The organism is Williamsia sp. Y844, from assembly GCF_056786475.1.
The window spans coordinates 402,149-459,819 of sequence record NZ_JBXCJB010000002.1 but is presented as its reverse complement, the minus strand read 5'-3'; the positions used below and the strand labels follow the sequence as shown (position 1 = coordinate 459,819).

The 57,671-nt window shown below is 61.9% G+C and carries 51 protein-coding genes and 1 riboswitch (2 of these 52 running past the window's edge); of the genes, 23 read left to right on the top strand and 28 right to left on the bottom strand.

What is annotated here, in order from left to right:
• Together cysD and AC1TQG_RS14435 are read right to left on the bottom strand one after the other, a co-directional pair.
• Positions 1–742, bottom strand: the 5' portion of a protein-coding gene (cysD, locus tag AC1TQG_RS14440; RefSeq protein ID WP_482137954.1) for a sulfate adenylyltransferase subunit CysD. The gene continues 176 nt to the left of window position 1, outside the view; the window shows 742 of its 918 coding nt (coding positions 1–742); its start codon is at positions 740–742; its stop codon lies beyond the left edge, outside the window.
• Entirely contained in the window at positions 739–1,527 is a 789-nt protein-coding gene (locus tag AC1TQG_RS14435; protein WP_482137952.1) for a 3'(2'),5'-bisphosphate nucleotidase CysQ, read from the bottom strand. Before AC1TQG_RS14435 ends, cysD begins: the two co-directional genes overlap by 4 nt.
• A gap of 150 nt (positions 1,528–1,677) precedes the next feature.
• Between AC1TQG_RS14435 and AC1TQG_RS14430 the strand changes: the two genes are divergently transcribed.
• The gene (locus AC1TQG_RS14430; RefSeq protein WP_482137950.1) at positions 1,678–2,295 is read left to right on the top strand and encodes a TetR/AcrR family transcriptional regulator; all 618 of its coding nucleotides are present in this window, start codon (positions 1,678–1,680) and stop codon (positions 2,293–2,295) included.
• Here AC1TQG_RS14430 and AC1TQG_RS14425 read toward each other — a convergent pair.
• The gene (locus AC1TQG_RS14425; protein WP_482137949.1) at positions 2,284–3,585 is read right to left on the bottom strand and encodes an MFS transporter; all 1,302 of its coding nucleotides are present in this window, start codon (positions 3,583–3,585) and stop codon (positions 2,284–2,286) included. The genes AC1TQG_RS14430 and AC1TQG_RS14425 overlap by 12 nt on opposite strands.
• Complete coding sequence (locus AC1TQG_RS14420; protein WP_482137947.1) at positions 3,582–4,223, bottom strand: GntR family transcriptional regulator; 642 nt, start codon at positions 4,221–4,223, stop codon at positions 3,582–3,584. Before AC1TQG_RS14420 ends, AC1TQG_RS14425 begins: the two co-directional genes overlap by 4 nt.
• A gap of 317 nt (positions 4,224–4,540) precedes the next feature.
• Between AC1TQG_RS14420 and AC1TQG_RS14415 the strand changes: the two genes are divergently transcribed.
• The 8 genes from AC1TQG_RS14415 to AC1TQG_RS14380 are packed head-to-tail and all read left to right on the top strand — an operon-like array spanning position 4,541 to position 15,291.
• On the top strand, positions 4,541–5,968 hold the full coding sequence (locus AC1TQG_RS14415; RefSeq protein ID WP_482137945.1) for an NtaA/DmoA family FMN-dependent monooxygenase: 1,428 nt from the start codon (positions 4,541–4,543) through the stop codon (positions 5,966–5,968).
• Between the two features lie 43 nt (positions 5,969–6,011).
• Positions 6,012–7,655: an ABC transporter substrate-binding protein gene (locus AC1TQG_RS14410; protein WP_482137943.1), complete on the top strand. Its 1,644-nt coding sequence runs from the start codon at positions 6,012–6,014 to the stop codon at positions 7,653–7,655.
• Between the two features lie 10 nt (positions 7,656–7,665).
• Complete coding sequence (locus AC1TQG_RS14405; protein ID WP_482137942.1) at positions 7,666–8,691, top strand: ABC transporter permease; 1,026 nt, start codon at positions 7,666–7,668, stop codon at positions 8,689–8,691.
• Positions 8,688–9,551: an ABC transporter permease gene (locus AC1TQG_RS14400; RefSeq protein WP_482137940.1), complete on the top strand. Its 864-nt coding sequence runs from the start codon at positions 8,688–8,690 to the stop codon at positions 9,549–9,551. The genes AC1TQG_RS14405 and AC1TQG_RS14400 overlap by 4 nt, the downstream gene beginning before the upstream one ends.
• Entirely contained in the window at positions 9,548–11,260 is a 1,713-nt protein-coding gene (locus AC1TQG_RS14395) for a dipeptide ABC transporter ATP-binding protein (protein WP_482137938.1), read from the top strand. Before AC1TQG_RS14400 ends, AC1TQG_RS14395 begins: the two co-directional genes overlap by 4 nt.
• Entirely contained in the window at positions 11,257–12,504 is a 1,248-nt protein-coding gene (locus AC1TQG_RS14390) for an acyl-CoA dehydrogenase family protein (RefSeq protein ID WP_482137937.1), read from the top strand. The genes AC1TQG_RS14395 and AC1TQG_RS14390 overlap by 4 nt, the downstream gene beginning before the upstream one ends.
• Positions 12,497–13,882 (top strand): LLM class flavin-dependent oxidoreductase, encoded by a 1,386-nt coding sequence (locus AC1TQG_RS14385; protein WP_482137935.1) that lies wholly within the window; start codon positions 12,497–12,499, stop codon positions 13,880–13,882. The genes AC1TQG_RS14390 and AC1TQG_RS14385 overlap by 8 nt, the downstream gene beginning before the upstream one ends.
• Complete coding sequence (locus tag AC1TQG_RS14380) at positions 13,879–15,291, top strand: NtaA/DmoA family FMN-dependent monooxygenase (protein ID WP_482137933.1); 1,413 nt, start codon at positions 13,879–13,881, stop codon at positions 15,289–15,291. The genes AC1TQG_RS14385 and AC1TQG_RS14380 overlap by 4 nt, the downstream gene beginning before the upstream one ends.
• 55 nt (positions 15,292–15,346) lie before the next feature.
• Here AC1TQG_RS14380 and AC1TQG_RS14375 read toward each other — a convergent pair whose 3' ends face one another.
• Positions 15,347–16,894: an acetyl-CoA hydrolase/transferase family protein gene (locus tag AC1TQG_RS14375; protein WP_482137931.1), complete on the bottom strand. Its 1,548-nt coding sequence runs from the start codon at positions 16,892–16,894 to the stop codon at positions 15,347–15,349.
• A 333-nt stretch (positions 16,895–17,227) separates the two neighbouring features.
• Here AC1TQG_RS14375 and AC1TQG_RS14370 point away from each other — a divergent pair, with 333 nt between their 5' ends.
• Together AC1TQG_RS14370 and AC1TQG_RS14365 are read left to right on the top strand one after the other, a co-directional pair.
• Positions 17,228–17,785 (top strand): CsbD family protein, encoded by a 558-nt coding sequence (locus tag AC1TQG_RS14370; protein ID WP_482137929.1) that lies wholly within the window; start codon positions 17,228–17,230, stop codon positions 17,783–17,785.
• Between the two features lie 31 nt (positions 17,786–17,816).
• A complete protein-coding gene (locus AC1TQG_RS14365) occupies positions 17,817–18,497 on the top strand; it encodes an IF2 family translation initiation factor (RefSeq protein ID WP_482137927.1) in 681 nt (226 codons plus the stop codon).
• Between the two features lie 18 nt (positions 18,498–18,515).
• On the opposite strand, the gene AC1TQG_RS14360 is transcribed toward AC1TQG_RS14365, so the two are convergent.
• The 6 genes from AC1TQG_RS14360 to AC1TQG_RS14335 form a co-directional block, all read right to left on the bottom strand.
• Positions 18,516–19,112, bottom strand: coding sequence for a hotdog domain-containing protein (locus AC1TQG_RS14360; protein WP_482137926.1), 597 nt, complete (start codon positions 19,110–19,112; stop codon positions 18,516–18,518).
• A gap of 244 nt (positions 19,113–19,356) precedes the next feature.
• Positions 19,357–19,620, bottom strand: a complete 264-nt coding sequence (locus tag AC1TQG_RS14355) for an Atu4866 domain-containing protein (RefSeq protein ID WP_482137924.1) — start codon at positions 19,618–19,620, stop codon at positions 19,357–19,359.
• Positions 19,621–19,771: 151 nt separating this feature from the next.
• On the bottom strand, positions 19,772–20,560 hold the full coding sequence (locus AC1TQG_RS14350) for an ABC transporter ATP-binding protein (protein ID WP_482137922.1): 789 nt from the start codon (positions 20,558–20,560) through the stop codon (positions 19,772–19,774).
• Positions 20,557–21,561, bottom strand: coding sequence for a FecCD family ABC transporter permease (locus AC1TQG_RS14345; RefSeq protein WP_482138749.1), 1,005 nt, complete (start codon positions 21,559–21,561; stop codon positions 20,557–20,559). Before AC1TQG_RS14345 ends, AC1TQG_RS14350 begins: the two co-directional genes overlap by 4 nt.
• Before the next feature lie 53 nt (positions 21,562–21,614).
• Complete coding sequence (locus AC1TQG_RS14340; RefSeq protein WP_482138747.1) at positions 21,615–22,580, bottom strand: ABC transporter substrate-binding protein; 966 nt, start codon at positions 22,578–22,580, stop codon at positions 21,615–21,617.
• Between the two features lie 122 nt (positions 22,581–22,702).
• Positions 22,703–22,848: riboswitch (cobalamin riboswitch) on the bottom strand.
• Positions 22,849–22,994: 146 nt separating this feature from the next.
• Positions 22,995–23,867, bottom strand: coding sequence for a universal stress protein (locus AC1TQG_RS14335; protein ID WP_482137920.1), 873 nt, complete (start codon positions 23,865–23,867; stop codon positions 22,995–22,997).
• Positions 23,868–24,174: 307 nt separating this feature from the next.
• Between AC1TQG_RS14335 and AC1TQG_RS14330 the strand changes: the two genes are divergently transcribed.
• A complete protein-coding gene (locus AC1TQG_RS14330) occupies positions 24,175–24,513 on the top strand; it encodes a hypothetical protein (RefSeq protein ID WP_482137919.1) in 339 nt (112 codons plus the stop codon).
• 67 nt (positions 24,514–24,580) lie between these two features.
• Positions 24,581–26,002 (top strand): HAMP domain-containing sensor histidine kinase, encoded by a 1,422-nt coding sequence (locus AC1TQG_RS14325; protein ID WP_482137917.1) that lies wholly within the window; start codon positions 24,581–24,583, stop codon positions 26,000–26,002.
• On the opposite strand, the gene AC1TQG_RS14320 is transcribed toward AC1TQG_RS14325, so the two are convergent.
• On the bottom strand, positions 25,999–26,676 hold the full coding sequence (locus tag AC1TQG_RS14320) for a response regulator transcription factor (RefSeq protein WP_482137915.1): 678 nt from the start codon (positions 26,674–26,676) through the stop codon (positions 25,999–26,001). The two genes, AC1TQG_RS14325 and AC1TQG_RS14320, sit on opposite strands and share 4 nt — an antisense overlap.
• Positions 26,677–26,745: 69 nt before the next feature.
• Between AC1TQG_RS14320 and AC1TQG_RS14315 the strand changes: the two genes are divergently transcribed.
• Positions 26,746–27,222 (top strand): DUF2231 domain-containing protein, encoded by a 477-nt coding sequence (locus AC1TQG_RS14315; RefSeq protein WP_482137913.1) that lies wholly within the window; start codon positions 26,746–26,748, stop codon positions 27,220–27,222.
• Positions 27,223–27,669: 447 nt separating this feature from the next.
• Here AC1TQG_RS14315 and AC1TQG_RS14310 read toward each other — a convergent pair whose 3' ends face one another.
• The 3 genes from AC1TQG_RS14310 to AC1TQG_RS14300 form a co-directional block, all read right to left on the bottom strand.
• Complete coding sequence (locus AC1TQG_RS14310) at positions 27,670–29,130, bottom strand: multicopper oxidase family protein (RefSeq protein ID WP_482137912.1); 1,461 nt, start codon at positions 29,128–29,130, stop codon at positions 27,670–27,672.
• Positions 29,123–29,590, bottom strand: a complete 468-nt coding sequence (locus tag AC1TQG_RS14305; protein ID WP_482137910.1) for a hypothetical protein — start codon at positions 29,588–29,590, stop codon at positions 29,123–29,125. The genes AC1TQG_RS14310 and AC1TQG_RS14305 overlap by 8 nt, the downstream gene beginning before the upstream one ends.
• Before the next feature lie 192 nt (positions 29,591–29,782).
• Complete coding sequence (locus AC1TQG_RS14300) at positions 29,783–33,022, bottom strand: ATP-binding protein (RefSeq protein WP_482137908.1); 3,240 nt, start codon at positions 33,020–33,022, stop codon at positions 29,783–29,785.
• Positions 33,023–33,587: 565 nt separating this feature from the next.
• Between AC1TQG_RS14300 and AC1TQG_RS14295 the strand changes: the two genes are divergently transcribed.
• Positions 33,588–35,054: a lipocalin-like domain-containing protein gene (locus AC1TQG_RS14295; protein WP_482137907.1), complete on the top strand. Its 1,467-nt coding sequence runs from the start codon at positions 33,588–33,590 to the stop codon at positions 35,052–35,054.
• Between the two features lie 134 nt (positions 35,055–35,188).
• Here AC1TQG_RS14295 and AC1TQG_RS14290 read toward each other — a convergent pair whose 3' ends face one another.
• The 4 genes from AC1TQG_RS14290 to AC1TQG_RS14275 all read right to left on the bottom strand — a co-directional run bounded on the left by AC1TQG_RS14290 (position 35,189) and on the right by AC1TQG_RS14275 (position 38,827).
• Entirely contained in the window at positions 35,189–35,905 is a 717-nt protein-coding gene (locus tag AC1TQG_RS14290; RefSeq protein WP_482137905.1) for an NADPH-dependent F420 reductase, read from the bottom strand.
• A gap of 25 nt (positions 35,906–35,930) precedes the next feature.
• Positions 35,931–37,259, bottom strand: a complete 1,329-nt coding sequence (locus AC1TQG_RS14285) for an NtaA/DmoA family FMN-dependent monooxygenase (protein WP_482137903.1) — start codon at positions 37,257–37,259, stop codon at positions 35,931–35,933.
• Between the two features lie 110 nt (positions 37,260–37,369).
• Positions 37,370–37,957 carry a TetR/AcrR family transcriptional regulator gene (locus AC1TQG_RS14280; protein WP_482137901.1) on the bottom strand — a complete coding sequence of 196 codons (588 nt, stop codon included), beginning with the start codon at positions 37,955–37,957 and terminating at the stop codon, positions 37,370–37,372.
• 84 nt (positions 37,958–38,041) lie between these two features.
• Entirely contained in the window at positions 38,042–38,827 is a 786-nt protein-coding gene (locus tag AC1TQG_RS14275) for a thioesterase family protein (RefSeq protein WP_482137900.1), read from the bottom strand.
• 170 nt (positions 38,828–38,997) lie between these two features.
• Here AC1TQG_RS14275 and AC1TQG_RS14270 point away from each other — a divergent pair, with 170 nt between their 5' ends.
• From AC1TQG_RS14270 to AC1TQG_RS14240, 7 genes are all read left to right on the top strand, one after another.
• Positions 38,998–40,014: an AraC family transcriptional regulator gene (locus tag AC1TQG_RS14270; RefSeq protein ID WP_482137898.1), complete on the top strand. Its 1,017-nt coding sequence runs from the start codon at positions 38,998–39,000 to the stop codon at positions 40,012–40,014.
• Positions 40,015–40,158: 144 nt separating this feature from the next.
• The gene (locus AC1TQG_RS14265) at positions 40,159–41,706 is read left to right on the top strand and encodes a flavin-containing monooxygenase (RefSeq protein WP_482137896.1); all 1,548 of its coding nucleotides are present in this window, start codon (positions 40,159–40,161) and stop codon (positions 41,704–41,706) included.
• Positions 41,703–42,665: an alpha/beta fold hydrolase gene (locus AC1TQG_RS14260; RefSeq protein WP_482137894.1), complete on the top strand. Its 963-nt coding sequence runs from the start codon at positions 41,703–41,705 to the stop codon at positions 42,663–42,665. Before AC1TQG_RS14265 ends, AC1TQG_RS14260 begins: the two co-directional genes overlap by 4 nt.
• Positions 42,656–43,573 carry a metal-dependent hydrolase gene (locus AC1TQG_RS14255; RefSeq protein WP_482137893.1) on the top strand — a complete coding sequence of 306 codons (918 nt, stop codon included), beginning with the start codon at positions 42,656–42,658 and terminating at the stop codon, positions 43,571–43,573. Before AC1TQG_RS14260 ends, AC1TQG_RS14255 begins: the two co-directional genes overlap by 10 nt.
• Entirely contained in the window at positions 43,570–44,688 is a 1,119-nt protein-coding gene (locus AC1TQG_RS14250) for a PDR/VanB family oxidoreductase (protein ID WP_482137891.1), read from the top strand. The genes AC1TQG_RS14255 and AC1TQG_RS14250 overlap by 4 nt, the downstream gene beginning before the upstream one ends.
• Positions 44,689–44,700: 12 nt before the next feature.
• Entirely contained in the window at positions 44,701–45,846 is a 1,146-nt protein-coding gene (locus tag AC1TQG_RS14245) for a zinc-binding dehydrogenase (RefSeq protein ID WP_482137889.1), read from the top strand.
• 230 nt (positions 45,847–46,076) lie between these two features.
• Positions 46,077–47,045: an LLM class F420-dependent oxidoreductase gene (locus tag AC1TQG_RS14240; RefSeq protein ID WP_482137887.1), complete on the top strand. Its 969-nt coding sequence runs from the start codon at positions 46,077–46,079 to the stop codon at positions 47,043–47,045.
• Between the two features lie 138 nt (positions 47,046–47,183).
• Here the strand turns inward: AC1TQG_RS14240 and AC1TQG_RS14235 are convergent, their stop codons facing one another.
• From AC1TQG_RS14235 to AC1TQG_RS14200, 8 genes are all read right to left on the bottom strand, one after another.
• Complete coding sequence (locus AC1TQG_RS14235; protein WP_482137885.1) at positions 47,184–47,939, bottom strand: enoyl-CoA hydratase/isomerase family protein; 756 nt, start codon at positions 47,937–47,939, stop codon at positions 47,184–47,186.
• A gap of 40 nt (positions 47,940–47,979) precedes the next feature.
• Complete coding sequence (locus AC1TQG_RS14230) at positions 47,980–50,040, bottom strand: CoA transferase (protein ID WP_482137883.1); 2,061 nt, start codon at positions 50,038–50,040, stop codon at positions 47,980–47,982.
• Positions 50,041–50,341: 301 nt separating this feature from the next.
• Entirely contained in the window at positions 50,342–51,631 is a 1,290-nt protein-coding gene (locus AC1TQG_RS14225; RefSeq protein WP_482137881.1) for a TRAP transporter large permease, read from the bottom strand.
• A complete protein-coding gene (locus AC1TQG_RS14220; protein WP_482137880.1) occupies positions 51,628–52,392 on the bottom strand; it encodes a TRAP transporter small permease in 765 nt (254 codons plus the stop codon). The genes AC1TQG_RS14225 and AC1TQG_RS14220 overlap by 4 nt, the downstream gene beginning before the upstream one ends.
• Positions 52,389–53,594, bottom strand: a complete 1,206-nt coding sequence (dctP, locus tag AC1TQG_RS14215; protein WP_482137878.1) for a TRAP transporter substrate-binding protein DctP — start codon at positions 53,592–53,594, stop codon at positions 52,389–52,391. Before dctP ends, AC1TQG_RS14220 begins: the two co-directional genes overlap by 4 nt.
• Before the next feature lie 354 nt (positions 53,595–53,948).
• Positions 53,949–55,115 (bottom strand): acyl-CoA dehydrogenase family protein, encoded by a 1,167-nt coding sequence (locus AC1TQG_RS14210; RefSeq protein ID WP_482137876.1) that lies wholly within the window; start codon positions 55,113–55,115, stop codon positions 53,949–53,951.
• A complete protein-coding gene (locus AC1TQG_RS14205) occupies positions 55,115–55,930 on the bottom strand; it encodes an HpcH/HpaI aldolase/citrate lyase family protein (protein WP_482137875.1) in 816 nt (271 codons plus the stop codon). Before AC1TQG_RS14205 ends, AC1TQG_RS14210 begins: the two co-directional genes overlap by 1 nt.
• Complete coding sequence (locus AC1TQG_RS14200) at positions 55,927–56,403, bottom strand: MaoC family dehydratase (RefSeq protein WP_482137873.1); 477 nt, start codon at positions 56,401–56,403, stop codon at positions 55,927–55,929. The genes AC1TQG_RS14205 and AC1TQG_RS14200 overlap by 4 nt, the downstream gene beginning before the upstream one ends.
• Positions 56,404–56,645: 242 nt before the next feature.
• Between AC1TQG_RS14200 and AC1TQG_RS14195 the strand changes: the two genes are divergently transcribed.
• Positions 56,646–57,392, top strand: a complete 747-nt coding sequence (locus tag AC1TQG_RS14195; protein WP_482137872.1) for an IclR family transcriptional regulator — start codon at positions 56,646–56,648, stop codon at positions 57,390–57,392.
• Between the two features lie 68 nt (positions 57,393–57,460).
• Here AC1TQG_RS14195 and AC1TQG_RS14190 read toward each other — a convergent pair whose 3' ends face one another.
• Positions 57,461–57,671, bottom strand: the 3' end of a protein-coding gene (locus AC1TQG_RS14190; RefSeq protein WP_482137870.1) for an enoyl-CoA hydratase/isomerase family protein. It continues 584 nt past the right edge of the window; 211 of the gene's 795 nt are visible here — the last part of the coding sequence; the start codon falls outside the window, past its right edge — the gene reads right to left on this strand; the stop codon is at positions 57,461–57,463.

Sequence of the window (57,671 nt, the reverse complement as noted above, 5' to 3'; positions counted from 1 at the left end):
GCACGCTCTTGAGTTCGGGAACTTCACCGGGTCGCAACGGCATCCGGTCGTCATCGACCATGATCAGCGTGCCGTCGCGTTCGACGACGGGACGCTTGTCGGCGAAGTAGAGCGGCACGATGGGAATGTTCTCCTGCCGGATGTACTCCCAGACATCGAGTTCGGTCCAGTTCGACAGCGGGAACACGCGCAGGCTCTCGCCAGGGGATTTGCGGACGTTGTACATGTGCCACAGCTCGGGCCGCTGCTGCTTGGGATCCCACCGGTGCTCGGCCGATCGGATCGAAAAGACTCTTTCCTTGGCGCGGGACTTCTCCTCGTCGCGCCGGGCTCCACCGAAAGCGGCGTCGAACTTGTGAAGATCGAGCGCCTGCTTGAGCCCTTCGGTCTTCCACATGTCGGTGTGGGTCGCAGAGCCGTGCGTGAACGGGTTGATCCCCTTCTCGACGCACTCCGGATTCTTGTGGACGATCAGATCGAAATCACCTGTGGCAGCGGACTCGTCGCGCAGCTTGTACATTTCCCGGAACTTCCAGGTGGTGTCCACGTGAAGCAACGGGAACGGTAGCCGCGACGGGTAAAATGCCTTGCGTGCGAGATGTAGCATAACCGCGCTGTCCTTGCCGACCGAATACAGCATCACCGGGTTTTCGCTCTCGGCAACGGCTTCGCGCATGATGTGGATACTCTCGGCCTCGAGCCGTTCGAGGTGAGTCAGTGTACGGGTTAATGTTTGGGTCATTTCAGTAGCTCCAATGCAATGCCGGCGAGTTCGGCCCGGCAGATCAGCAGATCGGGCAGCCAAGGATTTTCCTGGTTGTAGACGAGTTCGGACCCGTCGATACGTGAAACGTGAAGTCCGGCAGCGTGCGCGACGGCAACGGGGGCCGCAGAATCCCACTCGTACTGCCCGCCGGCATGGGCATAGACATCTGCGTCACCGCGCACCACCGCCATCGCCTTCGCTCCGGCCGACCCCATCTCGATGAGCTCGGCGTCAAGGCCCGCGGCCATCGTCATGACCGGCTCAGGCCTGCGTGTGCGACTGACGACAACCCGTGGGCGGCGGGGAATTGCCTGTGTCGCGACCGCCACATCGCGTGTCGAATACGTCGTTCCCAGGGCCGGCATCGCCACAGCGCCGACAGTCAACCGACCGTGCTCGACGAGCGCGACGTGAACGGCCCAGTCTGTGCGCCCTGATTCTCCGAACTCGCGGGTGCCGTCGAGGGGGTCGACGATCCACACCCGCTCGGCGGTCAGGCGACGCTTGTCGTCGACCCCTTCCTCGGACAGGACCGAGTCGCCAGGGAATCTCCGGGTGATCGCATCGACAAGGAACTCGTGGCTACGCCGGTCCCCTTCGTCCCGGATCTGACTTGGATCGCGAGTCGCGATATCGAGATCCTGTCGAATCTCGACGAGTAGTTGGCCTGCCGCAGTGGCGAACTCGACCGCTGCAAGCTGGTCTTCGCCATCGGCTATCGCCGACGGTGGGTTTGGCTCACTCGTTGTGGCGTGGGTCATAGATCGAACCGTAACACGAGAATGAACACTGTTCAATCCTAGTTCGAACATTGTTCATTCTTTGCTTCGGAACGCCTGCGGACGCGCGCATCAGGGTCTGCCTCAACGGCACTCAATTGAAAAGTGCTTGGAAGCGACTACGGTTGGCCGGTGGGTGAAACGGAGAAAAAGTCGATCTACGGCGACGCCGAAGCCAGGCGACGCCGGACTCTGGATGCGGCCGCAGCCCTGTTGGACGAGGGCGGATACACGGCACTGACCATTCGGTCTGTGGCAAAACGGTCAGGGACCAGCACCGGCCTGATCTACCAGTATTTCGTGGACAAGCCAGACATCTTCGTCGCGCTGCTGAGCGAGAGCCAGGTCGAATCGCGGATATTCGTGGCCGCCCTCCCCCGCGACCAGGGAGTCGCGGCGCTGCTCGCGAGCATCATTCCCGAAGCCGCGCGACAGTGGGCCAGGGTGGGCCGCTTCGCCGGGACGTGGCGAGACATCGAAGGTGACGATCACACCGAACGCGAGTCGATCCGTGAGGTCCGCAAGACGGCGCAGCAGTACAACGACGCGCTCTACAGCGCACTCCGGGAGGCGGCATCAATCGAGGGCCTACACCTGAAAGACGATCCGGCACTGCTGCCGTTTGTACTCTCCGGCCTGCGGGGCGTGGCAGACACCATCGTCAACAGTTGGGCTCCCGATCTCGATCCGACCGAGTTCACTCGTTTCGCCGCGGCTTCGATGGCCCAGGCGATCACGTCACTCGACTGACAACCGATTATCGCCGCGCTGGTCGGTACCGGACGGCCCCCAGGTCACTGTGGTTGCCGGAGGCAGATGCTTTCGATATCCGACCATCACGATCAGCGTCGACGCCACGGCGAGAACCGTCAGAACCATCAGCAACACAACGGTCGTGAAGGGAGGTGTCAGTGCGGCAAGGATCGTTGGCATCAGAAAACCGGTGTACGACAATGCATAAAAGACACCCGTCAACTTCGCCAGATCTTCCGGTGGCGCGATCCGCTGCACTTCCAGCAGACCCGAGACCAGCCCGATCCCGAAGCCGACGCCGAATATCACGCTCACGAGAATCCCCACAACAGGGGAATTCATCTCGACCGCAACGATCATCACCACCAGACCGACAATCATCGTGGTCAGAGAAACAACGATGCCACGCGCGCTGGATGCCGAATCGATCCGCTTCGCGATCGGCTGGATGAGTGCACCCGATCCCAGCGCGACCACGCTCATCGCGGTTGCGTATGCCAAACCCATTCCCCCGGTAGCACCTTCGAGAAGAACAGGGAGATAGCCGTACGACAGACCACAGGCGATGAACAGCCACGGCCCGCAGATCGCCACCACCCGGATGAAGCGCCGGTGCCGGGCCGAGGGCACCCCGAACCTGGTCCGAAGGTCGCCATGCCCGTCGGTGCGTTCGATCGTCTCCGGCGCCTTCCTGATCAACCACACGAACGGAGCGATCACCGCGATATGGATCAGGTACGGAAGGACCTCGGGCAACGGCCCCCATTGCGCGAGACTTCCTGCGATCAACGCACCCAGACCAGAACCCAGGGTGAAGGCAAGTGACGCACGCCGCGCCCCCGAACCCCGGTCCGCCGCTGGGTCATACGGGGCTTGCGACAGCTCCTTGAGCCAGCTGGTTCCGACAGCCATCGCCGTCCCCACCGACATTCCGGCCAGCAAACGACCGACATATATTGCGGATGCACCGAATTCACCGGCGCCGAGGAGAAGACTGGCAATCAGCCCGAACCACACGCCGGCGAACATCAACGGCCGTCGACCGAATTTGTCAGACAACGCTCCCGCGATCAGCAGAGCCGGCACCAATCCCAGGACGTAGATTCCCAGGAAGAACGTCACCGTTGCCGACGAGTAGTGCTCGACGTTCTTGTACAACAACAGCATCGGGCTGAATTGGTTACCCGACCACGCGCAGACGAACAGCGCCCCGAACACGAGTGTCCATTCCCGGCGTTGACGTCCCTCAGATGCCGCGGCCACTTTCCGATCGAGGTAAAGACTCACAGGGCACCCTGATAACGCTTCATGTGGGCATCGAGTGCGGCGGCGAACCCTGCCCGATCGCCATCGGTGAAACATTCGAACAATCGGCGGTGGTCGCCGTAGGCCGAAGCGAGGTTCCCGATCTCCACCCGCAATAGCAGGTTGCGCAATCGTTGCTGCCGATCCCGCAGTATTTCGTAAAAGTGCTGTGCCACCGCATTTCCTGAAGCCTCGACCATCAATGCGTGGAACTCGTCGTCGAGTTCGACGAAGCCCGACACGTCGCCGCCATCAACACAGCGCGCTTGATCGTCGAGATTTCGCGACAACAGGTCCGCAATCCGCGACGGCGGACCACCTGCGGCGAATACCTGTGCTGCCGAGGCAGATTCGATGCCCACCCGCATGGCGAGTACGTCGGTCACCTCCGACGGAGTCATCGGCCGCACGATCGCACCCCGTCGGGACGCCAGTTCCAACAACCGCTCCGAGCCCAGCCGCAGAAAGGCTTCATGCACCGGCGTCCGGCTGATCCCGAGCTCGGCACCGATCGCGGCCTCACTCACGAGCTGGCCGCCGGCCAATCCCCCGGTGATGATCTGGGACTTCGTGTAGGTGTACGCGCGTTCGGCCGCCAACGGACCGGTGACAACAGACATGACACAAGTATGCCACCTTGCATGCAAGCTTGCATGCAAGGTGACCGGAGCCACCCCACTCGCGTCACCCGATGCAGGCATCCCCGTTTCCGCCTTTAAATCATCTAGGTCGAAAGAGTATGAGACAACATGGATCTCGGCCTACGGTGTCCCTTGCACACCTGCTCGTGACCAGAGAAGGACCTTCCCCCCATGCCCACGACTTTGCTGACGCGACCGCCCTGGGTCGCCACGTTCACGATGAACGCGACACCCCACACCAACCGAGGTGTGTGGCGTCGTTCGTCCGCGTGGCAGCACCGCAGGTTGAGCGCGTAATGGGCGTACCCAACAAGAAGCGGCTCATCCTCAACCTGTTCGAGATGAACTGCGTCAGCCATATAACTCATGGTCTCTGGCGGCTTCCCGACAACAATCGGCTCCGGTTCAACGACATCGAATACTGGATCGAGCTGGCCGAACTCCTCGAGAGTGGCGGATTCGACGCAGTCTTCCTCGCCGATGTCGTCGGAACCTACGACACGTTTCGTGGATCCGCCGAAACCGCTATCAAGCAGGGACTTCAGATTCCCAACAATGACCCGTCCGTTGTCGTCCCGGCGATGGCTGCGGTGACCAAGCACCTGGGTTTCGGCATCACTTTCTCTACGACATACGAGCCGCCGTTCGCCTGGGCTCGTCGTGTTTCCACTCTTGATCACCTGACAAAGGGCAGGGTCGGCTGGAACATCGTGACCTCCTACCTTCCCAATGCCGCACGCAATCACGGACTCGCAGGTGAGGTCGAACACGACACCCGCTACGAACAGGCGCACGAGTACCTTGATGTGCTCTACAAGCTGTGGGAAGGCAGCTGGGATGACGATGCGATCATCGCCGATCGGGACAACAACGTCTTCGCAGACGCCGGGAAGATCCGCCCGATCGACCATGTCGGAAAGTACTACTCGGTTGAGGGGCCGCATCTGCCCAGCCCGAGCCGCCAGCGCACGCCGGTGCTGTTCAGCGCGACCCAATCCGATGCCGGGATGGCCTTTGCCGGCAAGCACTCTGAGGTCGTGTTCACCGGCGGTGGTACCGCCGATCAGATCAAGACCCTGGTGAGCAAACTCAAGGACGCAGCCGTCGCCGCCGGTCGCGAACGTGGCGACCTGAAAGTCATCGCCACTGCCGGTGTCATCGTTGCCACGACCGAACAAGAGGCGCGCGCCAAGGCCGAGTTGTACCAAGAGCTATCTGATCGTGACGGATACCTCGCGCACGCCGGATTGCCCTGGGATCCAACCACTTTTCCCGCGGAGGAAAAGCTGGCAGGCCTCGATCAGGGACGGTCCAAGCGCCATGGCGCGGTGGACGCGGAGACCACCGTTGGTGAGTTCCTCGCCGGCTTCGGCGACATCTCCCGCCATCCCCTGTTCGTTGTGGGGACGCCGGACCAGGCCGCAGACGCCATCGAGAGTTGGCTCGACGACCTCGACCTGGACGGCATCAACCTACTCCAGTACCACACCTATGACACGGCAAAGGACTTCATCGACCTCGTCGTTCCGGTCCTGCGGGCACGCGGCCGTCTGCGCACCACCTACGACGAGCGTGAGTCGTTGCGCGACAGGATCTTTGGTCGCGGAGATCGCCTACCTGAGAACCACTTCGCAACCCGCTACCGCGGTGGCAATCACCTGCCAAACCGAGTAGGGATTTCCGACCCCGAACCGCAGACATCCGAACCGCAACTCACCTCTTGAAAGTTCCTTCCGCACCACAAGACAGCTCCAAGAAAGCACGGTCATGAAAGTACTCTCCCGATCACGATTCGCGATCGCCACTGCCGGCGCCCTGGTTGCGAGCCTCGCACTCGCTGCCTGTGCCGGCGGCGGCGACTCCAGCGGATCGGACGGTTCAGGCACCCCGGTCCAGGGCGGAACGATCACCTACGCGCACGTCCAGGAGCCACCGTGCATCTTCGGCGGTTGGATCCAACAGGCCTACATCTCGCGGCAGGTACTTGACGCGCTCGTGACCGTGGACGAGGACGACGCGATCAAACCGTGGCTCGCGACCTCCTGGGAGGTCTCCCCCGATGGCCTCACCTACACCTTCACCCTCAAAGACAATGTGAAGTTCACCGACAACACGCCGCTCGATGCGGCCGCGGTGGCCTACAACTTCGAACAGTTCGAGAACGGCGGCCTCAACCCGACGGCCAAGGTTTCGATCGATCCGTACTACGAATCGGCCGAAGCAATTGACCCGACGCACTTGGCAATTCATCTCAACCAGCCCTACCCCGAATTCCTCCGGCTCATCGGCCAGGGCTACTTCGGCATCCAGTCGCCGACCGCACTCAAGACCCAGAGCACGCAAGAGAATTGCGAAAAACCAATCGGCTCGGGAGCTTTCACTGTCGATTCGTGGAAGAAGGGGCAAGAGGTGATCTTCAAGCGCAACCCCGCCTACACTTCGTGGCCTGCCACCGCGAAGCATGAGGGGCCCGCTTACGTCGACCAGGTCAACTGGAAGTTCGTGCCCGACGGCACATCGCGATACGCGTCTCTGACGACCGGGCAAACGGACGTGGCATACGAAATCCCGACGGTGAATTGGAAGGATGCACAATCGAAGTTCAAGAACACGATTCGCTACATCACTCCCGGCAAACCCAACTCGTTCGCCATCAACACCGAACAGGGCCCCTTTACCGACAAGCTCGTCCGCCAAGCCTTCGCCTATGCAGCGGACCGCAAGTCAGCGGTCGAGGCGGGCTTCCACGGCGTGCTTCCCTATGAGCCCAACCCGGCGGTATCGCAGTCGACACCAGGCTATCTCGAAGGCGACCCCTACCCGTACAACCCTGACAAGGCCGCCGCACTGCTCGCCCAGGCGGGATGGACAAAGGGCACCAACGGCATCTACACCAAGGACGGTAAGCCGCTCGAGGTGAACGTCGTCTACGGGGCCGGTTCCATCATCACCCAAGAGGGCGCGACCGTACTCCAGGCACTGCAGGAACAGTGGAAGAACGCAGGCTTCGACGTGAAGCTGACCCCGGTCACGCTGGCCGAACTCTTCGGCGGCGAATTCAGCGGACCGGATGCCTATGACGCGAGCCCGGGCTACTGGACGAGTCCGAGTCCGGCGATCCTCTGGATCGTCTGGCGCCAGAACGAAGAAAACAACCCCAACGGCAACAACAAATCGTTCTACAACAACGCCGAATTGACCGCCCTGATCAATCAGGCAAATACCAACGCGGACACCGCAGCCGGCTTCGATGAATACAAGCAGGCGCAGAAGAACATCCAAGATGAGGCCGCCGGAGTCGGTCTGTACACCCAGAACACATTGATCGCGGTCTCCAACGGACTCCACGATTTCTGGGTCGAGAAGACCCAGGGCGAGCCCGTGTTCGCCGATGCGTACTTCACGAAGTGAGTGAATTGACATGACCACCATCACTCCTGAGAAGGCGCGGCTGCCCGAAGAATTGCGTCCGACTGAGAAGTCGCGTCGGCCCGCGCGGGCAACCCCGCGGACCGCGCGCCGTCTCGCCGTCAAGATTCTCTCGGCCATCGCGGTTCTCATTGCTGCTGCCTCGCTTGCCTGGATTGCACAGTTACTCGTTCCCGGGGACCGGGCGGCCACGATCCTCAATCTTCGAACAGGTAACCCGCAGGCCTACTCCGCCGATCAGCTCGCGCCGGTGAAGCAGGAGTTCGGATTCGATGACCCGCTGTACGTGCAGTGGTTGCACTATGTCGGCGGCCTTTTCAAGGGCGATCTGGGTACGTCGTACACCCAGTACAAGCCGGTGACCGAGATCATCGGCGGCCAGATCGGCCCAAGTCTGGTGCTCACTGTTCTGGCGCTGGCCGTCGCGTGGGTCATCGCGGTCACGGTCAGCCTGCTGACCGTGAAGCGGGGCAAGGCAACGGCCAGTTTCGGATCGGCATTCGAGGCGTTGACGGCCAGCCTTCCCCAATATTGGGTCGGCATGATCCTGCTGGTGCTCTTCGCCGTCAAGATCCCGATTTTTCCCGTCATCGGCGGGTCGGGGGCCGCCGGCACCGTCCTTCCCGTTCTCACCCTGGCCATCCCGCTGAGCGGGTTCCTCGGCCAGGTGATCCGGGACGAGTTCGAGAAGGTCCTCGATCAGCCCTTCGTCACCACAGCCCGGACACGCGGGATGGGTGAGACTGCGGTACGGCTCACCCATGCGCTGCGCCACGCGGTGCTACCGGCGATCAGCCTGTCGGGCTGGGCGCTCGGTGCACTCATCTCTGGCGCAGTCATCGTCGAGAGCATCTTCAGCCGCCCGGGAATCGGCCAAGTCCTCGTCACTGCGGTCAGCAGCCGGGACGTCCCCACCGTGACCGGCATCGTCGTCGTGGTTGCCGCGATCTACATCGTGGCGAACCTGCTCGTCGACCTCGTCTACACCATCATCGACCCCAGGTTGCGTGACTCATGACCATCCTCACGGCACCCACCGGTGCGACCGTAAGCTCAAAGCGATTCGCGCTGCGTGGAATTCGTCCGAGCATCGCGCTGTCAGCAATATTCATCGGGCTCGTAGCGATCGCGGCGATCGCGCCCGGTGTCCTGGCTCCGTTCACCGCCACCGAGATCGACCTGAACGATGCCCTCGCCGCACCGTCGTGGCACCACCTCTTCGGCACCGATGAAGCCGGGCGGGACCTCTTTTCCCGCGTGGTCTACGGCACCCGGCTCTCACTGGGCATCGGGCTCGGGGCCACGGCCCTTGCCATGGGTCTGGCCATCCTGTTCGGCTTCGTGGCAGGGTTGGCCGGTGGTGTCGTGGATACGATCATCACCCGCATCCTCGAAGTCTTCTTCGCCTTCCCCTCGCTGCTTGCCGCACTATTGGTGGTCGCGGTGTTCGGTCCGTCGGTGACAACTTCGATCGTTGCCGTCGGCATCAGTTCCATGCCTGGCTACGCCCGCATGGTGCGTGGGCAAGTTCTCACCGTCCAGCAGTCCGGCTATATCGAGTCGGCTCACGCCCTGGGGCACAGTCGCTGGGGCGTGCTGACGCGTCACCTGTTTCCCAACGCGATGCGACCACTCGTCGCGGTCGTGACTCTCGGAATCGGCCAGTCGATTGTGTGGGCCTCGGCATTGGCCTTCCTCGGCCTTGGTGTTCCACCACCGAATCCTGAGTGGGGAGCGCTTCTCGACTCGGGCCGCAATTACATAACGACGAGTTGGTGGCTCGCGATCCTCCCCGGTCTGGTCATCGTGATCTTCGTCATCTCAGTCACCACCCTTGGTAGGGCTATCCAACAACGATTGGAAGGAGCGGGCAGATGACCGCAACCACTCTCCCCGTTGATCAGGTGATCTCGCCTGCGCATTCGGTCTCACCCAAAGATGCAGCGGCGCAAGGTCAAGGCCCGGTCCTCACCGTCAAAAACCTCCGGGTTTCCTTCGGCGACAGCGAAGTTGTCAAAGGGATCTCATTCAGCACAAGTCCAGGCCGGTGCCTGGCCATCGTCGGCGAATCCGGCTCAGGCAAGTCGGTCACGGCCCGCACCCTGGTAGGCCTCACAGGTGACGATGCGCGGGTCGAGGCCGACGAGATCACACTCGGCGACCGCGATCTCCTTCGGCAGAGCAAGCGCTCCTGGCGCGGTATCCGGGGTCGCGAAATCGGCTTCGTCCTCCAGGACGCCATGGTTTCCCTCGACCAGCTCCGCCGAGTCGGTGACGAGGTGGCCGAGCCACTCAAGGTGCACGGCTGGGGATCCAAGTCCGAGCGTCGGGCAAAGGCCATCGAACTGCTGCGTTCGGTGGGCGTCCCCGAACCGGAGGTCAAGGCGCGCCAACGACCGTACGAGCTGTCCGGTGGACTGCGACAACGAGCCCTGATCGCCTCTGCGATCGCGCTGGCCCCTCCACTCCTCATCGCGGATGAGCCGACCACCGCGTTGGATGTGACTATTCAGGCTCAAATCCTCGATCTCCTCGCCGAGACCAAGCAGAGCGGCCAGGCGATCATTCTGATCAGTCACGATCTGTCCGTGGTGGCAAGGCTCGCCGACGACGTGGCCGTCATGAAGGACGGGGAGATCGTCGAGCAGGGAACGGTCGATGACGTGCTCCGCGAACCGAAACACGCCTACACCCGGCAGCTCCTCGACGCTGTTCCTTCCACCCACACCCGAGGCACAAGGCTGGTCCGTCCGTCCAAGGACGAGGCAATCCTGCCCCGTGTCCGCAAACCCATCGAGAACGATCGGATCGTGCTCGAGGCCCGCCACTTGTCCAAGGTCTACCGCGGTCCGGACAAAGTCGACCGGACCGTTGTCGACGACGTCTCGTTCGAACTCTTCGGTGGCGAAACACTTGGCATCGTCGGCGAATCCGGCTCCGGAAAAACAACCACCGCGCGTATGGCCTTGGCGCTCGTCGAGTCCACCGCAGGCGACGTCTTCCTGCACGGCGAGCCATGGACAGCACTCACGTCAGACCGGCGACGACACCGGCGAAGCCAGATCGGCGTTGTCTACCAGGATCCGCTCAGTTCATTCGACCCTCGATGGCCGGTCGGTCGAATCCTGGCCGACGCCCTCTCGACCGGAAAACGGCCGCCCGCCGGCCGGACTGAGGCACTCGAGCGTAGCGTCCGTCTCCTCGAGCAGGTCGGATTGTCCGACCGTCATCTGTCGGCCTCGCCCTTGCGACTCTCAGGTGGTCAGCGGCAGCGCGTCGCGATCGCCCGGGCGTTGGCTCCGGAACCAAACGTGATCGTCTGCGATGAACCGGTTTCCGCTCTCGACGTCTCGATCCAGGCGCAGGTTCTCGATCTGCTCACCGACCTCCAGGACGAGTTGGGTGTGAGCTACCTGTTCATCTCCCACGATCTCGGCGTGATCCATCACATGAGTGACCGGATACTCGTGATGAAAGACGGCAAAGTCGTCGAATCAGGGTCGGCCGATGACGTCTTCGAACGTCCGAAACACGCTTACACTCAAGGGCTTCTGACCGCCCTCCCACGTCTAGGGATTGCTCGATGACTACTGATGCTGACCTCGTCGAGCAGTTCGCTCCGGTTTACGCACGAATCGCCGATGGTGCCATCGGCCGAGAATCCGATCGCCGACTGCCTGCCGACGAGGTCGAATGGCTACGCGACGCCGGCTTCGGCAAGATCCGGGTACCGGTGGAATATGGGGGTCTGGGGGCAACGATCCCCCAATTCATCCGTCAGCTCATCGAACTCGGCCGAGCAGATTCCAACCTGCCTCAGCTGCTCCGTGGGCACTTCGGATTTGTGGAGTCCCGGTTGAGTCATCCCGACGCCGTGGTCCGAGAGCGATGGTTGCGGATAATCGCCGGGGGCGCACTGGTCGGAAACGCGCAGTCGGAGACCGGAAACAGATCGTTCTTGGAAAGTGCGACCACGGTTACCAAGGTGGACGACGGTTGGCGGTTGACCGGTAAGAAGTTCTACTCCACCGGGAGCCTGTTCGCCGACTGGATTCACACCTCGGCCAAGGTCGATTCTGTCCAAAGCGCAAATGTATTGGTGTCCACCAGTGCATCCGGCGTGGAGAGGATCGATGACTGGGACGGGTTCGGGCAACGTCTGACCGGCAGTGGGACCACGATATTCGAGGACGTGCTCATCCCGGACCAGGATGTCGAGCCCTATCCCACCGGCCACTTCACAGGAACGTACCTGCTGGCGTTCTTTCAGCTCATCCACCTGGCAACCCTTGCCGGAATCAGCAAAGCGGCAGTCGACGACATCGCACGATTCGTCAACCAGCGTGGGCGCAATCTGATGAATCCGGCTTACCCTGACCCCCAACAGGATCCACAAATCCAGCAGGTCGTCGGCAAGGCGGCCGGCGCCTCTTTCGCAGCGACTGCGACCACACTGGCCGTCTCAGACGCAGTCGGCGTCATTGCCGAAGCCGTTGCGGCACAGCAGGCAACACCCGAGCTCTTCGATGCAGCCGACCTGGCGGCATTCTCGGCCCAGACCGCTGTCATCGAGTTGGTGCTCGGCTTGACCAGTGAGGTATTCGAGGTCGGTGGGGCTTCGGCGGTGACCGAGCGATTCCGGCTCGATCGACACTGGCGCAATGCCCGGACACTGGCATCCCACAATCCGGCCATCTACCGCCAGACCATCGTTGGTGACCACGTGCTGAACGGCACGTCCCCGAGTTCGTCGATGACCAAGTCGTGGGAGGCAGTCCAGGATCATGCGGTCGCCGTCACCGCCGGCGCACCAGGTGCAACCGATGAGTGAACGCAGGCTCATCCTGGGCGCAGTTGTCATGAACAACGGATCACATGCGCTACACGGCCTGTGGCGTCTACCGGAGGCCGAAAAACAGCGAGAATTCGAGCGTCTGGACCACTGGATCGACTTCGCCCAGTCCCTGGAACGCGGACACTTCGATTTCCTCTTCTTTGCGGACATCATCGGCGCCTACGACGTTTATGGCGGCAGTTGGGAGGCATCGGTCAGGCACGGTACGCAGTTCCCGACCGGCGATCCGCTCATCCTGACAACCGCATTGGCCTCGCATACAACCAATCTCGGCTTCGTTGTCACCAGCTCGGTGTTCTACCAGAAGCCGTACGCGTTCGCCCGACAGCTGTCCACGCTCGACCATCTCAGTGATGGGCGAATCGCGTGGAACGTCGTCACCTCGGTGATCGAGAACGGTGCACGCAATGCCGGCCTCGACGGGCTGCCTGCGCATGACGATCGTTACGTCTGGGCCGAGGAGTTCCTCGACGTCACGTTGAAGCTCTGGGAGCGTAGTTGGGACGACGGTGCGCTCGTCAGGGATGTCGAGAGCGGTGTATTCGTCGACACCGACAAGATCCACGAGATCGGTCATGAGGGTAAGCAGTTCTCAGTTCAGGGTCCCCACCACGTGCCGCCTTCCCCTCAACGCACACCGGTCTTGCTCCAAGCGGGCGGGTCACCGGTCGGCCGGGACTTCGCTGCCGCGAATGCCGAATTGACCTTTGTCACCGCATCGTCGCCCGAAGCTGCCGCAGAACTGGTCGCGGACCTTCGTGCCCGGGCCAAGGCCGCGGGCCGGGCGCCAGAGGACCTGAAGTTCTTTGCCGGACTCTCGATCGTTGTCGGCAGAACCGAGGACGAGGCTCGGCGCAAAGACGCGCGCTACCAGGAGTCGATCGACGACGAGGCGATGCTGGCGCAAATCAGCGGGCACCTGCATGTCGACTTCGCCTCGGTCGACTTGGACAAGCCGCTCGCGGACCTCTCCACCGACGGCATGCAAGGATTCCTCAAAGGCCTCAAAGAGTCAGTGCCAGAAGAGCAACGCGGACAGCTCACCTTCAGGGACCTTTTGCTCGGCAACAATCTCCTCAAGCGGATCGTCGGTGACCCGATACAGGTTGCCGACGAGATCGGGCGGTGGTACGACGTGGGTATCGACGGCATCGGACTCCTTGAGTTGGTCCGCCCGAACACCTTCGACGATTTCATCGAATTCGTTGTCCCCGTACTGCAAGACCGCGGACTGGTTCAGCGTGAATACGCCCCCGGGACCCTGCGGGAGAAACTTTTCGAGCGGGGACCGTTCCTGCCGGAAAGCCACCGCGCTCATCACCTTCCCATTACCGACAGCAGGAGCACCCAATGACCAACCGCCTCTTCTTCAATGCGTTTGTCATGAACACGACCAGCCACATCCACCACGGACAGTGGCGCAGGCCGGATGCGCAGCAAAGCAATTTCAACGACGTCGAAACCTGGATCGATCTCGCCAAGACCCTGGAAGCAGCCAAGTTCGACTCGATCTTTTTCGCTGATGTCTCAGGCCTGTACGGCGATTCCGAGGCCGACTATTCGGTGTACCTGCGCGAGGGCCTGCAGATTCCCAGCAACGATCCAACCGTGCTGGTCGCGGCACTGGCGACGCACACCAAGAACCTCGGACTCGCAGTGACGTCCAATGTGTTCCAACAGCATCCGACCAACTTTGCCCGCCAGCTCGCCACGCTGGACCACGTCAGCAAGGGGCGGATTGCCTGGAACATCGTGACCGGCACCCAGGACAACGGCTATCGCAACTTCGGATACGAGTCCCTGGAAGACCACGGCGAGCGTTACCGCTGGGCCGACGAATATGTCGACGTCGTCTACAAGCTCTGGGAGGGATCGTGGGATGACGATGCGCTGCTCGGCGACAAGGCCGGGAGTCTGCATGCGGATCCGTCCAAGGTGCACAAGATCTTTCATTCCGGTGAGCGCTACCGGGTCGAAGGACCATTCCTCCCCTCCCCCTCGCCGCAGCGCACCCCCGTCCTCTTCCAGGCCGGATCATCGGGCCCCGGCCGCGCCTTCGCGGCACGAAATGCCGAAGCAGTTTTCCTGGTGGCTCCGACGCCCGAGGTCGCGCGCCAACAGATCGAAGAGACCCGGGCATTGGCGGTGTCATTCGGTAGGAACCCCGATGACATCACCTTCCACCAAGGTCTCAGTTTTGTCGTCGGCGACACCGAGCACGAAGCGAACGAGAAGTTCGAGTACTACCAGCAGTTCGCGAGCTCCGACGGCTACGCCGCACACATGGCCATCGTCGACCCGGACGGGCGTGTCTACCCCGCCGACACGCCCCTGAGCGAAATCCAGACCAATACCATGCAAGGGTTCCTGGATTACGCGCGTCAGCACATCGTCGACCGAGAGCCCACCGTGGGGGACATGTCGCTCCAGCGACTGAAGGACACCGTCGTGGTGGGCACGCCGGAGCAGATCGCAGACGCACTGGAACTCTGGCAGGCGGCCGGTGTCGACGGCATCAACGTCATAAACTGGGTGATACCAGGGACTTTCGAGGAGTTCGCAGACAAGGTGTTGCCGGTGTTACGCGAGCGCGGCCTTGCCCAGAGTGATTACGCCGAGGGAACTCTGCGTAAGAAGCTCTTCGGAGCCGACCGTTTGAGCGATCGACACCCCGCCGCCGCCTACCGCGGAGCGTTCATCGACGGCCCAACCAACTGGGCGGAAGCTCACGAAAACTCACTCGCTCGCACGGTTGACGCGTGAGCGCGACCCCCGTCTTTCGACCGCGATCTGTTCTTGGATCAGCCGTATGAGCAGTTCAGACCTGGGACAGCCGCATCGAACCGGTGTCGAGGTAGCGCTGATGGAACGCGAAGGCCTCACCCAGTAGGTGGGGCGTCTGTCCCGCACCGGGCATAGCCTCGGCGCGCGACAGATAGTCGTGCAGCAACGGGCGGAACTCGGGGTGCGCGCAGTTGTCGATGATCAGTCGTGCCCGACGTCGCGGCGACAGGCCGCGCAGATCTGCCAAACCCTGCTCGGTGACAATCACCTGGGTGTCATGTTCGGTGTGGTCGATGTGCGGGACCATCGGGACGATTGCGGAGATGGCACCACCGCGAGCCGTCGACGGGCTCAGGAACATGGATACGTAGCCGTTGCGGGTGAAGTCGCCCGACCCGCCGATGCCGTTCATGATCTTCGTGCCCATGATGTGCGTCGAGTTCACGTTGCCGTAGATGTCGGCTTCGAGCATGCCGTTCATCGCAATGATGCCGAGACGACGGATCACCTCGGGATGGTTGCTGATCTCTTGCGAACGCAAGGTGATGCGAGTCCGATAGAAGTCGACGTTCGAGGTCAGCTCTTCCATGCCGGCTTCACTCAGGACCAGGGCCGTCGACGACGCATGGGCGACGGTTCCGTCCTTGATCAGACGCAGCATGCCGTCCTGAAGGACCTCGGAGTAACAGTTCAGACCTTTGTACGGCCCCCGGTCCAAGCCACCGAGCACTGCGTTGGCAACGTTTCCGATACCGGCCTGCAGCGGGAGGAGTGTGTCGGCAGGCAAGCGACCTGCGCGCACCTCGTAGTCGAGAAAATCCAGGACGTGGTCGGCGATGGCCTCACTGACGGCGTCGGGCGCGGTCACGGGGCTGGCACTGTCGCGGCAGTTGGTCTCGACGACCGCAACGACCTTGGACGGATCAACCCGGAATGTTGTCTGGCCGATGCGGTCCTCGACATGGGTGATCTCGAGGGGCTTGCGATTCGGCGGCAGCGCGGTGCCGTAATAGACGTCGTGCATGCCTTCCATCGCCTCGGGCACCCAGGAGTTGACCTCGAGGATGATCTTGTCTGCGACGTCGAGCCAGGTCTTGTTGTTGCCGATCGAGGCGGCGGGGATCAGTTCACCCGACTCGGTGATGCCTGCGATCTCGACGATGGCCACATCCACATTGCCGTAGTAGCCCTCCCACACCTGCTGCGCGACGTGCGAGAGGTGGATGTCGACGTAGTCCATGCGGCCATCGTTGATTCGTCCACGAGCCGTCACCTCCGCCTGGTACGGCATCCGCAGAGCGATTCCGTCGATTTCGCAGAGAACCTTCTCGGCCTCGGAGGACACGGAGGCGCCGGTCAGGAGGTTGATCGTGAATGTCGATCCTTGCCCGCGAGTGTGCTCGATGCGCGCCGCCAGGGCGGGGATGGTGACCTTGGGTGTGCCGGCACTGCCAAAACCACTGATGGCGACAGTCTCACCCGGATGAATGAACTTCACGGCGTCAGCCGCGGACATCACTTTCGGAGCAAACGCAGTGCTTCGAATTCGACCGGAGGTCGTGGGCTCCCCTGATGTGGTCACGGCAACAGAATAGGCACCACACTTCACGACGATCTGCCCAGATTCCTGCGACAGGACCAATGCGGCGTGATATAAGAAACCGGCCATCTGCGATTGGAAATCTGCTCCAACTACCTGCGTTCGCTCCAGTTGCAACCACAGCGAACGCGAACAAGTCGAGCGGATATTGGATGCGGGGACACCCCCAACACCGCCGCCGAATGTGCCCGTGGTCACACGCTGGATGACTTTCCGGTTCGAACCGAGCAGCTTGGGGAACCCCACCAATCAATGGACACCTGAACCCGGGGTTCAACGTGTGAGCATCCTATCGATGCCATGGAGGGAGTGAGCATGACTGACGACAGCAGAGCTGAGCAAGCCCGCAAGGGCCTTTTCGACTCGGTCAAAGGCAAGGCAAAGGAAGTGGCCGGCGCTGTGACCGGCAACGATTCGCTGACAGCGGAGGGGCAGCTCGAGCAAACTCAGGCCCAGAAGCGCAAAGAAGCAAACGCCGAGGAGGCCCTGGCCAAAGCGGAAGCCGAGAAGGCTCAGCACGAAGCCGCCGAGGCCCGGGCTGAAAGCGCGCAGGAACGGGCCGAGGTGCAAGCCGAGACCGCGACGACCGAGCGGGTTGCCGAGACGGTGAAGCAGGCCCAGAAGGGTGCGGCCGCGCAGCAGGAGCAGCACAAGCTCACGGTCGAACAGACACAGGCCGAGCTCGAAGCCAAGGCCAAACAACAGCAAGCGCGAGCGCAGGAGCGGGTCGAGGTCGCCGAGACCGCAAATGATGTTGTCGATGCAGTCGACGAACACAAGGAATCGGTGGCGGAGGCCGACCGCGCCCGGGCGGAGGCCGAACGGTTGCGACGTCAGGCAGACGGCCTCACCGATCAAGCCGATCTTCCGTAGAGCGACCACACACAAGTTGAGGAGAGTGCAGATGAACATCACCGAAATACCGTTGGTTGTGCTACGTACGCAGTACCGGATCGCCCGAATCCCGTTGCAGCTCATCGAGGATAGAGTCGTGTCGCGACTGGATTCGGAGGCGGCCGCCCGGCTTCTGTTCGAACGCTCGTTGGGTGTTCTCGACTCGACCGTCGGGAATCTTCTGGGGGATCCATTGATCGAAAAACGCGGATCCGCGCTCACCAAACGGAGCGAAGCCCTCGGTCGCGCAGCGCAATTGGAGGCCGAAGCCGAGCGCAAGCGTCAGCAGGCCGCCGCTACATTGAAGGCCAAGGCCGACAACGCCGTCGAAGACCGGAAGGTGGCACGCGAAACCACGCAGGCAGAGATCAATGAGGCGGCACGGCAGGCGGAAGAAGACAAACGAACCGCCGCTGAGAAAGCTCGGCAACGGACCGCTGAGGCCGAGCGACAGGCCGACGAACTCGCTGCCAAGCGCAAACAAGAGGCCGAAGCCGCCAAGCGGGATGAGCAGGCCAAGATCAATGCGGCTGAACTGAAAGCGACCGCTGACGCTGCAGCAAAAGCAAAGGAAGCAGCAGCCAAGCGGGACGCCGCGGCAACCAAACGCGACCAGGCCGATCACATCGAGAAACTCGCCGACGCCGAAAAAGACAAGCGCAAGGCTGACCGCGCGGACAACAAAAACTGACCGCACAGCGACTTTCGGTCAATCGGGTTGCGGCTGCACGAACAGCGCGTCAGCCACCGCACACACCACGCCGCCGTGGGAGAGGGTTCCGGTGACGAACGTCTTCCGGCCTTCGATTCTGTCTATCGCCGCGTCCACGCGCAGTTCCTGGTGGACCGGTGTGGCACTGCGATAGTCAACCTTCAAATACGCAGTACGCGAACCGAATAGTCCTTTGCGGCCGACGAACATGCCGAGGAGGTCATCGAAGAGCATCGTGACCACACCGCCATGCACGGCACCTCCCCCACCCATGTGCGCGTAGCTGAACGTGACGGATCCGAGGAGCGTCGTGTCCGACGTATCGTGTGCGCGGTACAGGACAAACACCGGATGCCCGATCCCCCGCATTGCGAGCTCCCGGGCGGGCCGATCGTCTTCTGGACGAACCTCGAAGTCCTTCAACCACGCAGTCACATCTTCAAGCGCGGCGGCCGCTGCCAGTGCCACCTCTGCCGACGGCGCGACCACACAAAGCGTTTGCTGCAGTTCGCGAAATGCGTCCATCAACTCCACGAATGGGCTCAACTCAGCGGACGGCGCGCCGATCACCCGCCCATTCTCGATACCTGTCATCTCCGACTATGTTCCTTCGTTGAGCACGGCAAAACCATTGAAACCGCAGACACCTCGACGGTCGGACGATCCGTCGCCGGGCAGTATTGAAAACCCCTGTCCGAGTGAATGATTATTCCATTGACAATAACTGAACAACCTCCGCACGTCGCCGGGCGCCGGGCTCATCGCGCGACAACCGACCTCGAGCGGTCGGAGAGACAGGTCGGGGCGATCGCAGCGACATGCGGGTGAGAGGACAGACTCATGAAGTCTGTTCCTCGCGATAGAGCACCAGGTGCTCGTGGTACAACACACCATCGCGAACATCCCCGGTCGCGGTGAATCCGGTGTCGTCGCGATAGTCCAGATGTGCGCCGATCACGGTAAACGTACCCGTGTAAGCGCTGGGAGTGTTGCCTCGCGCCTCGTCGTAGCGCCCGTTCGGTAACAATTCCTGACGTATGTATCCGTCTGCCGTAACCCACATTCCGACGACGTCGAGGTCTGACGTCGATGTGCTGCTCATGCCACTCCCATCCGTGAATCCATATCTTTCTCGTTCCCTCCCACCTGCCGACATCCGGTTGAGGTGGTTCGAGAATATGGCGAATCCTGCAATTGAGCGTGGGTGCATTGCACCCACGCTCAATTGCGAATCCGGACTCAGTTGGGTTCGATCAACCCGGCGCGGGGATGCTCGCCGATTGCGGCCGATACGTGACCTCGGGGTATCCGATGACAGGGTCGATGGAGACGGACGCCCGGACCTGATACACCTTTTCCACCAGCTCGGCGGTGATCACCTCGGCGGGGGTGCCGACGGCCACAACCCGCCCGTGATCGAGGACCATCACCCGATCGCAGAACATCGCCGCCAGATTGAGATCGTGCAACGCGATGTAGCTGGTGAGCGGGAGTTCGGCCACCAAGGCCAGGATGTCGAGCTGATGCCGGATGTCGAGGTGGTTGGTCGGCTCGTCCAGCAACAATTCGTCCGGCTCCTGGGCGAGAGCCCGCGCAATCTGAGCGCGCTGACGTTCACCGCCGGAAAGGCTGTGCCACAGTCGATTCGCCTTCGACGTCATCGCGGTGCGCTTGAGCGCCAACTCGACGGCCACATCATCTGCGGACTCATCACCACCGAACACTCCACGGTGCGGAATGCGGCCGAGCCGCACGATGTCGAGGACAGTGATGTCGACCTCGGTATCGGAGTGCTGATCCACCGTTGCCACCCGGCGGGCGATCTGACGTCGCCGCAGGTTCCTGATCTCGATGTCGTCGAGGAGAACGCGGCCCACATCCGGATGCGCGACGCCGCTGAGCACCCGCAGCAGTGACGACTTTCCGGAGCCGTTCGGGCCGAGCAAACCGATGGTCTCACCCTTCACGGGGTCGATGGACACTCCATCGAGCACCAACTGCCCGCCTCGGCTCCATTCAATGTTTTTGGCAGACAGGGTCATTGGCTCGACCTCATCCGGACGAGGATGAGCGCGAACGCCGGAACACCGATCAGGGCCGTTACGACACCGACCGGAACTTCCTGGGGCGCAAAAACAGTGCGGGCCAGCGTATCAACCCACACCATGAAGATCGCGCCGACCACCGCAGCGGTGGGCAGCAGCCGACTGTGCCGGGGGCCGACGAGGAACCGGGCGGCGTGCGGTAATACGAGACCGACGAAACCGATCGCCCCGGCGGCACTCACCAGGGTTGCGGTGACAAGTGCCGTGATGCCGAGCAGCAGCACCCGGACCCAGCGCACCGAGATGCCGAGGGACGCAGCAGCTGTGTTACCGAAGGTGAAGGCATCCAGCGCTGCCGACTGCGTCAGGCATACCAGGAGGCCGATCAGGGTGACCGTGCCACACAGCATGACATTGGTCCAGTCGGCACCGGACAGCGAACCGAGGAGCCAGAACAGCACACCGCGGGTTTGCTCGGCGTCGGCCGAGGAGATCACGATGAATGACGTCAAGGCCGAAAACAGTTGTGTACAGGCCACTCCGGCCAGCACCACCCGGGACATTCCGCCGCCGGCGCCGAGGGCCAGCAGCATCACAAGGGCGAAGGAGAGAACCGCCCCGAGGAACGCGCCCACCGACAGCGACACCGCTCCGGCGCCCAGTCCGAGAACAACGATCACCACTGCGCCCGTGGACGCCCCGGACGAGATGCCGAGGACAAACGGGTCGGCGAGCGGATTGCGCAGCAAAGACTGCATGATCGTCCCGCACAGCGCCAGGCCGGCACCGCAGACGGCCGCGAGCAGTGTGCGCGGGAGGCGAAGCTCCCACACGATGCCGTCCTTGATCCTGCTCACCCCCGAATTGCCGAGACCGAGGTGATCGAGCACCACCGCGTATACGTCGCCTACGGACAGGTTGGCGGGTCCGATGGTGATGACGATGGCGATGGACACGGCCAGCACCACGAGACCGACCAACAGGAGGATCCCGAGCACCGGTCGGGAATCGGTCCGTGCCGGTCGGACTTCGCGGTGGGTGCTGACCGCGGTCAGCGCGACAGTCCCCACTGCTCGAGCGCGGCCGCGGTCTTCTCCGCACCGTCGATGGTGCGGATCGACGGGTTCAGATCGGCACCGTTGAGCACAATGTACCGCTTGTCGCGAACGGCGGTGAGCCGCTGGGTAACCGGGTTCGATTCGAGGAATGCGATCTTGCTGTCGAGGGCGTCGCCGTCGATGCTGCGCCGGCTGAGGTCGGCGAGCACGAGGGCGGTGGGGTCCCGGTCGAGGATGCTCTCCCAGCTGACCTGAGGCCATTCGTTGGTGGTGTCGGCGAATATGTTCTCGGCGCCAACAGAATTGGTGATGATGCCCGACGAACCGCAGCATCCGGCCATATAGGGAGTCTTGGTGTCGGCGAACCAGTACGCCAACGACACACCCGCGGCGTCCACCGATCCCGTTGCCGCCTCGAACCGTTGCTGCAGTTCGGCGATAAACGCCTCACCGCGGTCACGGACGTCGAAAATGGCTGCGAGGTCCCGGATCTCCTTGTAGACGGTGTCGACGCGCAGGGGGTCGGTGCGGGCACCGTCGGCATTCACGCTCGCGTCGGTCTTGCCGTCGCAGTCTGTGGGCGAGAGGTAGTTGGGCACACCGAGCTTGTCGAACTGGTCGCGGTCGGCGACGCCACCTTGTCCGAGTGTGCCACCGAAAGATGCTGAGACGAAGTCGGGTTCGGTGTCGAGGACCACCTCGAAGGACGGATTGTTGTCCGCCAGGCGCGGCACGCGGGAGTTGTCGTCGGCAAGGTTCTCACGAACAGGATCGGTCCAGGTGGCGGTGCCGACCATCCGATCTGCGAGCCCGAGCGAGAGCAGGATCTCGGTGGACCCCTGGTTCAGCGACACCGCGCGCTGCGGCGGTGCGTCGATGGTGACGGTATGACCGCAGTTCTCGATGGTCAGCGGAAAGGCGGACCCGTCTGAAATCGTCTCCGACACCGGTTCATCCATCGTCGACGAACATGCCGAGAGGAGCAGGGCCGAGGTGATCATAAGGGCGGTGGCACCAATGTGCCGCCAAGATGTGCGCATGAAGCGGTACTCCTACATCAGGGCCCAGTCGCGGAGCCGAGGAACTTCTAGACCGATCGGTGAGTAACCGGACTCCGACCCCATTCGAGGTCGTTACCGTTGCGCGTCAGTCCCGGATTCACACCGGGTTCCCTCGCTGATCGTGGCCGCATGGACGGCCTCGGCAACCATATACGGCAGTGACATGCCGGCCGTCAGGCACCTCCGCCGCGGGCCTGTCCACTCCTCGATCGGGCGGCCGTATCTCAGCTCGATCAATGGAAAGTGATGACAATTGGGAACACTTGTCTCCGAACCGGTTCGAAGCCTTCCGCATCGTCGGAGTCCACCGGGTCACCTGGTGGGGGCGTGCACAACCATGACCGGGCAGAAAGCGGTGTGGAGAATGGCCTGACTGACCGAGCCGAGGAGCAGTCCGCGAAACCCGCCGCGGCCGCGGCTTCCCACCACGATGAGTTGAGCGTCACGGGCTGTGTCGACGAGGTACGGCGCGGGGGCCTGGGCCGCGATGCGCGTTTCGACCGCAACGTCGGGATGGTCCTCGCGGTGGCCGGCCATCAGTACGCCGAGGCGCTCGGCGGCTTCATCGTGGACCTGCTGACTGACCTCGGGGTGTCCGTCGTTCCCGCCACTGGAGAATCCTGGATCGGCATGCACCACGATCAGCGAGGTGTTCAGTTCGTCGGCTTGGATGAAGGCGTGGGTCAATGCTGCTTGCGAGTTGGGAGAGCCGTCGACGCCTGCCACCACCGGGCCGGCTGTGGGAGGTCGACGGGGGACCACGACGACGGGGCAGTCGGCGTGGGCGGAGACGTCGGTGCTGACAGACCCGAGCAGCAGGCCGGTGACTCCGCCCATCCCCCGACTGCCGACCACCACCATGTGCGCTGAGCTGGAGATCTCGCGTAATACGAGCGCGGGTTTACCGTCGAACACCTGTCCCCCGACTGCGACGTCGGGATTGGCTGCTTTGACCGTACCGACAGCGATGTCCACGATGCGCTGGGCGTCGTCGTGGAGGGTGTCGATGATGTCTTGGGTCATCACCACGCCCGGCGCGTAGCCCGCCACGATGGTTCCGACCGCCGTGACGACCCGCAACGTCCGACCTTCACGTTCAGCGGCGGCAACAGCCCACGTCAGCGCGTTTTGCCCGTGCTCAGAGCCATCGACTGCCACTACTATTGGCGCGTTCACCGTAGCCATTGCCTGTCCCCTTTGCAGCTGAGATCGTCCAACATGTCCAGTCACTCCACGATCGCCGATCTGGTCGCCGGTTGCAGGCGAACCGCAAACCAAACATCGAAACGTGTCCAGCTCGCTCTGAGCCGATACGAGCGTTGTCCAACCGCTGGTCGACCAGCGGTCTCGAACAAGGACTGCCGCGCGCACGTGTCATGCCACTGATCCAGTGCGACGACGGGCCGATATCCGTTCTGCGCGTGGAGAAAACAGATGTCCGGTTCCTCCAGTAGCCTCGGACTCACCAGCTCATCAAGGGAGACAACACGTGATGTTTGCTCGCACTACGACCGGGACGATCTCGGGATTCATCGCGGGCGCCCTGCTCGTCAACACTGTCCCGCACACGGTCAAAGGAATAACCGGCCAGAGGTTTCCCACCCCGTTCGCGAAACCGCCGGGAGTCGGGCTGTCCTCCCCCATCGAGAATGTCGGATGGGGCGCGATCAACTTCGCTGTCGGCAGCGCGTTGCTGCGCCGGCGTCCCAGAACTGCCCGGGATGAGACCGCCGTAGTCGCAGGCGGAGTTGCGATGGCTTTCTTTCTTGCGCACTACTTCGGTGGCCTCAACCTCGGCAATGAAGAACCAGCCGACAGCATTGCGGTGTAGCCACCTCAAATGAGGCGATCGGACGCAGGCGCCGATCTACAGCGGCTCCCCCACCTAGGGTGGGGCGATGGACGGTCAAAACCCCCGGCCCATCAGGTTCGCCCCTGCACGCGTGTGGCTACGCAGACAAACGACCGGGGTTCGCAGGCGTCTCGTGCTCGTGGCATCGGTGCTCGTCGCGTTCGCGCTGGCCGTCGGCGCGGCTGCGATGCTGCTCATCTTGCGCCAAACATTGCTGGAAGCCGCCGACCGGGCAACCGAAGCCAAGGCCCAAGAGGTGATAGCTGTCCTGCGCGGCAACACGGTGGATGATGTGGATCGCTCGTTGCCGGCGACTTCGGACGTGGTCGACCTGATCCAGATCGTCGACTCGAGCGGGCATGTACTGGCCACGAGCAAACCGGAGGATCCAGAATCTGCACTGCAGCCGTCTATTCCGCAACCGGGCGAGCAGAGATCATTCGGTGATGTCCGACTCGACGGCGGCAACACCGAGTACCGAGGCGTGGCTGTCGGCGTCTCGACCGCGCAAGGCGATTTCGGCGTGGAGGTCGCCGCGTCTGAAGGCCGCGCGAGGAAAGTCGTGGTCTTCGTCTTCGTTCTCCTGTGCGCGTTCTTCCCGTTTGTACTCGCGCTGGTGGTGTGGCTTGTGTATGTGTTGGTCGGCCGGACACTCAAGCCGGTCGAGAAGATCCGCCGCGAAGCCTCGCAAATCTCGACGACCGACCTCAGCGCTCGGATAACGGTCGACGAATCCGGAGACGAGATCGCCGCACTCGCCGACACGATGAATTCGATGATCGACCGCCTTGAAAACAGTTACTCGCGGCAGCTGCAGTTTGTGGGAGACGCCTCGCACGAGTTACGCAGCCCCCTGGTGACGTTGGTCGGCATCGTCGACCTGGCAATCAAGACCGGTGAGCCAATCGATGTTGCGACAGCGGATCAGATCCTCAAACCGGAGGTCACCCGCTTGCGCGATCTGGTCACCGACTTGTTATTCCTGGCCGGCGCTGACGAACAGGGTCTGCGACTGAAGAGCGTTGGCGTCGACCTCGATGAGGTGGTGGACGAAGGTGTCCGGCGAAGCGAACTGGCGCATGCCATCTCGATCCGGACAACCCTGGTGCCCGCGCGTGTGGCCGGTGACCCACAACGACTTTCGTCCATGCTTCGCAACGTCCTTGACAACGCCATTCGTTACGCGTCCACGCAGGTGGAGGTGCGGATGGTTGTCGATGAGCACCGGCGAACCGTGCGAGTCGAGATCTCCGACGATGGCCCCGGCATTCCAGATGAGCTAAGGGAACGGATCTTTGACCGGTTCGTGCGGCTCGACATGGACAGGGACCGCGGCGGCGGTACGGGCTTGGGCCTGGCGATCGTCCACGAAGTGGTGCGTGCTCACGGTGGACGCGTATACGTAACCGACCCGATGCTCGGAGGGGCAACAATCGTCATCGAACTCCCACTCGGCTCGCCACTCTAGCCACCATCGTCACGCAGACGGTATCCGACGCCTCGCACCGTTTCGATTGATGCACGACCGAACGGAAGGTCGATCCGTTTGCGGAGGTATCCGATATAGACCTCGATTATGTTCTCATCTCCGTGATAGTTGACGTCCCACACCGATCCCATGATCTGGGTCTTTGACACTGCGGTTCCCTTGTGGCGCAGCAGAAACTCCAGTACAGAAAATTCCTTGGGGGTGAGTTCGATCGTCGTAACCCCGCGTTGCACAACATGAGAGGCCGGGTCGACGGACAGGTCGCCTGCCGCGAGAACCGCGGGTCGTTCCGGCGACCCACGTCTGAGCAGCGCCCGCAACCGCGCATTGAGCACCACGAACGAAAACGGTTTGATCAAGTAGTCATCGGCGCCCAGATCGAACGCGTCAGCCTGGTCGTACTCACCATCTTTCGCGGTCAGCATGAGCACGGGGGTCCACACATCTTGTTCACGCAGAGCGCGAATCACCTGATATCCGTTCAATTTCGGCAACATGACGTCGAGGACAATCGCGGCGTATCCACGCGTCTGAGCCATGTGCAAACCGTCGAGACCGTTGTGCGCCACGTCCACAGCCCAACCATCAGCACGCAGACGACGCCGAATCGTCTCAGCGCCGTTGATGTCGTCCTCGACGACGAGCACTTTCATGCGGCCAACCGTACCCACCTCGCGCCGTACTCAGCGTTACTTCAGCACCCTCCGCCTAACGTCTGCCGCATGGACTCCATCAACGGCTTACCGCTCCACCCGCTGTTGGTGCATTTCGTGGTCGTTCTCCTTCCGCTGGCAGCGATCTGCGCGGCGCTCGGCGTGGTGTGGCCCGCCGCGCGACGAAAACTCGGGGTCATCACACCCGTGCTGGCCCTTGTCGCACTCGTCCTCGTACCGCTGACCACCAGCGCGGGCGAATCGCTCGAGCAAAAGGTCCCGCCGAATTCGCTGATTGAGAAGCACGCCGAACTGGGAGATCAAGCACTGATATGGGCGGCGCCCTTATTCGTGTTCGCTGTCATCTGGTGGGCGCTGCACCTCGATTGGACAGTGTCGCGGCTCGAGAGGTTGCAAGCACGCGCCCGCACCGGAATAACTCTGCTCGCCGGCTTCGCGTTGCTCATCTTCGCGATTGGTTCAATCGTGATGGTGTACCGGATCGGCGACAGTGGTGCACGGGCAGTGTGGCATGGGACGCGCTGATCCCTTATCGAGGGCGACGACGATCTGGGCCTCGTGACGGACGGAAGGAAGTCCCGCTGAACATTCATCACGGCCATGTCTGATCGCCGGATGGCCCGTCAAAGCCCGAGAATGCGAAAAAGTTGCACTTCCGGAGTTTGATTGGGTCCACATGTGGGCTCGAATGCCCGCGGCACACCATCGGAGGGCAAATCCCCGGTTTCGGCTCCAGCGCGTGACAAGGACACATCCAGATGCAGTGCACGGATGCGCGAGCCTCGTCAGGTCACGCGGTCGATCGAGTTGAGGAAACGAGTATCAATGTGGAAGGCGAAAGCAACGGATTCGCCTGGTCCCCTCTCGGGACTTGCCGGACTACTCGACAGCAGCTGACCATCGGCAACCTGATTCGCCCACTGCGCTCTCAGCGCGGTGGGCGAATCATGTTGCGACAAAATCTGATCGTGGTTATCTATCGACCACTTCGAGTAGCTGCATCATGCCGTGGTCCTCGTGGAACAGGATGTGGCAGTGCATGACGAACTGGCCGGTGAAGTCCTCGAAACGGTGCCGGATGGTCAGGCTACCGAACGGCGGGAGCATTGCTGTGTCCCGGTAGTGCTGCTGGTCGACAGGCTCGTCATTGATCGCAATAACTTGAAAATCGTTGACGTGTATGTGAATTGGGTGAGGTTCGTACGTCCGATTGATGAAGTGCCACTCTTCGGTGTCACCAAGTGTCATGGTCTCGTTGACCACATGGTGATCGAACGTGGTGCCGTTGATGAAATACATGAAGTGCTCGATGTCGCCGGTACCGCGCGGCTCCATCTCTTCGAAGACGAATTCGCGTCTGCGATCGATGACGGCGTCGCGAAGGTCGTCGAAAGGCAGCAGTGCAGTGGGAACGGGTTCGGGACTCTGCCGGTCACCTTGCGACACCAACGTGAGCAAGGGCATCGGGGCCGGAACCATCGATGAATAGAAGGGGCCGAACTCTTCCCAGCTCAGTGACTGCAGTTGGTATGTTCCCTCATCGGCTCCCCCGATGAGCACGTCTGCCCGTCCCCCTGGGACCACCTCGATGACGTCCCGTGTCTCAACGGAGGTCAGTGCATCGCCATCGATGGCGATCACGTGCATGGGATGTCCGTCGAGCTGCAGTCGCAGGAACAAAGAACTCGCGTTGATGATTCGCCAACGCTGCACTTCCCCCGGCGCGATCTCGGTGGTCGGCTGGAACGTGCCGTTGACCAACGTCTGCTGCAGGTTGTTCGAGCTCTTGTCACCCGGAACCATCTGACCGTCGGCGATTTCAGTCTGACTCAGCACGAGAAGCCGCTCGGGTCTACCCGCGACGCCCGGAAGTTCGTCGAGCTCACCACGCACGATCAGGGCACCGAACAAACCGCCGAAAACCTGTGTGTCACTGAGCGTGTGCTGATGCGAGTGATACCAGAACGTTCCGGCCGAGTGGTCCGACGGGAGATCATAGGCATAGTCAAACGTTTCGCCCGGCTCCACGGCCAGCAAGACATCGTCGCTCGGCTGTTTCGGCGAGACATGCCACCCATGGGTGTGCAGATTGGTCGGTTCGCCGATCTCATTGATCAAGGAGACCTCGATGCGATCGCCTGGACGCACATCCAGTGTCGGTCCCGGATAGGTGCCCTCATACGTGACCGCCTGAACCTTCCCACCGCCCAAGGCCACATCGGAATCCCGAACGCGCAGTTGAGTCCTCAGCGTACCGTTCTCACTCGCACGGACATTCGGCTCGAACCAGGTCCCGCCGCCCGAGGCGGCGTTGCCCGAGGCGCACGCAGTCAGCAACGGGGCCCCGAGTAGTGGCAGACCGATCAGTGCGGCGCTGCCGGTGAGAAACCGGCGTCGGCTGACCGAGCCGGCCTGGGACGTGGCATCAGCCATCGTTGGACTCCTTGGTGACGGTGACAGTGCGAGAGGCCGGCAGGATTCCCGGCGCTGTCCACTCGATATCGATGGTGTGCGAAGTCGTTCCGTCGCAGGCGAAGACGACTGCTGCTCCGATGCCGGTCGGTCCGCCCGCCGGAACCTGATATGGCAGGTTGTCCTGAATCCCGACCGGCAGTGCCTGACCGTCGAGAGACATCGTTACCTCCGTCGCCGACGGCGCACTCCAGCCGACCGTCACAACCACTCGGGCCGGTACATCCTTCAGACACACAAAGTTCGGCAAGACCGTGAAGTCGTTGACCGCCAGCACCCCACCAGGGTCGGTGGCTGGGACCGACGATGTCGCGGCCGGTGTGGTCCGGGTCGGAACCGGTTTCAACCCGTCGCGGCTTCCGGACCCGGAATCGGTGCATCCACTCACCATGAGTGTCAACGCCACGGCACTGAGCGCCACACCAACGCCTGACTTCCGAAGTTGGCCGATCGCACATTCACGAGACACTTGCAACCGACCACAGCGTCGAGCAGGTCATATCTACGTCCATTTCGGGTCTTGCGCGGGCCTGGATCTCCGCACACCGGGTTCAGTACAGCTACAAAGTGCGTATTTTTTGCAATTGCCTTGCGGCATTGCCATCGAGCACCGTCATGGTTGACCGGAGAGTAGAGCGTCGATCCGGCGAACGACCGCTGTGGCGCCGATCTGAGCTGCCTGCGCGCGAACCCGCGCCACCTGCTTCTGATCGAGAGCACCTTGGGCGGCATCGATTCGTAGTCCGAGATAGTTCGATTCGGCTTCCCATCCACCGAATCCACGGTCAGCATGGGCTTGTTGTGCATCAGTGACGTGGTAACCGGCCCGAGGGAGATCACCGAAACCCAGGGCCAGGTGCGCTAGATGGTGGTGCACCACGCCATAGAGGCTGGCCCATGTCAGGACCGTGCAGTCGGCATGATCTACGAGACGCAGATATAGCTGTTCACACAGCTCCGCCGCGGACAGGTCGGCTGCTGCCCTGGCGATGAGGGTCACGGTGGACAGCCACATGGGGTCGACCGGAATGCCGGCGATACGCTCTGGGGTGTACCACTCCAGGAGTTCGGCTGCGCCGTCGCGCTCACCGATGTCGAGGAGGGCAACGGCCAACGCCGGCCGCAACGTGTGGTTCGTATCGAAATGAGCACGCATCAGGGCGGATTGGTCCACCACTTCCTGCAGACTCCCGCGGAGTGTCCCCAGGGCCGTCAACGCCGGAAGCAGCCGGCCGTAATAGCCGGTATCAACCGGTGACGGCGGAATCGCGCGAATCTGGATCAGTTGCTCCTGCGCCTGGCCCAGACGACCGGCAGCCAGATCCACACCGAGTCGGCCATACTTGACCAGCCAATCCAGTTCGGGATCGCCATCGATGTGCGCGTCGGTGATCGTATCGAGAGCAGATCGAGCCCCGATCAGATCGCCCTCTTCGAGCCGGGCCCGCGACAGCCACACCACGGTGGTCACATCAGGCAACGCGCCGGCATGTGAATCGACCAAGCTGTTCAACTCGCGCAGAGCTGCGGTGGTCATGTTGTGGCTGTGTGGAATCCGCAATCCGATGAGAGCGGCAACGCATACGTTGGCGAGCAGCGGACCATCTCCGAGCCGGCGGGCGATGCCGGCCGCCTGCTCGAGCATTCTGTCGCGGTCAGATCGGCTGTCGTCCCACGCATGCTCGATAACCAGCTGGGACAACAGAGTTGCGAAGTCGGCAGAGGAATCTTGGCCGGTCTGGGTCATATCCGTGCAGATCGCATCGATGACGTCCACGCGTTCGTTGTCGACCTCGTAGCGTTGCACGAATTCGATCCCCCGTCGCCCACTGGCCAGCACTGCATCGACCTGGAGCGCACGATCACCCAGGCGGCGGGCCATCGCCACCGCTGCCAACGCAGCCGCGCGGGCGCCTGGATCACGGAGCGCGCGGCGGGCACGTCCGATCCCGATCAGCATCCGACAATGGCGGTCACTGTCCTCACCGTCCGGGACTTGTTCCGCGGCATAGGTGTAGTGCGCCAGCGCATCCTCATAGGCACCGAGGGCGAAAGCCTGGTCTCCGGCCTGCCGCGCGAACACAGCTGCGCGATGTCGGTCAGTGGTCAGTCCGCGGCTCAGATGGTAGGAAACACGCGCGTAGTCTTCAGGCTCGGTGTGAATCCCCCGTTGAGCCAACGCATGTCCAACGCGCGAATGCAGCGTTGCGCGCTTTCCCGGCGAGATGTCCGAGTACACCACTTCCTGAACCAATGGGTGCCGCAGCGCGACAGTGTCATCAATGGTGCCGGACAAGTACATTCCCCGACTACTGGCCAGCGCACGTTGCCTGGACTCGACGAGGGTCGCCAGGCGTGTGTGAAGGAGTTCGTCGAGTGCTTCAGAGAACTCAGCATCATCGACAATGGTGTCAGCGGCCAGGCGCAAGACTGAACGAGAAGCCGACATGCCGATCACCACGCACAACCGCAGCACATCTTGTGCGGCAGAACCCAGACTATGTTCGGCGCGACGCACGAACTCGACCACCGACGTCGGTAGCGTTGAGCTGTTGTTTGCCGGACCGGCGGCAAACAGCGAAGTCACGAACAAAGGGTGCCCATTCGTACGCGCGTGCAATTCCGCCGGGTCCAAGTTTGATCCCAGTGTCGAGGCCAACTCCCGAACGTCGTCGACGGTGAACTCGCTCAATGCGATCCGGTGCACCCCACCTAACCGGGTAGCGGTATTGAGCGTCGTATTGAGATCCGGATCATCCAAAGCATGCGTGCGGGCGGTGAGTACAAAACACACGGGCCGAGTCGAACACGCCTGCAGCAGATAGCGAAGGAGCGAATGCGTTGCACTCGACGCCCAATGCAGATCATCGACGAAAAGGACAGTTGGAACTGATCGTGTCGGAGCAGTGAGCCACTGGTGGACTGCAGTCACCATCTGTGACCGATCATCGCCGGCAGATTCCACTGGAGCGAGATCATCGAATCTGCGTGCCACATGCGGAATCAACCGCAAAATGTCAGAGCCATTCTCACTCAACCACCGCCGCGCCTGCGCAACTCCCATCGCGTCGAGTTCGCGGCCGGCAGCCTCCACGAACGGCTCGAATGCGATGATCGCGTCCTCGCTGCACCGACCGAAGAGAACGTCGTAGTGCAGGGCTTGTGCGCGATCGATCGCTTCGGAAATGAGGGTGGTCTTGCCCAGTCCGGCATCACCGGTGACAACTACGCACTGGCCCACACCACCGGCGGCCTTCTCCCACGCGGAGGCGATGATGTCGAGTTCGCGGTCGAGGCTCACCAGGACTTTGGAGCAGCCCCCACTGTCAGGACCGTCGAATGACTCTCCAGGCGCAGTTGTGACAGAAGCAGTCTCGGTCCTCAATGCTTCAAGAAACAGTTGTTCAGTCTCCGGAGAGGGATCGACGCCCAGTTCACGCGACAGGGTATCCCGACACCGTGCCGCCACATCCAGGGCTTGTCCTCGATCACCGAGACGGAGGTAGCCGCGCATCGCGAGCCGGTACGCGCGCTCTCGTAGCGGATCAAGATTGATCAACAACTCCGCACACGACACGGAGCGATCCAATGCATCGAGTTCGTACGAGCTCTGGCCGTCGATATCCAAAGCCTGCAGACGAAGTTGCTCACACTCGGTTCTGACCGCATCCGCCCAGTCCCCCGTGACACCACGCAGCACCGGGCCGGCAAGGAGCCGATGTGCAGCCTGCGCGAGGTCTGCCCGCACCCAGTTGGTCTCATCGTCGCTGTGGCACACGGTCCGGATTGACTCCAGATCAACTCGGACCGATTCCGGAAGTACAAACTGGATATGACCACGACGCGATCGCATACAGTCGCCTGGCACATTCGCCGCTTCCAGAGTTGCACGCACCTTCGAAATCACTGTGCGTACCGTGGAGTTCCACGACTGTGGCCTGATATTCGGCCACAGGATCGACCCGATTTCGTCGAGCGGAATGTCACGTTGCCTGTTGACCGTCAAGTACGCGAGTGTCTCGGAACAGCGCGGACCTCCGATAATTTGGGGATCAACCACGCGGTCATCACATCGAACTGAGATCTCTCCGATCAGTTGAATGGTCACACGGTCCGACGCGGGCATAAGTACTATGTTTGCATAAGAAAACCAAATCGGAGCAAAAGACGGCCGCTTGAAAAGCGTGGAAACTTCTGCGGTGCAAGTTTTTTGCATATCCGCGCAATCAGCGATCCAACAATCTGCCTGCGATCACTTCGACGGTTTTCCGAACAGCTAAGACCTGCTCAGGCCGAGAACCCTCCTGAGGCGCATAGACCGCGGACAGACCCGTTGTTGCTATTTCTATGCAGTCGTTCCATAACGTCGGTCGCGAAAACGCCGATGTTCGGTACTTCAGGAGTTGAGGGAGCATTTCATGTCAGTTCGCACGCTAATGCGCGGCGCGTCCGCGCTCGGCGTCGTCGCGGCACTCACGGCGGCGCTGACCGCGTGCGGAGGCGCGGAAGAAGTTGCCGCGCCGAATGATTCGGGAGCAGTCACCGCATCGAACGTTTCGGGCGCAGTCCCCGCGCCGAGCGTTCCCGTCCCGGCCAACCCGATATGGACCGGCACGACCAAACCCGACCCGGTACCCGAGGAGAACGCCGTCCTCAGCGTGCCCAAGGACATGTACCGCCACGAAAGTGCCCCCACCGAATGGTGGTGGCACATCGGCACGCTCCGCGCCGGCGACCGGACGTTCGGCTTCGAGATCAACGCCGCATCCTTTACCGGTCAGCACTTCGCGATGACTCAGGTCTCCCTCAGCGACGTCAAGAACGAGCGCCACTACCAGCGCACGCAGGTGTATGGGCCGACCCCCTTCGGCGCCTTCGACGTCGCGACCTGGGCAGAGGGCGATCCGAAAAAGGACTGGTACGCGAAGCTCGGTGATCCCGGCTGGGCGGTCGGCGGTTTCAGCGTGCCGGACGCGGGATCCGGATACAAGAAGGCCCCCGACGTGAAGATCGAGGGCGACGGATCCGGTGCCTCGGGCATCGCCATCCTCGATGCCGACGGCGGCGTCGGCCAGGTCGCCCTGCTGCAGCCGGGCACCGGCTACACGACCACGCCTACCGTGACTCTCACCGGCGGCGACGGCCAGGGTGCCACCGCGGTCGCCGTCCGCAACCACGTATCGATGACTGCACCTCAGGCAGACCCGAGCAAGAACATCGCTGTGCAGGCGCTACTCGTCGACGATAAGACTCTCGACGAGGTCGAATTCGATCTCACCTTCTCTCAGCAGGGGCGTCCGTTCTACGTCTGGGGCACAGGGATTGAGCCCAGTGCCACGACACAGGACATAACCAAGGACAACTACTACCTCTCGTACACCAGGCTCGCGGCATCGGGCACGATCACCGTCGACGGCGAGGAGTTCGCGGTCGAGGGCACCACCTGGATGGACCACGAGTACGGCAATTTCGGCGGCAACACGTCCGACACCCGCGTTCGCTGGCTACTGCAAGACATGCAACTCGACAATGGCTACACGATCTCGAACGCAGGCATCATCGCCGAGGGCTACAAACCGCAGATCGACGTCTCGGTAGATGCCTACGCGACCCTGCAGGATGCGGACGGCAACCTCTATTACGTGGCGAGCAAGGTGACGCCGGTCGGCGAGCTGTGGACAAGCCCGGACAGCGGGAACGGCTACGCCCAGCAGTTCCGCGTCGAGATCCCCTCCTTCGATGCAGACATCACCGTCACGACGCGACTCCAAGACCAGGAGTTCGCCGTGGGCAGCGCACCCGTCTACGAGGGCACTGCCGACCCGGTGGGCACGTTCCAGGGCAAGCCGGTCTCAGGTGACGCGTGGATCGAGCAGGCGTTCTGACACCAACGAGGCCGATTGCTCGGCTAATTCGGAGTAGCGCACATAACGCTGTCCGTGCTGCTGCGCTGTACGCAAGGTGAGACCTTTGTTACTGGCGGCGACGGTGCGTATTCCGCCGGTGCCTCCTACGTCTTTCAAAATAGGCGGTTGGCGACATCCACGGGTGTGGCGGCGTCGAGTGCCGCACGGAGCTTCCCCTTCGATACCGGCGCGGCCGGAGCGGTCATGAACTCTTCGACCGGCACAGTCGGATCGGCAAGGTAGACCTGTGTGTAACCGGCCGCTTCCGGCTCAAAACGCCACGTCTGCGAAACGGATCCCACATCGAGGGTGTCAAAACCCAGGCGGTCGATCAGACCCGCAGCGAGGGCGACCGCATCAGAATCAGCTCCGGCAATAGGAAGAGCGCTGCGGTCCGAAGCACCGGACGGACGCGCCAGCTGCGGAATGTGGTGCGCAAGAATGTTGTTGAACGCCTTCACCAAAAGAGCATCAGGCAGATGCTGCTGGTTCCACTGATATTGGTTGACCGTTCCCGAGTCGAGGTCGGCAATGCGGCCGTCCCGAGACGGATAGTAGTTTCCGGTGTCGAGTACCGTCTTCCCGCTCAACAACCCCTTGGGCAGCGCACTGTAGGCGTGGGCCGGGATACTGAGCAACACGACCTCCCCCGCGTCCGCGGCTTCCTCGATGGTGCCCGCTGCAGCGTGGGGTCCCAGTTCCTCAACCAAACCTGTAAGGCTCTCGGGCCCTCGCGAATTGGCGATCACAACGTTGATATCGGCGGCGACTGCCAACCGTGCGACTGCAGTGCCGATGTTTCCGCTACCGATGATTCCCAGTGTTGTCATGACGTGTTCTCTATTCTCTTGGAGGTCAGTGTGATACGCGCGCATCGCGCCCGTAGCGTGGTGCGGCCTTGAGGTTGTCCCGCAAGGTCGGACCGTCGTAGTCGAAGTGAAAGATCCCACGTTCCTGCAGGATCGGCACAACCCGATCAACAAACGCGTTCACGCCGTCGTGAAGACCGTCCACGGCGATCGAGAAGCCATCGCACGCACCGGCTTCAAACCATTCCTGCATGTGATCGGCGATATCCTCGGGCGTTCCGGCGACAACAGGGTGATAGTCGATCACGCCGTGCGCTATGACATCTCGCAGCGACCAGCCTTCTCGGACCACCTCGAGCGCCCGTTCCGATCGCGGATCGCCAGGGTTGGCCACGGCGGCGGCGAGCATGGCACCGGAGACCGGGCGATCAATATCGTCGTAGCTCAACCGAAGTCCCAACATTGCTCCCAAGTACCCGACACGCTGTTCGAGATCGATCGACTCATCCAGACGACGACGCCGCGCAAGTGCATGCTCCTTCGAATCGGCGACGGTCGGCATGAACCCGGCAAACATCTTCACATCGTCCGCCTCACGGCCGGCCGCGACCGCGGACGCACGCAGCGCTTGCCGTTGCGCACGCCCACTCTCGATGGTGTAAGGGTTGGCGTACACACCGTCCGCGTACATGCCGGCCAACTCGATCCCCTCCCGGCCGCCACCGGCCTGAAAGATCACCGGCTGCCCCTGCTCGGACGGCGGAATGGCCAGCGGGCCCCGCGCAGCCACGTACTTGCCCCGCAGGTTCACTGGACTCACCTTGTCGGGGTCGGCGTAAACACCGCCTTCGACATCACCGATGAACGCGTCCTTCTGCCAACTGCCCCACAAAGACTCGACGATCTGAATCACCTCGTGGGCCCGCTCGTACTTCTGTTGCCGCGGAGGAATAGCGGCACCGAAGTTGGCCGCCGCCTGGGGACTCGAGGTGGTGACCGCATTCCAACCCACGCGGCCGCGACTGATCACGTCGAGCGCCTTATATTGCCTGGCGAGGTTGAACGGTTCTGTGAACGTCGTCGAGCTCGTCGCCACCAATCCGATCCGTGAAGTCTCCCGTGCTATCGCCGTCATCACCACAATCGGATCGAGCACGTAGTTCAAAGGTTGCCGCGCAAGATCGATGTCCAAGGCCGGCGTATCGGCGAAAAACAGCAACTGAATCTTGCCGTTCTCTGCGCTTCGCGCGAAGCGGACGTAGGCGTCCATGTCGGTGTGGCTGTCCAAGTTCACATCTGGCAACCGCCAGGCCCCCGGTTCGCTGCCGTATCCGCCCACCAACTGCATGGCCAGCAGCATCTGCGGCTTATCCATCGTTCGACCTCGCTATCCGGAGAGGCTCTCCGCTGCGCTCGACGTTACGGATAGGTTCTCCGTTTAGCAAGCTCAGGTCGAATCACACCTCGCCTACGCGCTTACTGCCGCTAGTCTGCAGATCGGGCCCAGCCCGATCGCATCAGCGCCCGCAACGCCTCCGACGACGTCTCGTCCGCCATGGCGGCACCACTGACCCATGACATCGCGAGCACTGCGAGGAACAACTCGCGACCCCGCACCCCGCCGCGCGCCGCCCCATCACGTTGGGCCGCGTCGAGGAAGTGCTCAGTGGTGGTGACAAACCCTTCACAGGTGAGCGCCAACGGCGACGTCTCTTGAGTCAGCGCCTCGCGCAACGGATTCGGCAGGCCCTCGAACGCGGAGGACCACTGGGCTACCGCGTCGAGCCATTTTTGAAGAGCTGTGGCGGAATCCGATTCATCAGCCTCGATAGCGTCCCGACGAGCCGCCAACTCCTCGTCACGACTGCGAAGCAACTCAGCAAGCAACGCATCCCGAGATGGAAAGTGTCGATACAGGGTGCCCGCACCGACACCGGCGCGCTTGGCGATCTCGTTGATCGAGCCCGAGATCCCCTCCTCCGAGAACACCTCCTCCGCGACCGCCAGGATATGGGCGCGATTCCTCTCACCGTCGGCGCGCGGACGCCGTGGCACAGTCTTCACTTCAGCCATACCCGGCCTCCCTCCTTCGACGCTGAGAAGTTCCCGGCGTCGACCCCCAGCTTAAGCGGAGAAACTCTCCGGAGGCACCGGGCGTCAGGCGTAGAGCGCGACCGTTTGCGTCGCGGTCAGGACGAGGGCTTTGTCCGCGTCATAGACCGCCATCGTCTGGTACGAATAGCCGTTCGCTGCATAGTCACTCGATGATCTGATGAGGAACCATCCCGACGGGTCGGCGACGGTGTCGCTACAAAAATGCAGGGTCCAGGTCATGGTGCTGATGGGCGCCCACTCGACGAACGAGGTGGTGACCGCGGGAGCGAGGCAGTCTGCAAGCGCCACCACCGCAACATGAGGATCGACCCCGGTCGCGTCCAGATGGCGGGCCCAGGCAACAAACTCGGGCCGATCGACCCTCGACAGGGGTGTGGTTCCTCCGGCGCGCCGGATGTCAAAGTTTTCGACAAACGCCGGCCGCAGCGACGAAGCCTCGGCGAACGGCGGGCACTCATCGGGTCCGGGAACATCGGGCCGAGTGATGGACGAGTGATCGACAATGCTCGAACGTGGACGTGCGAACACCAACGTGGCCAGTGATGCAACCTCAGATTGGCTTGTACATTCCACCGCGATGCTTGTGGTCGAACGACCTTGTCGCACCATGTGAGTGGCCACTTGGACCGTGTCGACAGCCGGCGCGGTGAACGCGAACTGTGCCGATCGCAGCGGGGGAAGGTCCGGGCCGTGAGCCTGTCGGGCCGCCTCGACAGCCAAGGCTGCGGTGAGGCCTCCGAACGCCGTGCGGCCCTGGGTCCACGACTCGGGGACAACAAAATTTGTCCCCTCATCGAACGGATTGATGACCTCGGCCAACGTCGGCATGAATGTTCCTCCTGATGAATATCTGTGGTGCGAACGAAGATCTCGAGGGCTCGATCAGCGTCGCCGAGACATGATCGTTGTAGCACGAGCGTGCAACACCGTTCAGCGACAGTTGGGTACCACCGAGACCGAACTTGTCTTTGTACGACACTGCCCCCACACTGTGATTCGTGGCCGTCTTGACGCGAGTTTCGCTGATCTCCCGGGCAGATGAGCTCATCACCGAACTCGGCGGGGATGCCGACAGCCTTCTCCGGTCGCGGGGCATCGATCCGCTCGCGGTCGGCGACTTCGACCGGTATGTCCGCTACGAAGACGCCGCCGCGGTACTTGGCCACGCAGCTCGCGAATTCGACTGTCTCGACTTCGGATTGCGCCTCGGTGGCATGCAGAGCATCGCATCGCTGGGACCGCTGAGCGTCATCTTGCGCAATGCCGAGACAGTGGGCGAAGCGATCACGAACTTCTGCCGCTTCGTCGGAAACCTTGCGCCGGCCGACACCGCGCGGCTGACCACGTCGCCGGGATCGGCGATCTACTCGTACTCGACGATCCTCCACAACGACTTCGACCGGCGCCAGATGGTGGAAAAGAACCAGGCACTGGCCATGAACGCCATCAACGTCATGATCGGCGACAGAGTGGGGCCGATAAAGGTCACGTTCCAGCATGAGCGGCTCGCACCACTGGAGTCCTACTTCGATGTGTTTGGTTGCCCGGCCGAGTTCGGGCAGAGCCAGAACACCATCCACCTGTCGCCGGCGCATCTCACCCGTGCCATCGAGGATCGCGACGAAGCCGCACTCACACTTGCCCAGGAATACCTGGCCCGGGTCCATTCCGGCGTAGCACTGGCCGAGCATGTCCGCGACGTCACGCGGCGTTTACTCCTGGTCGGCGAGGCCGGCCTCAACCAGGTGGCCCGAGCGGTGTCGCTGCACGAGCGCACGCTGCAACGCGAACTTGCAACCGAAGACACCACCTTCGAAAAAATTCTCGACGAGGTTCGACGGGCGAGCGCCTGGGAGCTCGCCGCAACCGGCTTGCAGGCCTCACAGATCGCCTCGGCCCTGGGCTATGCCGAGCAGAGCAGCTTCACCCGTGCCTGCCGCCGCTGGTACGGCGAGTCGCCGCGAGCCCTGCTCAAACGCCGACGCGGCAGTCGCCCGGAGGATCCGATCCTCTAGGTTGGCGCGCCGCACTGACGCCTCCGTCGAACGAGCCACTGTCGTCAAATGGCAAATCAATGTCGCCTGAAGACAAGTTTAAACGCCACCCTCTTGCGACGCTTGTAGGCAACGTCACACAGAAGCTCAACTACGGGAGTTGACATGCCTACAGCCCCTGCGCCTGATTCAGGCGTCGCATTCGATCACGTCGACGTCCTCGTCGTCGGCGCCGGTCTGGCCGGGATCGGGATGGGATACAACCTCAAGCAGTCACAGCCCGGCCGAACCTTCGCTATTGTCGATGCGCGCGAATCGATCGGCGGCACGTGGGATCTGTTCCGCTACCCCGGGATTCGCTCTGATTCCGATCTGCAGGCATATGGATTCGGCTTCAAGCCGTGGCGCCGCGACAACTCGATCGCCGACGCCAACGAGATCCTCGACTACCTCCAGGAAACGGTCAGCGAAAACGATCTACAACGCCACATCCATCTCGGCTTCATGGTTGTCCAGGCGGACTTCTCGACACCCGAACAGCGTTGGGTGGTCACACTCGAGCGTGTCATCGACGGAGTCCGCCTCGACGTGACCGCGTCGATGTTGTTCTCGGCCGCCGGCTATTACGACGCCGATGAGGGTTTCACACCGGAGTTCGTGGGCCGTGAAGACTTCGAGGGTCAGATCATCCACCCGCAGCATTGGCCCGAGGACCTGGATTACTCGGGCAAGAAAGTCGTGGTCATCGGAAGTGGCGCCACCGCGGTCACACTTTTGCCGTCGATCGCAGAGAACGCCGAGCACGTCACAATGCTGCAGCGGTCCCCGTCGTACGTGATCCCCATCCCGCGCAAGGATCCGATCGCGAACACACTCCGACGGATCCTCCCCGAGAAAACTGCCTACTCGATCTCCCGCGAGATCAGCATTCGCAAAGGAAATCTCGTCTACAAGGGCAGCCGGAAATTCCCACGGCAGGCTCGGGCACTCGTCCGTAAGATCACGGCTGCCGCGCTCCCCGAGGGCTTCGACGTCGATACCCACTTCCATCCCGAATACGACCCGTGGGACCAGCGCATGTGCATGGTCCCCGACGGCGACCTGTTCAAAGCAATCGCGAAGGGCCGCGCTGCGGTGGTCACCGACAAGATCGTGCGGTTCACCGAATCCGGGATCGAACTCGAATCAGGTACGCGGCTCGACGCCGACATCATCGTCACCGCTACGGGGTTGAAGATGGTGCCCTTCGGAAAGATCGCATTCGCGGTCGACGGCCGGCCCATCGACCTACCCGACCACGTGATCTACAAGACCGTAATGGTTAGCGATCTCCCGAACTTCGCGTTCACCGTCGGGTACGTCAACCATTCGTGGACTCTCAAGGCAGACCTCGTCGCACAGTGGTTCTGCCGACTTCTCGACCACATGAGCGAGTACGGCTACTCCAGCGTCGTACCCGTCGTCTCCGACAGCTCGATGCAGGTCAAGCGGTTCATCGAATTCGACGCGGGCTACATCAATCGGGCGATGCACCTGTTCCCCAAGCAGGGCGCCCACGGACCGTGGCGGGCTCCCCAGGACTTCAACCGCGACCGGATCGTCCTCGGTAAGGACCCGATCGACGACCCCGAGCTTCGCTTCACGTCGGCCGCTTCACCTGCCGCCGGTTTCGCGGACGCCGCCATCGAACAATTGAAAGAAGCCATTCAGTGACCAACGCACCGACCACGCATGGGGCCCCCGCACTCATCGCCAACAATGCCACTCGGCCAGGTGAGCCAACGCGATTCGCCGACGCCACCGACGGCGTCAAGCTCGCGATCTACGAGTACGGCAAGAGCGATAGGCCCACGGCACTATTCGTCCATGGATTCCCCGACGACCACTCGGTCTGGGAACCGGCAATCGCTTTGGCGGCCGGCGACTTCCACGTCGTCACATACGACGTGCGCGGTACCGGAGCATCAGGCCAACCCGCCAAGCGGGACGGGTATGCGATGTCCCAACTGCGCGACGATCTCGCGACCGTCATCTCCCTGACGAGCCCCGACGCACCTGTCCATCTGATCGCCCACGACTGGGGATCGATCCAAAGCTGGTCCGCTGCAACTGATCCAGCTTTCGCCGAAAGACTCATGTCATTCACGTCCATCTCCGGGCCGAGCCTGGACATGGCCGGCGCCTGGTTGCGCCGTGGGCACCGTCATCCACGCGATTTCCTCCGTCAACTCGCCGACTCCTGGTACATCTTCGCGTTCCAACTGCCGTTCCTCCCCGAATTGCTGGTACGGCGCGGTGTCGTCGAGAAGTTGATCTCCCGATCCGAGAACATCGGCGTGCCGACCGACCGTCAGGTCCCGTCCGGACGCCGGTCCCGGCGCGACGCGATCAACGGAATCGAGTTGTACCGCGCCAATTTTCGCCACCTGCTCACACCACGACCCGCTCGAGCGGTGTGTCCGGTGCAGGTTCTCGCCCCGACCGACGACGCGCATGTCACCGTGCCCCTCGGACTCGAAGCACCAAAACCGTTCGTGGACAGCCTGCGTGTACGCGAAATCCCGGGCAACCACTGGGTAGTGGAGCAGAACCCCACCCTGATCACAGCCCTCGTCACTGAGTTCATCAGCACCGGCGTGAAGCATCAGAACGGAGATTCGAGATGGCCATGACACCGCAGCGCCACAGCGATCCCAGCAAGGTCGCACTGCACGCCCGCAACGTGAAATTCGATTGGGCCGGTTTGCCATTCGAGTGGATTCCGGGTGAGCGCTTCTCCTCGCACTACATCAACGTCCTTCATCTCTTACTCCCCGAGGGTGAGCGCTGGTTCGTGAAGGTGTTCAGCGAGATTCTGCCGATGATTCAGGACGACCAGCTACACGAGGACATCGTCGGGTTCATCGGCCAGGAAGGCGTCCACGCCGCCTCCCATCAGGGAGTGCAGGACTATTTCAACGCCAACGGTCTCGATGTCAGGCCGTACGTCGCGGAAATCGAGGACATGTTCCGCAAGGTGCTCGGGGATCGTGACCTCGAGGGCCAGGCCAGGGAAGAATGGCTGATCGAGCGTGCCGCATTGGTCGCCGGGGTCGAGCATCTCACTGCAGTACTGGGCAATTGGAGCCTCAACTCCCCCAAGCTCGATGCACTCAAATCGAACGAGACGATGCTGGACTTGCTCCGATGGCATGGGGCCGAGGAGGTCGAACATCGCACCGTCGCGTACGACGTCTACAAGCACATCGACGGCCGGTACTGGCGCCGGGTCCGCACCTATGCGGTGGGCGGAATCCTGCTGTTCTCTCTGTGGTGGCGCGGCGTCAAGTTCATGACGGCGAACGATCCCACGATCCCGGCCTCCGCCAAGCGACCCCGGGCCGGCATCGTCAAACTGATATGGGCCGAGGTCCGTCACATCGTTCCCGGAGTGGGTACCTTCGCGAAGGCATCCTGGAAGTACTTCCTGCCGACCTATCATCCGTCCCATGAGGGCTCGACATCGCAGGCCGTCGCCTATCTGGCGAAGTCGCCCGCGGCCATGCGTGCAGATGCTCTTGCGGACGCCCAGACATCATGAGAGCAATTGCACACCAACCGAATCGAGCCGGAAGGGGCGATCAGCCCGTTCACTACACGCCGGGAACCGATATCCCGGACGCGTTCGTCTTCCGATTCTTCGAGACGGTGACCGGGAAATGGTGGACCAAAGCCGCCCAGCGTTCGGCCCGTGGCCGTTCGCCGGTGGCCACCGTCGATCGTGAACTACATGTTCGAATTGCGCGCGTCAGCGAAGAGGCCAACGACGTCCGGACGCTGTGGTTCACCCGCACCGACGAACAACCGTTCCCAGCCTGGGATCCCGGCGCCCATGTCGACATCGTCCTACCCACCGGCCGGACGCGCCAGTACAGCCTCAACAGCGACCCCGACGATCTACGCACCTATCGCATCTCGGTCCGCCGCATTGACGAAACCCGCGGTGGTGGTGGAGGTTCGGCGGAGGTACACAGCCTTGAGGTCGGGCAGGAATTGACGTTGACGGGTCCGCGTAACGCGTTCCCGTTCATCAACTCTCCCCGCGGGTATGTCTTCGTCGCCGGCGGTATCGGGATCACGCCCATTCTGCCGATGCTGCGCGATGTGGCTCGTCGAGGCGACCAGTACGTCCTCATCTACACCGGCCGAAACCGAGCGTCGATGCCCTTTCTCGACGAGATCAGCCAGATCGTGGGCGACCACGACATCCACATCTGGCCCGACGACGAGTACGGCACACCCGACGCCGGCAAGATCATCGACCTCGCACCAACCGGTGCCGCGCTCTACACATGTGGGCCGGCACCAATGATCGACGCAATTCGCGCACAGATTCCGGACCCGCAGATCGACACACTGCATTACGAACGTTTCAGCCCACCACCAATTCTCGGCGGAGAGGCGTTCACGATCCGCCTCGCGAACACGGGCGTGGAGGTACAGGTCAAGTCCGACGAGTCCGCTCTGACGGCGATTCGGCGGACCAAGCCAGGACAGGCCTACTCCTGCCAACAAGGTTTCTGCGGAACGTGCAAGGTGCGGTTACTGGACGGCCAGGTGGAGCACCGAGACAATGTTCTGACCGACTACGAACGCGGCGACCACATGATCCTGTGCGTCTCTCGCGCCCAGGGCTCAATTTCCATCGATGCATAGGAGATAGACGCGATGAAGGCCGTTGTCTGCACGGAGGGCGAGCTCAGCGTTCGCGAGGTAAAGACACCCGAGCCAGGTCCGGGCCAAATCCTGATCAAAGTACTGCGGACCGGGATCTGCGGATCGGATCTGCACGCCACCAAGGACGCCTCCGAGTTGAATGCGTTGATGCTCGAATCGGGTTACACGACAGCGATCCTTCCGGACCAGGAAGTCATTCTCGGACATGAGTTCCTCGGCGAGGTGGTGTCGTACGGCCCGAAGACCCGGGGCCGTTGGGCTGCGGGTACGACGGTCACGGCACTGCCCATCTTGCACACCGAGGTCGGAATGCATCTGACGGGCTTCGACATTCACGCAGCGGGTGGCTATGCCGAATACACCCTCGTGGAGGAAGCGCTGACATTCCCCGTTCCCGACGGCGTCTCGCCCGACAAGGCCGCGTTCACCGAGCCGCTCACCGTCGCACGGCATGCGGTCCGTCGATCGGGAATCAGCAAGAAACGCCCCGCCGTCGTCATCGGCTGCGGTCCCATCGGCCTGGCGGTGATCCTGATGCTCAAGGCCGCAGGCGTCACGACGGTGATCGCCTCCGATCTCTCATCCGGCCGGCGGAAGCTCGCCACCCAGTGCGGTGCCGATGTGGTCGTCGACCCCAAGGTCCAAACGCCCTGGGATACCCTCACACTCAAGGATCCGGTGAACTCGACGCCGGAACTCCTCGCTTTCGCACTCAAGATGACCAAAGCCGTGCGCCGGATCCCATTCGCCTCAGTGGAGAAGATCTTCTTCGGCGCCGATCGACTCGGTCAATCCCCCAGCGGCCCAGTGGTGTTCGAATGTGCCGGCGTCCCCGGAATCATCGATCACATAGTCGCCAACGCACCGCTCCGGTCACTGGTGACAGTGGTCGGAATGTGCACCGAAGTCGACAAATTCCGCCCAGCTGTTGCCCTCAGCAAAGAGATCGATCTGCGCTTCGTCTTCGGTTACGACCCAGCAGAATTCAGCCAAACGCTGGGCATGATCGCCTCCGGCAAGGTCGACCCGTCGCCCCTGCACACGGCGACCGTTGGCCTCGACGGCGTCGCCCAGGCATTCAACGACCTCGGCGATCCCGAGCGCCACGCGAAAATCCTCATCGATCCGTCCCGGTGAGAGTGCAGCGCCCGGAGTAGATGGATTCACCGGGTTCGAGTAGTCGAGCACCGCACGAGGACGTTGTGGGTTGCCTTGATCCGATCAGCGTGTTGCGGCGGAAGCCCCTCGGAATCCTCACCAATTCACTTGCGCTGCTTAGCGACAGGTAGTTGCCCGCGCGCGGGAACACGACTAACGTTATTGGTAAATATGTATATCGGTACGTAAATACGAACAACGGAGAGCGTGTGCAGATCGGCTTTGCAGTCCCCAATGGTCCTGCTACTGCTAGTTATGCCGACCTCGGAAAATTTGTCACCGAGGGCGAAAGGATGGGATTCGACTACGCGACATTCAGCGACCACATCGTCATTCCAGACGTTGTAGAAGCGGAATACCCGTACAGCGCCAGCGGGGCCTTCCCCGAGCGCGCTCGAAACGGGCATCACGAACAATTGATCGAGATGGCCTACGCTGCGGGTTTGACCACCACTTTGCGACTGGCGACCTCGGTGATGGTCGTCCCATATCGACCGGTGGTGCCGACCGCGAAAATGTTGGCCACTTTAGACGTATTGTCGAACGGTCGCCTGATCCTAGGCGTCGGATCAGGGTGGATGAAGGAAGAGTTCGATTGTCTCCAAGTCCCTTTCAAGCCTCGGGGCCAGTTGACCGACGAGTATCTGGACGCATTCATCGAACTCTGGACGGCTGAACGTCCGAGCTACAAAGGTGATTTCGTAAGTATCGACGGGATCACAGTGAATCCCCAACCGATACAGAATCCGCATCCGCCGATCTGGGTGGGCGGGATGAGCGCACCGGCGCTACGCCGCGCAGCACGTGTCGGTGACGCGTGGTATCCGGTGATTGATGACCCCAAGCGTCCGCTCGACAGTCTCGATCGCTGCCGGGCAACCATCACCAAACTCGGTGATATGGCTGAAGCCGCCGGTAGGCAACGAGAGATGGTGAACCTGGCACTGCGGGTCACGGGCACGGGCGACAAAGTGCCCGCAGTCGCGCAAGACGGGGGTCGCCGTCTCTTTTCGGGAAGCGCCGCCGCTATCGCCGATGACCTCGCGGAACTATCCGACATCGGGGTGAGAGGGGCCGACTTCCGCTTCGACGAGGAAGCTGACCTTTCCAGCCCCAACGAAGTCCTCGACTCGATGGCTCGCTTTCAGCAGGACATTCTGTCTCGCTTGCGTGGTTAGCAGAGTCAGGGTCGACGCGGCCACGCGTTGACCGGCCATCAATGATGCTCTGACTCCCACAACAGAAACGGGCCTTCCCCAGTGTCTGCGGTCTATGACCGCAGTTCACTCGAGGAAGGCCCGAGTTGCGCTGTATGACTACAAACGGGGTTTCCAGAGCCCCCGGGTTGCCTCCAACGCGAGTTGGCCGGCGGCTGTAGGCGAGAGCTCACACATCGTGTTGAACAATCGCTTTGTCTCGGTCATGGCGTCGGGGGCAACGTCCGCCCATCGATAGGCCACCGCAAGTGCGGTCTCCAAAGTTCGCGCCGGTTCGACGATCTGGTTCACGAGTCCGTAGTTCTCTGCTTCCTTTGCGCTCAGCAGTCGTCCCGTGGTGAGAAGATCGAACGCGAGCTTGCGTCCGAGAACGGTGACCGCACTCGGCATCACCAAGCTGGGTACCACCGAATGCTGCAATTCAGGGAAACCAAGCCGAAGGTCAGTTGCCGCAACGACCATGTCGCAGGCCAAAGCAAGCCAGGCTCCGCCTCCCACTGCCGATCCGTTTACCGCGGCAACAGTGGGTGTAGGGCCACGTTGCAACTGCGCGGCAACGTCGGACATGAGTTTCGATCGCAGCATCACCGCATCGCGATCGGCTGCGTGCCCAGCGAACTCCTTCACATCGCCGCCAGCACAGAATGTCGACCCCTCGGCGGTCAGGACCACCGCGCGGACCGCCGGGTCGTCGCCGGCATCAGTCAGAGCTACATGGAGCACCTCGAGTAGTGCCGTCGTCAACGCATTGCGCTGGCGGGGGCGGTTGAGCCTCATGATTCGAACGACGCCGACAGCAGCGGCACGATCTTCGATGACCAGGCTGTCGGGGGAAGTAGGCGATGACGGTTTCACAACGTTCCTTCAGTCCGTCCGACGCCTGACACGGCGCGCATCAACTCTCTGACCGCTCGGGCGCGGCAGTCAAGGGCGCCTTGGGTTTTCCGACGAAACGCCACGGCAAACCGGTGGTCGGGTAATCACCCAACGTCTTGCTGTGGACCATCTGAAACAACTCAGTGTCGTACAAACGTCGGTCGACGGCGAACTCATGCGCCGTATAGTTCAACGCGGCTCGTAGCCCGGCCTGTTGCAGTCGGGCTTCCACTGTGGCGCCGGAGATGTCGGACAATGGCCCCTTAGGGAGATCGACCGCTTGTCCGCGTCGGGTCAGCTCCGGCAATGGTGTACCGACCACAGATTCGAACGTCGCGATGTCATCGTCGTCGACAAGCGTCACCGCAATGAAGCGTCCGGCCTCGGGGAGACGCAGGAAAATATCTCCTCCAACTGCCTCGGCCTTGTAGGTCTCATCCGGGATGGTCCCGATGAGGTCGAGAAGTTGCGTGGCCATCACCTCTGACATCGAGATATCGACCGAGACACTTCGTGCATGCTCAGAGGCCAACGACCACGCCAGGACCCAGTTGGTCACCGTCACACTGGCCAAGGGATCCGCCCACGGAGTGCCTACTCCAGACATCTCACCTCGCGCGTTCTGGGTGGCGGCGATAAGCCCGGAGAATGCGTGAATGGTGGTGCCATAGGCGCGGTATCCGGCCCAGTCGCCGGTCAGACCAAATCCACTTGAGGCCAGGTGCATCGTGCTTTTCGGAGTCCGTGCGATCGCCTCGGCATCGACGCCGACCTTGGTGGCCCGGTGCGGGCTGAGGTTGGTCATGACCACGTCGTACGGTTCAGCGTCGAGGCTGCTCCCCTCGCCCGAGACCTGGACGTCGACTATTGATTTACAGAAGTTGAGGTGGTTGTAGTAGCCACTTCGATTGAGGCCAGGTGTTCCCTTCGCAAAGGGTCCCCGCCGACGGTAGATGTCGAGGCGCTCCGGATCTTCGAGCTTCGTCACCGTCGCCCCCATTGCACCGAGCCATGCGGCTGCCAGCGGTACGGCGAGAACGTGTCCGGCGTCGAGGACTTTGAGCTCCGACAGTGCCGGCGGCCGGGAGTGGGAGTCGTCGCCTGCCCTTTGATAATTGCTCAGTCGCGCAGGGATACTCGCGAACCCCCGCCCCAACGGATCAAAGGTGCGGCCGGAAGTGCCTGCCCGGTCGATGAATTCCTCGACTGTGTTGACGATGGTGCACGGCACACCGGCTGCCTGCAGGATGCTCTGGCAGTCGCTCGTCGTGCGGGTCGACGCCCAGTCCGACATCGCCTGATCGACCTCATCCGAGTGCTCCCGAGCATTTTCCAACGTGGCAATCGAGTCCAAGACTGAACCGATCACATTGCGAAAGCCGGTCCACTGATGCTCTTCGAGAACGAGCACATACACCGACCCGTCAGCGCACTTGAAGAACCCCGTCGGCGCGCCGTAGCGCGCACTGCCCCCGGCATCAGGGCAATCGGCGAGAGCGTGGCCCATTTCCAGCGCCAAACCGGTCGCGATGATTGCTCCCTGCGCCGACAGATCGATATGAACCGGCATGCCGGTCCGGCGCGATTCATGTACGCCGTGCAGCGCCGCCATCGCGATCACATTGCCGACCAGCTTCAGCCCGATCGCTCCGGCAGGGACGGTCGGCGGATCGAGCTCACGCCCGGGGGTGTGACCAAGAATGCCACCGGCCGCCAAAATCGTGAGCTCAGAAGCGAACACGTCGGCGCGAGGATCGGTCAAACCATACGCACTTGCGGTCACCCAGACCGCTGCGTTGCGGTGCTCTACGAACTCGATGTACTCGATGACCGAACCTGACGGGATTCCGGCGACGGTTGGAGAGTTCTCGATCCGATCGATCAACACGACGTCGCTTGCCTCGAGGTCTGCACCCGAAGCCAATTCCCTGACGGCGGCGCCCATCTGGGCCAACGTACCGGCGGCCATGCGCAGAGCCGGCGTGTCACCGCTTGTCACCACTGTGAGACCCGCCAGCCATGTTGTGCGTGCCGACTCCTGCGCCTCGGTGTTCGTTGGGATGGTGGGTGCTTGCGTCATCACGCAATGTCCTTCCTTGAAGGCGTGGATTTCCCGGTATTGGCGTTGGGGAAAGTTGATGTCGGCGACTTTGCTCGTACACCTATCGCCGTATCGTGATCGGAATGGTCAGCGCTCTGACACCTTCCGCACGTGGTCGAAATATCGTATCACCGTACGTAATTGCGAACAATAGGTTGGTGTAGGTCTGCTGAAACCGCCCGTACCGAACACGACTTGAAGCGCCTTGGGGATCCCAGAGGATCACCAAGGCGCTGTGTCCAGCGATCGCGGGGGGCCTCAGGCGTCCCCGCGCGGATTATTAGCCGGACATCTTGCCGGGCAACCACAAAACGAGTTCGGGCCACACCACGAACAGGACAGCCACGCACAACATCGCGGCCGCGTACGGTACAGCGCCCCGGAAGACCTCGCCGGCTTTACGACCGGAGGTCCGTGCGACAACAAATACGTTGATGCCCAGAGGCGGTGTGATCAAACCGATCTCACCCATCAGAACCACAAAGATGCCGAACCAGATGGCGTCATAACCGAGTGCCTCGACCAACGGAAGCACAATTGGCACAGTAAGGGCGATGATCGCGATCTGGTCCATGAAGAAGCCGAGCACCAGGTACAGCAGTGTCAGCAGCAGCATGATGACGATGGCTGGCACAGCAAGGTCGCCGATCCAGTCGACCATGTCGTTCGCCGCTTTTGTCATCGTGAATGCGTAGCCGAAAACGTGCGCCGCGATGACGATTGCAAAAATCATCGAGCTTGACTTGACGGTTTCGATCACTGCGTCGATGAAGCCTTCGAGTGTCAGCTTGCGTCGTGCAATGACGAGCAGCAGGGCGGCGAGCGCGCCCAGTGCGGCGGATTCAGTCGGTGACGCGAGCCCGAAGAAGATCGCGCCGACGACGGCGACGAAGATGAGGATGATGGGCGATGCCTGAAAACTCTGTGTGACTTTTTCTTTCAGGCTCGACCTCTCACCACGCGGTAGGCGGGAAGGATCACGAAGCAGAGGAAGGAACATGGTGAGCAGCAAGGCAACAGCGATGATCAACCCCGGCACGATACCGGCGATGATCATGTCGCCGATGCTCGCTTCTGCAGTCACGGCGTAGAACACCAGGATCACGCTTGGTGGAATCATGCCCGCAAGGGTGCCCACCGAGGCCACCATGCCGGTCGCGGTGGTCGGTCGATATCCCTCGTCGATCATCCTGCCTGTTGTGGTCTTGGCCAGTGTTGCCGCTGCTGCGGTGGACGATCCGGACACGGCCGAGAAACCCACGCCGGCCATCGTCGAAGCAATTGCGGTTCCGCCTGGTGTTCGGCCGAAGACTGTTCGCCCTGCATCGAAGAGCGAATCCATCATTCCGGACATCAACATCAGGTGCGCCATCAGGATGAAAAGCGGTATCGCCGTGAGGGAGAGCGACTGCACTGAGCTGATGGGGATCGCTTCCAGTACACCAGCGGTACCGCTCGCGGTCAGAAGCAATAGCAGGCCGACGATGCCGGCGGCCAGGATCGCGAAGGAGACCGGGACTCGAAGCAGAATGAGCCCGATGAGGATGACGATGAGTAGGAGTGCAATCACTTTGTAAACTCCGGCTTCGTGGAGGGACGGTCCAGGGAGACGTTCGCCGCCCCGGCCAGGTGCGCGTCACTCGAATTGCTTTCTGCACTGGCTATTTCACCCGAACTCGGCGCTCCTTCTGCACCGGCGACCTCTGCGATAATCGCATCGACCTCATCACCTGGGTCGTAGTCGGTGGCCACTGTATTCCACGGGGCGCTGAGTTCACGCCACAGATCGATGGCGACCACGATCGCACCCAAACCCATCGACGTCGGGATGATCGCCCGGAAGATCCAGCTCGGAATGAGCAGTTCGGAAGACCCGGGCATAGGCCCTTCACCGGTTTGGAAAGAGAACACCGTTGCCAAGAGACCGGTGTAGCCAACCGCCACCATTCCCAACAGGACGATCACATAGCCCATGAGAAGTAATGCTTTGCGGACCGGCGTCGACATCTTCTCGAACACGCTGACCACCGCTACGTGCGCGCCACTTCGGTAAGCGGTCACGATTCCGAAGAAGGCGGTCGTCGGCAGCAGGAACTGCTCGATGAAAGAGACCGCCCAGCCCATGGGCGAATCAAACACTGCGCGTGTGAAGATCTCGACGAGAGTGATCACTGCGATCATGACGATCGCCACGCCTGAGATCAGACCGCAGCCCGCAGACACCGAGTTCTGAATGCGATCGAGTGTGGGATGTTCGTCGGTCATGTAGCCAAACGGTGTCCGCCGAGCGCTTCCCTGATGGAATGCGTGGACAATGGCGTCCTGCGTCATCGGTCAACCTTTCCCATTTCATCCCTCAAGTCAGACAGCGTTTGACCGGCGGGCAACCCTTGCGACTCGAGATCGTCGACCCACGATTCCCGCACGGGCGCAACAGCATCAACCCAGAGTTTCTTGGTCTGACCCTCGATGGGTACTAGCGTCACGCCTGCCTCACGCAGGGTGTTGTTCGCCTTCTTCGAATCTTCATCAACGGACTCGCACACGCTGGTCTGGGCGATGGCCGAAGCATCGAGCAACACTTGTTGCTGCTCCGTGGACAGCCGGTCCCAGACCTTGGGGCTGATGGCCATGATGGAGGTCGCTGCATTCAGGTTCGCGCCGACGGTCGCGTAGTCGAAGACGTCCTCAAGGCTGTAGGTCGGAATGCTGTACGGCTGACGGATCGAGCCGGCGACGATCTTTCTTGAGATTCCTTCGTACAGGTCCTGCATGGACATGGCCACACCCGCGGCACCCAGACCGTCTAGGACTCGGTCACCGATACCTCCCGGGCTTGCCATCAATTTGCCTTCGAGGTCCGAGGGTTGCTCAACTTTGAACCCGCTCGTAAACACCTCAGACCGCGGGAGGTTCACTGTCCACAGTCCCAACACGCCGCGCTCTTTGAGTTCTTGTTCGTACAGAATTCCACCGGGGCGCACCATCGGGAGCAGGCCCCGGGCGACTGTGCAAGGGCTCTCCGAGAATCCGGGCAGGTCACCGACAACCGACAACGGCAACTCATTCGACAGGTATCCAGGGATGATCGGTCCCAGATCGATACTGCCGTTGCGTAACAACGCGAGTAAATCCTTCTGCTTGCCGAGCTGCCCGCTGCCGAACTCGTTCAGCTCGAGTCCCACCGCGGGCCCGTGCGCGTTCACATAATCCAGGAAGGGCTTGACTCCGCCTCTCCCTACCGGATTCTTGGCCGAGTACGCATCGGCAAATACCAGCGTCACTGCACCGGACACTTCGTCGGGTCTGCTGGCGTTGCAGCCGGCTGTCAATGTGAGGGCGAGTGCCATTGCTACGGCTGCCCATCTTCTTCTACGCATTCGTAATATTCCTTTTGCCGTCATGTCGGGAGCGGCGATGGTCCCCAGTATGAGCAATGGACCATCAATGACTGTGCGAAGGTGCTGCGACCTGACACCGTTCTGAATTACGAACAGCAATTCGTAATAATGTACACGATAGGTGTGCCGCATCTCCCTGTCAACACAATTCGTGACCCAGATAACTTTGCCCGAGGCCCGCCCGGGTGGTGCGGCCGGAGGCCTTGATCGCACAGCGCGCCGGTAGCCCGCATGCATTTGCGATGGACGACGGACCAACGAACTTTATCGCCGAAGTTCTTGCTGCCGAATGGAATTCGCGCGGAACAAACAGACCGGGCCGGCACCGGGCCGGAGGAAGCGCTCGATCACGGGGTCGATCAGAATCGCGGTACGCACCCGCAGGACAAGGACTCGCGAGTGGACGCCACACAGCCCGCGGAGCACACATGGTCCAGTGCTCTCCCCCACCACTCTGGCGGGCGAGTGCACCTGACGCCAAAACAATTAGTACGAACGAGGCAGGCCAAGAACGTGATTCGCCACGTAGTTCATGACCATCTCCTGGCTGACCGGGGCGATGCGAAGGATGCGGGACTCTCGGAAGTAGCGTTCGACGTGGTATTCCCGGGCGTAACCCATACCGCCGTGGGTCTGAATGGCCTGATCGGCGGCCTTGAATGCGGCGTCGGCACACAACCACTTGGCCATGTTCGCTTCCTTGCCACACGACAATCCCTCGTCATATCGCCACGCTGCATTCCGAGCCATCAGCTCAGCGGCATCGAGTCGGGTCTGGCACTCCGCGAGGGGGAATGCGATGCCCTGGTTCTGTCCGATCGGGCGACCGAAGACGACCCGCTCCTTGGCGTACTGAGCTGCCCGTTCCATGGACGCCCGGCCGATGCCGAGCGCTTCGTGGGCCAGCAGGATGCGTTCGGGGTTCAGACCGTCGAGCAGATACTTGAAACCCTTACCCTCGTCTCCGACGCGCGCAGTGTCTGGCACGAAGTAGTCCTCGATCAGGACCTCGTAGGACGCGACCGCGTTGCGGCCCATCTTCGGAATGGGATTGAGGTGCACGAACTCCGGATCGATGTCGATGAGGAACAGTGTCATGCCGTCGGTGGAACGTTCGACCTCGTCACGCTTGGTGGTGCGCGCGATCAGAATCATCTTCGAAGAGTCACCGGCTTTGGTGATCCAGACCTTGCGACCATTGATCACATAGCCACCCTCGACACGCTTGGCGAATGTCGAGATGCGAGTGGTGTCGGTGCCGGCGTCCGGCTCCGTCACACCGAAGCAGACGTGCAGGGAACCGTCGGCTGCGCTGGGCAGGATCTCCTTCCGGAGTTCCTCACTGCCGTGCTTGACGATGGTGTTCAAGCCAAAGATGGTCAGATGCATGGTGCTACAGCCATTCATGCCCGCGCCGGAAGCCGCGATCTCCTCCAGGAGCAATGACGCTTCGAAGATGCCCTGCCCCCCGCCGCCGTACTCCTCGGGGATAGCAATTCCGAGCCAGCCGTTCTCGGCGAAGGCGTTGTAAAACTCCCAAGGGAACTCGGCGTTTTGGTCCTTCTCGGCCCAGTAGTCGTTCGAGAAGCTCCGAGCCAGGTCACGCGCAGCGGTCCGCAGATCTTTTTGGTCAGGTGTCAGTTCAAGATCCATCAGTGGCTTCTTTCTGCGATGTGGCGAGCATGGGTGAGGAGCGGACCGTCGATCATCTGATCGCCGATCCGAAAGACGCCGCCAGTGGTGGCGTCTGGGTGCGAGAGCACAGTGTTGGCCCATTCGAGCTGAGCTGCGCTGGGATGGAAGGTTTCTCGGATGTGGGTCACGTGGCTCGGGTGAATGCACGCTTTGGAGCGGAACCCGAGTTCTGCGGCCTCGTCCGATTCGCGGCGCAGGCCTTCGATGTCAGAGATGTCGATGTGAACTGCATCGATGGCTGCCTTGCCCGCTGCAGATGCGGCGAGGAGACAGTTGCTACGGACCTGTTCGACGAGCGGGCGATAGCGGCCGTCGGGCCCCCTGCTGGAGCGACCCCCGAGGTCGGCGAGCAGATCCTCGCCACCCCACATCATTCCAACGCAGTTCTCTGCCTGCACCAACTGCGACATGGACAGGGCGCCGGCAGCGGATTCGATCAGGACCACAACATCGAAGTCGGCCAATTGCGCCAAGTGCTCTGGGTTCGCCGCCTTCGGCAGCATGACTGTTCTGACCCCTGCCCGGCGCATGGTTACGACATCATCGGCGAACCATCTCGTGTCCGCACCGTTCACGCGCACGATGGCCCGCTCGGGAGCAGCGGCTGCCGTTACTGCAACCTCGGCTCGGGCGTCTGCCTTGCCGGCCGGACCAACGGCGTCCTCTAGATCGAGGATCACGGAATCAGCACGATCGAATGCTTTATCGAACCGTTCGGGTCGGTCACCCGGGCAGAAAAGCAGACTCGGACCGAGAACCGGCGAGCCGGTCACTGCACAACCGGCCGGCGATGCATCATCGCATTGCGTCGCGCTTCAGCAACGACTTCACCACGCTGATTGCGACCGATATGCAGGAAGGTCACGATGCCGACATCCGGGCGGGACTTCGAGTCTCGCTTCGCCACGACCGTGGTTTCGGCATACAGCGTGTCACCGGCGAACATCGGCTTCGGGAAGGAGATCTGTTCGAAACCCAGATTCGCGACCGTGGTCAGCTGCGTGAGCTGTCCTACGCTCAGGCCGATGAGAGTGGAAAGCGTGAACATGCTGTTCACGAGTCGCTCACCGAACTGCGTCTCCTGTGCCGCGTGCGCGTCGAGATGCAGACTCTGACCGTTCATCGTCATCGTCGAGAACAGCGTGTTGTCGTACGCCTCGACCGTTCGGCCGGGGCTGTGTTTATAGACGACGTCGGTCTCAAGATCCTCGAAGTACAGGCCACGCTGTGTGACAGCTCGCATCATCTATTCCTAAATACGTATGGATGTGTTTATATATGAACGAGTATCGAACGAGGGAGTCTCTGTGTCAAGCCTCGGATCGCATCCTCTGAGGCGCGCAGTCCCCAAGCGGGGCCGCTGATTTCGCCCTGAACCGAGGCAGATTGGCCGGTCGATGTCGGTTTCCTTGATACGATTGGCGTTCGCATACTTCAATGCAGCGGCGCGATACAGAACGCGCGCGAACAGCCGGAAAGAGGATTTGCATGGCGTCGACGACGAAGGCGGCCGAGTCGAGCCCTGCCGCCGAGCATCGCACCGTAAGCCGCGTGATGGGGATTCTGGAGGCAGTGGTCGCAGCCGAACCCGCGGGAGTTCGCCTCGGCGAATTCGCCAACGCGATCGACGCCCCGAAATCATCGATTCACGGGTTGACCAAGGGGTTGGTGGCCACCGGGTATTTGACGGAACGCGACGGGCGTTACTTTCGCGGCCCGGGCATCGCCAGTCTCCTCGGGGGCGCGCCGGGCGCCTCAGCGGCCTATCGTTATGAACTCGAACAACTCTCACAACGATTCGGTGAGACAGCGGTACTGTCATCGCTGGTCGGTGACGCCGTTGTACACCTCGACGCAGTCGAGGCAGCACAAATGGTGCGGGTATCGCCACTTCTGCACCAACGTCGGCCCCTGTGGCCCCTGAGCTACGGTAAATGCTTCCTCGCCTTCATGCCCCCGCAGCGCATGGAAGCCTATTTACGTCGCCAGGGCGCCGACGGTGAGAAATTGGAGTCCATGCGTGCCGAGATCGACGAGGTGCGTGAGTCTCGAATCGCCATCAACCGTGACGATGAATTGGTCGGCGTCGCAAGCCCCATTCTCTCGTCTGATGGCAGCGTGGTGCTGTCGATCGGAGTCACCGGCCCCGCGACTCGCATGGCAGGCAAGATGGACACGGTGACCGCCGCGGTTCGGAGTGTCGCCGAGTCACTGTCGTCCGGCGGACGTCACTGAGCACGTTCGAAGTCGACGACTTGACCGCCGGAGAGCGGCTCACCGGGTGAGCCGCTCTCAGCGCAGATCTACTCGCCGGTGAAATTGGGTTTACGCCGCTCGCGATAAGCTCTCACACCTTCGGCGAAGTCTTTTGTGCCGCGGAGTCGACCCTGTTCGCGACGCTCCTCCGCCAGTGCCGAGGGCAACGACTCGATCAACGACGCACGCATTGTTCGTCGAATCGATGCAATGGCGAGCGGACTGGAAATGGCGATCTCCGTGGCGAACTCGTGCGCC

What these genes read in the sequence shown, in the direction of transcription:
- AC1TQG_RS14265 (WP_482137896.1), top strand. Translation starts at nt 40,159, where the DNA reads ATGCCTACAGCCCCTGCGCCTGATTCAGGCGTCGCATTCGATCACGTC.
- AC1TQG_RS14355 (WP_482137924.1), bottom strand. Translation starts at nt 19,620, where the DNA reads ATGAGCAGCACATCGACGTCAGACCTCGACGTCGTCGGAATGTGGGTT.
- AC1TQG_RS14360 (WP_482137926.1), bottom strand. Translation starts at nt 19,112, where the DNA reads ATGACAGGTATCGAGAATGGGCGGGTGATCGGCGCGCCGTCCGCTGAG.
- AC1TQG_RS14250 (WP_482137891.1), top strand. Translation starts at nt 43,570, where the DNA reads ATGAGAGCAATTGCACACCAACCGAATCGAGCCGGAAGGGGCGATCAG.
- AC1TQG_RS14385 (WP_482137935.1), top strand. Translation starts at nt 12,497, where the DNA reads ATGAGTGAACGCAGGCTCATCCTGGGCGCAGTTGTCATGAACAACGGA.
- AC1TQG_RS14435 (WP_482137952.1), bottom strand. Translation starts at nt 1,527, where the DNA reads ATGACCCACGCCACAACGAGTGAGCCAAACCCACCGTCGGCGATAGCC.
- AC1TQG_RS14295 (WP_482137907.1), top strand. Translation starts at nt 33,588, where the DNA reads ATGTCAGTTCGCACGCTAATGCGCGGCGCGTCCGCGCTCGGCGTCGTC.
- AC1TQG_RS14200 (WP_482137873.1), bottom strand. Translation starts at nt 56,403, where the DNA reads ATGATGCGAGCTGTCACACAGCGTGGCCTGTACTTCGAGGATCTTGAG.
- AC1TQG_RS14220 (WP_482137880.1), bottom strand. Translation starts at nt 52,392, where the DNA reads ATGACGCAGGACGCCATTGTCCACGCATTCCATCAGGGAAGCGCTCGG.
- AC1TQG_RS14335 (WP_482137920.1), bottom strand. Translation starts at nt 23,867, where the DNA reads ATGGCTACGGTGAACGCGCCAATAGTAGTGGCAGTCGATGGCTCTGAG.
- AC1TQG_RS14245 (WP_482137889.1), top strand. Translation starts at nt 44,701, where the DNA reads ATGAAGGCCGTTGTCTGCACGGAGGGCGAGCTCAGCGTTCGCGAGGTA.
- AC1TQG_RS14285 (WP_482137903.1), bottom strand. Translation starts at nt 37,259, where the DNA reads ATGGATAAGCCGCAGATGCTGCTGGCCATGCAGTTGGTGGGCGGATAC.
- AC1TQG_RS14410 (WP_482137943.1), top strand. Translation starts at nt 6,012, where the DNA reads ATGAAAGTACTCTCCCGATCACGATTCGCGATCGCCACTGCCGGCGCC.
- AC1TQG_RS14340 (WP_482138747.1), bottom strand. Translation starts at nt 22,580, where the DNA reads ATGGATGAACCGGTGTCGGAGACGATTTCAGACGGGTCCGCCTTTCCG.
- AC1TQG_RS14350 (WP_482137922.1), bottom strand. Translation starts at nt 20,560, where the DNA reads ATGACCCTGTCTGCCAAAAACATTGAATGGAGCCGAGGCGGGCAGTTG.
- AC1TQG_RS14395 (WP_482137938.1), top strand. Translation starts at nt 9,548, where the DNA reads ATGACCGCAACCACTCTCCCCGTTGATCAGGTGATCTCGCCTGCGCAT.
- AC1TQG_RS14310 (WP_482137912.1), bottom strand. Translation starts at nt 29,130, where the DNA reads ATGGCTGATGCCACGTCCCAGGCCGGCTCGGTCAGCCGACGCCGGTTT.
- AC1TQG_RS14325 (WP_482137917.1), top strand. Translation starts at nt 24,581, where the DNA reads ATGGACGGTCAAAACCCCCGGCCCATCAGGTTCGCCCCTGCACGCGTG.
- AC1TQG_RS14400 (WP_482137940.1), top strand. Translation starts at nt 8,688, where the DNA reads ATGACCATCCTCACGGCACCCACCGGTGCGACCGTAAGCTCAAAGCGA.
- AC1TQG_RS14300 (WP_482137908.1), bottom strand. Translation starts at nt 33,022, where the DNA reads ATGCGATCGCGTCGTGGTCATATCCAGTTTGTACTTCCGGAATCGGTC.
- AC1TQG_RS14415 (WP_482137945.1), top strand. Translation starts at nt 4,541, where the DNA reads ATGGGCGTACCCAACAAGAAGCGGCTCATCCTCAACCTGTTCGAGATG.
- AC1TQG_RS14230 (WP_482137883.1), bottom strand. Translation starts at nt 50,040, where the DNA reads ATGACGCAAGCACCCACCATCCCAACGAACACCGAGGCGCAGGAGTCG.
- AC1TQG_RS14275 (WP_482137900.1), bottom strand. Translation starts at nt 38,827, where the DNA reads ATGCCGACGTTGGCCGAGGTCATCAATCCGTTCGATGAGGGGACAAAT.
- AC1TQG_RS14255 (WP_482137893.1), top strand. Translation starts at nt 42,656, where the DNA reads ATGGCCATGACACCGCAGCGCCACAGCGATCCCAGCAAGGTCGCACTG.
- AC1TQG_RS14280 (WP_482137901.1), bottom strand. Translation starts at nt 37,957, where the DNA reads ATGGCTGAAGTGAAGACTGTGCCACGGCGTCCGCGCGCCGACGGTGAG.
- AC1TQG_RS14320 (WP_482137915.1), bottom strand. Translation starts at nt 26,676, where the DNA reads ATGAAAGTGCTCGTCGTCGAGGACGACATCAACGGCGCTGAGACGATT.
- AC1TQG_RS14290 (WP_482137905.1), bottom strand. Translation starts at nt 35,905, where the DNA reads ATGACAACACTGGGAATCATCGGTAGCGGAAACATCGGCACTGCAGTC.
- AC1TQG_RS14380 (WP_482137933.1), top strand. Translation starts at nt 13,879, where the DNA reads ATGACCAACCGCCTCTTCTTCAATGCGTTTGTCATGAACACGACCAGC.
- AC1TQG_RS14210 (WP_482137876.1), bottom strand. Translation starts at nt 55,115, where the DNA reads ATGGATCTTGAACTGACACCTGACCAAAAAGATCTGCGGACCGCTGCG.
- AC1TQG_RS14405 (WP_482137942.1), top strand. Translation starts at nt 7,666, where the DNA reads ATGACCACCATCACTCCTGAGAAGGCGCGGCTGCCCGAAGAATTGCGT.
- AC1TQG_RS14420 (WP_482137947.1), bottom strand. Translation starts at nt 4,223, where the DNA reads ATGTCTGTTGTCACCGGTCCGTTGGCGGCCGAACGCGCGTACACCTAC.
- dctP (WP_482137878.1), bottom strand. Translation starts at nt 53,594, where the DNA reads ATGCGGCACACCTATCGTGTACATTATTACGAATTGCTGTTCGTAATT.
- AC1TQG_RS14195 (WP_482137872.1), top strand. Translation starts at nt 56,646, where the DNA reads ATGGCGTCGACGACGAAGGCGGCCGAGTCGAGCCCTGCCGCCGAGCAT.
- AC1TQG_RS14370 (WP_482137929.1), top strand. Translation starts at nt 17,228, where the DNA reads ATGACTGACGACAGCAGAGCTGAGCAAGCCCGCAAGGGCCTTTTCGAC.
- AC1TQG_RS14330 (WP_482137919.1), top strand. Translation starts at nt 24,175, where the DNA reads ATGTTTGCTCGCACTACGACCGGGACGATCTCGGGATTCATCGCGGGC.
- AC1TQG_RS14315 (WP_482137913.1), top strand. Translation starts at nt 26,746, where the DNA reads ATGGACTCCATCAACGGCTTACCGCTCCACCCGCTGTTGGTGCATTTC.
- AC1TQG_RS14390 (WP_482137937.1), top strand. Translation starts at nt 11,257, where the DNA reads ATGACTACTGATGCTGACCTCGTCGAGCAGTTCGCTCCGGTTTACGCA.
- AC1TQG_RS14365 (WP_482137927.1), top strand. Translation starts at nt 17,817, where the DNA reads ATGAACATCACCGAAATACCGTTGGTTGTGCTACGTACGCAGTACCGG.